Below are 57671 nucleotides of genomic sequence, written 5' to 3'. Positions count from 1 at the left end.
CCAATGGAATATATTCCAAGTTTTATCGCCAGAAAACATGGCGAGGAGGAAATCACCTATGATCTTCCTGACATGGAAGAGTATTTAAAAGAAACCTATGGCATTACCGTATATCAAGAACAGGTGATGCTACTCTCTCAAAAATTAGCAGGTTTTTCCAAAGGTGATGCGGATGTCTTGCGGAAGGCCATGGGAAAAAAGATTTTTGCCTTACTTCAAAAGTTAAAACCCCAGTTTTTGGATGGCGGTGAAAAAAATGGGCATCCAAGAGATGTATTGGAGAAAATTTGGAAGGACTGGGAGGCCTTTGCTTCTTACGCATTCAATAAAAGTCACTCTACTTGCTATGCCTACATCGCCTATCAGACTGCGTATTTAAAAGCACATTATCCTGCAGAATACATGGCTGCGGTGCTATCGAATAACATGAACGACATCAAACAAGTCACTTTCTTTATGGAAGAATGTAAACGGATGGGACTAGAGGTACTTGGTCCAGATGTCAATGAATCCTATTACAAATTTGCGGTTAACCAAGATAACGCCGTGCGATTTGGAATGGGGGCCATAAAAGGAGTGGGACGTTCAGCCGTGGAGACCATAGTTGAAAACCGAAAAGAAGACGGGCCATTTAAATCTGTATTTGATTTGGCAAAAAGGGTTGAACTTAGGGCCGCAAACAAAAAGGCTTTTGAGAACCTTGCTCTAGCTGGAGGTTTTGATTCTTTTGGCGATACACACAGAGCTCAATATTTCCATCAAGAAAATGATGGTATTTCTTTTTTGGAGAAAGCCATTAAGTATGGTGCCAAATTCCAAGAAAACCAAAACTCCTCCCAAGTCAGTCTATTTGGAGAAGCCAGTGAAGTGCAAATTCCTGAGCCTGTTGTGCCACCTTGTGAGGATTGGGGTACCATGGAAAAATTACGTCGTGAGAAAGAAGTAGTAGGCATTTATATTTCCGGTCATCCTTTAGATGATTTCAAAAAAGAAATCAAAGCCTTTTGCAATAGCAACGTTTCTGCTTTTTCGGAATTGGAACCCTACGTAAATCGAGAACTTACCGTGGCAGGTGTTATTACCGATGTGCAACATCGTGTGTCTAAAAATGGTAAAGGCTGGGGCTTGTTCACTTTAGAAGATTATACAGACTCCCACGAATTCCGGATTTTCGGGGAAGAATACCTCAAATTCCGTCACTTTTTGATGATCAATTCATTTGTTCATGTCAAAGCATTTGTTCGAGAGGGCTGGGTAAACAGGGATACCGGAAAAAAAGGAGATCCTCGATTGCAATTCAATGATTTTAAACAATTGCAAGATGTGATGGAAGCCTATGCCAAAAAATTGACCATAAAATTAGACATTGATAGGCTTCAGGATAAGAGAATCCAAGTTTTAAAGGACACATTGACGTCTCACAAAGGTGATCACCCGTTGAACTTTGTGGTTTATGAAATGCAGGAAGAAATCAAATTAAATTTATCCAGCAGAAAACAAAAGGTGAAAATCAATAGCGAGCTTCTTTCTGCATTGGAAGAGAACGAGATACACTACAAATTGAATTGAGTTCCAATAATTTAAATCAATGGCGTGATAATAAAAATGAATGCTTCGTTGGTAAGGAATATGGACTTTAATTGACTAAATTTGCGAATATTAAAATAAATAAAATGGCACTAGAAATAACAGATGCAACCTTTGATGAAGTAGTACTTAAAAGCGACAAACCCGTTGTAGTTGACTTTTGGGCTGCATGGTGCGGACCTTGTAGAATGGTTGGTCCAATCATTGAAGAAGTTAGTCAGGAATATGAAGGAAAAGCAGTAGTTGGTAAAGTTGATGTTGATGCCAATCAACAATTTGCCGCTAAATATGGTGTTCGTAACATTCCTACCGTATTGGTTTTCAAAAATGGTGAAATCGTAAACCGTCAGGTTGGAGTTTCCCCTAAGAAAGTTTATACTGACGCTATAGAGGCGGTATTATAAAATTTATTCCTTCGGAATTTTACAAAAGGTTTGGCAATTGCCAAACCTTTTTTGTTTTAACTTGACCATCAACTTTTAGGCATGGATCTCCGGACAGAATTACATAAATCCCAGCTTTTCCTAAACTTGGAGCTATTGGCCAACCAAATTGTTGAAGGGTTTATCAGCGGTATCCACAAAAGTCCTTTTCATGGTTTTTCTGCAGAATTTGCCGAGCACAAAATTTACAATCCAGGTGAAAGTACCAAACATATCGACTGGAAACTTTTTGCCAAAACAGATAGGCTTTATACTAAGCGCTACGAGGATGAAACCAATTTAAGGTGCCATATGATCTTGGACAATTCCTCATCCATGTATTTCCCCAAGGTAGCTGAACTTACATTGGACAACCTCAACAAAGTTGGTTTTGGTGTTTTGTCCATCGCTGCCCTCATGCAAATCTTAAAGAAGCAACGTGATGCTGTTGGCCTAAGCATCTACTCCAACACCTATAATTTTTATAGTTCAGAGAAGAGCAGCGAACGTCACTTTCAGATGCTCTATGCCAAACTAAACGAAGTAAGCAACAGTCCAGATTCAAAATCAGGCACTAAAACATACACTTACCTTCATCACATTGCGGAAAAAATCCATAGAAGAAGTCTAATTTTTCTTTTTTCGGATATGTTTCAAACTGAAACCGAGGAAGCGCAACTTTTTGAAGCATTGCGACATTTAAAGTACAACAAGCATTCTGTGGTACTGTTCCATCTGATGGATCACACCCATGAACTTAATTTTGATTTTGATAATACTCCAAAGCGTTTTGTGGATATGGAGTCCGGGGCCCATATCGATTTATATGCGGATAATGTGAAAGAAGCTTATCAGAAAAAGGTCCAAGAATACCAGTCGGCCTTACAACTGAAATGCGGTCAATACAAAATAAAGTATGTTGGAGTGGATGTCCGTTCCAGTTTTGCACAGGTCTTAAATACTTTTATGATTGAGCGACAAAAATTTGTTTAGTTGCTTTTTCAAAAAAACTTTTGCGAATCAAAAAGGACAATGTATATTTGCAATCGCTTTGCAAAAAGCATGAACAAGATTTGAATCCCGCTTTTGCTGGAGTCTTAATAAGATAAAATCATTGGTCTGGTAGTTCAGTTGGTTAGAATACCTGCCTGTCACGCAGGGGGTCGCGGGTTCGAGTCCCGTCCAGACCGCAAAAAGCTCCGAAAATTCGGAGCTTTTTTTATGCAATTTTTTTATTGCCTTCAACAAGGTAATACTGCATTCACAGATTGTTTACCAGCATCCACAGATTAAACTTCGATTGATTTCATCGCACTGATAGATTTATATCAAAATCAATCGAAATGCGAACAATCTCATTATTAATAATTACCCTATTTGGAACACAACTCATACTGGGTCAATCCATAAGCGGAAAGGTCATCAGCGGTATTTCACAACAACCTATACCCTATGCAACAATTATCCTTAAAACTCTCGAAAACCAATTTTTAGAAGGTACCACCACATTGGAAAACGGCACTTTCACACTTGCTTATGAGGCAGGTGATTATATACTGGAAGCCAGTTTTATTGGCTTTAAAACCTATAGCTCCTCAATTATCATAGAAAACAATGAGGAGTTAACTATTATATTGGAAGAAGAGGAAACCGCATTGGAAGAAGTGGTGGTAACAGCAGAACAAACAACCGTTTTACAGTTGATTGATAAAAAAGTCATCAATGTGGGTAAGGATCTATTGGCATCTGGCGGTAATGCCACAACTATTTTGAGTCAATTATCCGAAGTACAAACGGACCGAGACGGGAACATAAGTCTTAGAGGAAGTAATAACGTAAGTGTACTGGTAAACGGAAAACCATCACCACTCGAAAACAACGAATTACTACAACAAATCAATGCCGATGAAATCATAAAAGTTGAAATCATCACTTCACCATCCGCAAAATACCAAGCGGACGGACTTACTGGTATTATAAATATTCTTACCAAGAGCAAAATCCAGAAAGGGGTCAATTTCAGCACCAACTTAAATGGCAATACACTAGGTGGCTACGGAACTCGAATAAATCTGAACTACGGCGGAGAAAAAATCAGTTACAAGATTGGCGGGTCTTATACCAAAAACATAAGTAAATACGAATTCACACAGGACAGAAATGACATTTTACCTTTTAGGCAGGAAAACGATTTAGTCTTTAACGGAGATGTCTATAACTTCAATGGCACTATTGATTGGTTCCCCAATGACCAAAATGAATTTTCCATAGGGCTGGATTTCACGGATAATTCACATACACTGGATAACGATGCAATCATTTTTTTAAATGGTGAAAATACCACTCAAAATACACTAGGTGACCACATCCATAGAACGCTGAAAATCAATGGAAACTATAGATATAAATTCAACCAAGAAGATTATCTGGAGGTGGACGCCCAAATTTCCAACAACACCAATGTGTTGGCAAGTGATTTCTTGCCCAATCTAGGTGTATTGGACAACAGCACGGACAATGATGTAATTATCTACAATACTGCGATTGATCTTTCAACCAATCTAAGTGAATCCACAAAACTGGAAACAGGATTACTTTGGAATCGGCAAAATCTTGACAACTCTAGAGTCTTTATCGAAAACAATACTCCCTTACCCCAGGAAAATTTTGAAAACACCCAATCAACCTACGCGTTATATGCTTCGCTACAACATAACCTACCAAAGCTCAATATTCAATTAGGTCTGCGTGGTGAACATTTTGAAAGGGAAGCCTATTTGGAAGCAATTGATTTTTCCATCCAAAATAATTTCACCAATCTTTTCCCATCTGTACACCTCAAATACAATTGGAATGAAGAAAATACCGCAACCTTTGGATTCAATAGGAGAACAAGCAGACCTACACTAATTCAAATCAACCCAATTACCTTTCAACCCAATGAATTTACCCTAAACCAAGGCAACCCATCATTAAATCCAGAGTTCTCAAACAATTTTGACGTTTCATATCGCTTTGAAAAAAAGAATTTCAGCTTCTCTCCAACCCTGTCATATCGACTAAAAGAAGATGCCATCACCTACAATTACTTTCTTAATGATGCTGGTGTTAACGTATATGACCTCATCAACAATGGCAAGGCGGATTCTTACGGACTGGAATTGCTTACAACTTTCAAGCCTTTGGTTTGGTGGGATGGAAGTATCGGGTTTAATTGGAATTATGAGAAATTAAGAATTGATCAACTTGGATTAGGTATTAATTTCAGCAGAAGCACAAGCTTGGTTTTCAGAAATCAATTAACGCTATCCAAAAAAACCAATGCTGTAATTTCATGGAGATATTATGGTCCCCGTGATTATTATTTTCTTGCTGAAAGCAATTACAGCAGTTTTGATCTTGGATTTCGGCATAAGCTATTTGATGGAAAAGGAAACCTAAACTTGAGAATAACAGATATCTTTTCCAATCTTGGCAGTACCAGTACCAATACGGGTGTTGGTTTTGTTCAAAATGACAGTTATAACCCACAGTCCACTATTGCCTATCTTACTTTTACATATACTCTTAGTGGTGGCACTGTGAAAGAACGTGCCAAAAAGGCTAGGCAATACAACAGTGGAATAATTGAATGATTGTGGTATTTTACCAAAAGAAGTTGGATAAGAAGCAACCGTTAAGAATCAGCTCAAAACAATTTGATGTAAATTGATGACATGGGAAAAGCACTGCATAAAAAATACGTAGAAGTAGGGCTGCATGTACTGTTTTGGTGCATATATATTACCTATCCTATAATTAAATTTGGTTACTACAGAGCATTAGTTTACAACCCAACAGAAGCTATTGGAAATACGTTATTCATGGCAGTTTCTGTATACGTTACCTATTTTTTACTCTCTCGAAAGAATCGTTATTGGCCAAATTATGTAATCATCCTTTTTGTTCTGATTGCTATTGTTTCTTTGAACTGCTATTTGAATTCGCAGGAATGTGAATGTGACCTTCGTACCTGTTTCATCAATAAATCGGCAGAATATCTTCTAGTAAATACATTTTTTATTGCCTTGTTGTTGATCAAGAGAAATATGGATCATCAACGACAATTGGAACAAGTAGAAAAGGAAAAGGTGTTAGCTGAGTTAAAAAGCCTCAAGGCACAATTAAACCCTCATTTTTTATTCAACACCCTTAACATGCTTTATTCTGATGCGGTACATAAGGACGAAATCCTGGCAGATAAAATCCTAAAGTTATCGGACAGTTTTCATTATTTGATGCATGAAGGTGACAAACCTACTGTTACGTTATCAAAAGAGGTGAAATTCATTGATGATTATATCGAATTACAAAAGGCCAGAATGGGCAAAAAAATCGCCATACAATACCATAAAAATATTGAAAATTCGGAATTGGAGGTAGCACCATTACTAATGATTCCCTTTGTTGAGAATGCTTTTAAACACTCCACTATGACCGAAGGCCAGCAGGTACCCCTATCTATTAGCGTTCAAGAACAAAATGGAATCCTTAACTTAAAGGTGCGAAACCAATTTGACCCTGACTATTCCAAAAAACAAAGTGAAGGCTGGAAAGAAAGCGGAATAGGTCTTGAAAATGCCAAAAAGAGACTACAACTGATTTATCCGAACAAGCATCATCTGAGTATCAAACAAAGTGAAAAAACATTCCTTATTCATCTTGAAATTGAACTAAGAGATTAACTAATCAATTATAGTACATGAAGTGTATTATCATAGAAGACGAGGAGCCAGCGCAACAGTTGTTGACCAAATACATAGCGCAGACCCCAGGAATGGAGTGTATCGAAATTTACGATTCAATAGTAGGGATAGCGCCAAAAACCTTAGGCGATTCCGATTTAATTTTTTTGGATATCCAACTACCTGGAGCCAATGGTATTGAGTTTTTGAAAAATTTGGAGGTAAAACCCATTATTATCATCACAACTGCCTATCGTGATTATGCCGTGGATGCTTTTGAAGAGGCAGTTGATGATTACTTATTAAAACCATTTTCATATCAACGTTTTCTGAAAGCAATGATGCGAGCTCAGAATAAGTTGGCCAATAAGAAAGCTACCATAAAAAATGACCTACTCTTTGTTTATGCCGATAAGACTTTCTATAAGATACGTAAAGCCGAAATCCTGTTCTTAAAATCTGAGGTGGACTACGTTTATTTTTATTACCAAAACAATAAGCTATTAGTTCAGGACACGATGAACAATTGGGAAAAGGAACTAAAAAATGATGGCTTTGTAAGAGTTCATCGTTCTTTTCTAATCAACCCCAACAAAATAGAAAAGGTAGAGGGTAACCAAATCTTAATTGGTGAACATAAAATTCCAATTGGTGTGACGTACAAAAAGGATTTTATGCAGCTTCTTCGGAGTCATTAAACAATCTAACCCTGAAGCATTTTGGGATTCGGGTAATTATCAGATTGGTCCTCAATGGTTTCATCCATGCACACGAAGTCCTTTTCAAGTGTCAACGATAAGGATTCCCCATTATTTAGATTCTGGGTATGGTAAAATCCAACTTTTTCATTCTTATACCATTCCCTAAGTAACTCATTTGGCACTAATAGCGTAATTGTTCCATTAGAAAACTGCGCTTGTAGATTCTTAAATGCTGCAGTAGCCTTCACGGCATATGAGAAAACTGAATCATCAAACTTTGTTTGTTGTTCAAATACACCTTCGTCACATAATTTCTGAACTTCAGATTTGGTCAATCTAAAACGAATTGAATTTTCCCTAATTCTAATTTTCATATGCCTTTAATTAACTAATGGGTTTCTGATTGAATAGTTTCTTTTTTACGGTATCGCAATTTACCTAGTTCTATTCCAATAGCTGTTTTGGCAAGCATGGTAAATACAAATGCGCCTAAAGCCCAGATACCCAAGGTGACCCAAATCTCAACCCATGTGGGTGTATATTCTGCAATTTTCCCATAAGGTCCTGGTATGAATCCAGGAACTATCAATCCAAACCCTTTTTCAATCCATATTGCTACGAACAAGATAAAACAAGCAAAATATAAAATCTTAAAATTGCTTCTGAATTTATGCACAGTAAGTAAAACAGTAGCCAATACGTTCAAGGGTATTGCTGTCCATATCCATGGCATCAATGCATTCTTTCCCTCTAATCCAAAGTACAAATAAATAGCGCTTTCACTATGGTGCGTTGGCGCATAAAATTCCTTGAACAATTCAGATACAAGCATAATCAAATTGATTTGCGCAGCAACTGTCACGATTATGGCAATCTTACGAATGGTCTTATCAGGAATCTTAAATTCTGAGAATTTTCGAATAGCCGCCAAAACCAATATGATCAATGCTGGTCCAGCAGCGAATGCCGAAGCCAAAAATCGTGGTCCCAATAATGCGTTGTTCCAAAATGGTCTCGCCTGAAGTCCTTGATATAGGAATGCCGTGACCAAATGAATGGCCACTGCCCACAAAACAGAGAGAATAGCTCCAGGGACATAGATGTTATGCTTGGCTTCCTTTCCCTGATAGTGTCGAAATAAAATATACAATGGGATTGTAATATTGATAAACAAATAACCATTCAGAACAATCACATCCCAAGCCAGCATGGAATTAGGAAAGTTGAATACTCCAATAAAGGGTATCAAATGCCATGCAACAGCAGGACCTCCCAAATCAGCAACGATAAAAGCCAAACACATTATGAGTGCAGCCACTGCCAGTCCTTCACCAATCAATACCGCCTGCTTAAAATCAATATCATGTAAAACATAGGTAGGCATAACCAACATAACTGCGGCCGCAGCAACTCCGACCAAAAAAGTAAAGTTCGAAATGTACAATCCCCAGCTAACGCGGTCGGTCATACCAGTAGCACTCAAACCTTGTTCCAATTGTATGTAATAGGCATACATTCCTATTAACATAACCACTGTGAGCAGGAACATCCATAAATGGTAGACCTTGGAACCATGGGTAATATGACCCAAACTATCCCTAACCATACTTCTAAAAGCTCTGAACGTCTCCATTTATAAATTGTTTAGCCCTGTTGTTTTCAATCCATGAAATACCAGAATTTGGGCTCTGTACCCAAATCTTCCTTTAGTCTAAAAACCTGTTTATTCTCAAGTACCCAGCGTATTGTACTATTGGGGTCTAATAAGTTACCGAAGATCCTTGCACCAGTAGGACAGGCCTCCACACAAGCGGGATCTCTACCCGATCTTGAACGTTGTACACAAAATGTGCACTTTTCCATAACCCCTTTTTTACGCAATCGGTTGCCTAAATAATGCTGGTTTTTGTTCACCTCTTCTTCTGGAACTTCAGGCTTACTCCAATTAAACCTTCTACCATCATATGGGCATGCAGCCATACAATAGCGGCAACCTATACACCAATCGTAATCTATGACCACCAACCCATCTTCTTCCCGCCATGTTGCCTCCACTGGGCAAACATTCACGCAAGGAGGATTATCACAATGAAAACACTGTGTACCCATATAAAAATGCCCTTCAGCAGGAACTTCATGATAATAATTATCATCGGCTTCATTGAATTTGAATCCTTGTCCATCTTTCATTTCGTGGATTCGGATATACTGCATTTCTGAGTTGCGATCCTGATTGTTTTCCTCTACACAAGCACTGACACAGTTCATATAACCTTGACATTTGGATATATTGAAAGCATAACCAAATAGCACGTCCTTTGAAGCATCAGTTGCTGTCATTTTTATATTTTTTTTCTTTCTTAATTGGTAAGACCGAACCAAACGATCAACTGTTGCTTGTTTTTCTTCTTGGGTCATTAATTTATAATTGCCCTTGAATTGCTCTTCCCAATCAATCTGTGCTTTTTCCTTGGCTTCTCCACTAGTGGTAATACTACAGGAAGTATGTACCGCACCAGCTCCAACCAATAGGCTTGCGGTTAATTTTCTAAATGCGGTCCTGCGGTCCATCTTCACATCAAAAACTTGTTGAAATCCATCTTTTTGTGTTTGGGCGACAGCTGTATCCCCCATAATTTCTTGCTCTACAGCAGCATCGAATTCAGCTGCTGATATAGACTGCGTTGCTTGCCGGCTATCCTCCTTAGTAGAGCCACATCCACCACTTGATTTCCCACAACCACAAGTTGTTTGGCTTGTTTTTTTATTTCCAAGTCCCAAATCCAACTGATACCATTTTTTATTCGCTTCCATAAAATTCCTTGCTAGCTATTTTCTTTCTTCTTCCATATGAGAGTTAAATCGTACTGGCCATTTTGACGCTATTTGCGGTTGATGCGGATTATGGCAGTTTATGCAGGTCATTGCCGCTCTTGGTTGTGCCCATCCACCGATGTTTTTGCCATGTGCCCCACCCTTCCAATCTTCAAATTGTGAATTATGACACTGCGCACATAATAAATAGCTCCTGTTGAAATCAATGGGATTACCAGTTAAACTCAACGTTTCATCCATATTATCCCCATTATGACAAGTTGCACAATTCATCGCATTGGAATTGGCGTGGTTGAGTTCAATATCCCAATGCGCTCGCTTTGATTTGCCTTTTTGTTGCATTTGTCCAAGCGGCCGATTGTGACATTCTGAACAAGCATAAGATTGCATCTGACTCTTCCTTTCCGGAATCAAAAATGAATGTCCCCCTTCGGTTATTTCAATAGTATTGACATCGCCTAAAAAAGCTTCTGAAGAAATTCCTGGGTCATGATAAGATTTGCTTTCTTCATCAATTTTTTCCTTCAAACTATGGTATTCGGCTTCATTATGCTTACAAGCAATTGCGGCACAAATTAGCATGGAACAAGATATGAGTCTAACCAATTTCATTTACTTGGGGTATTGGTTCTTACAAATAATTCCACATTTTGAAGCTCATGTTCTTTTGGAACATGGCATTGTCTGCAATTAATTCGCTCAGGATGGTCCACCCAGATTTCCTTAACTGCCGCAGGACCTGCATGACATGCTAGGCAGTTTTCCCGCATTTGTAATGGATGGGGCATTACTGGCGGACTTCCCGGCAAAGCATTGTTTACCCCTACCTGAGGTGCTGGCTTTTTATAAAAATTGGAAGCCTCAAAGCTATTCCTCACCAATTGCTCAACATGGCATTGTTTACAATTGACCATTTCAGGATGCGGGGTAACAGGAGCATAAGCGCTGAATTTTTCAACAAATCCACCATTTTGATGGCATTGGAGGCAGATTTTTCCACCCATTCCCAGTTTTTCTTTAACTGGATGGGGTATACTTGGCGGTGCTCCTGGATAAGCTCGATTATCATAGTAGGTTGCAAGTGTGCGTTGATGATTTTCATCCTGGGGCATTTGTAGATACTCCATGGCTAATCCAGCCCTTTCAAACACCTTCTTTTCTGAAGGGATTATTGGCAATGGTGCTGTTTCATGAATGGGTATGTACGCTTCCTCGAGTCCCTTATAATAACTATAAGTCCAATTCGCTAAAAACCCAACGAACAACAGCGCGAATATCAGCAAGATTCCCAATCGCTTTTTCATGCTATACCTTTTCTACTTTTACAGCACATTTTTTGTAATCAGGTTCCTTGGAAATTGGACAAAAAGAGTCCAATGTAATATCATTAATGAGCATACTTTCATCAAAAAACGGAACAAACACCTGCATAGGTGCTGGAACACCTCTTTCATTTACTGAAGCTGGCAAGGTAATCTCCCCTCGTCTTGTTGTTAGTTTTACTTTATCACCTGTTTTAATTTGCATCCTATCAGCATCCTTTGGATGCAATTCCACATAGGAATGTGGCATGGATTGATGAAGCACAGGAATCCTCCGTGTCATTGAACCCGTATGCCAATGTTCCACTACCCTACCTGTACCTAACCAAAAAGGATAATCGGCATCAGGTTCCTCTGCAGCAGGTTCATACGGACGTTGCCATATTACAGCTTTGCCGTCTTTATTGCCGTAAAAATGGAAATCCTTGCCATTGGAACAAGCTGGATCATAGGTTGAATTGTAGCGCCATTTGGTTTCTTTTCCATCAACATAAGGCCACAATGCGCCCGACTGCGATTTTAAAACTTCTAGAGGAGCTAAATTGTGCTTTTTACCTTCGTGATGCCTACGGTATTCGTTATAAATCTCAGCAATATGGGTATCTTCTTTGTATCCAAATTGTTTTTCGTAACCAAGGCGTTTGGCCACTTCAATCAATTGAAGTGTATCACTAATAGCCTCGCCTGGCGGTTCAAGCATTTGTTCAAAATGTTGGGTTCGTCGTTCCGAATTACCATATAAACCTTCACGTTCCACCCACATGGCCGAAGGCAATATTACATCTGCTATGTCTGTAGTTGGTGTAGGATACACATCAGAAACCACAATGAATCTACCTTCTTTTTTAGCTCCATCCCGATATCTTTTAAGTTTAGGCATTGTTACCATTGGATTAGTGACCTGTATCCACATAAATCGAATATCACCACGGTCCAGTGCCCTAAACATTTCTACAGTATGATAGGTGGGTTTGGGGTCTATATTTTCAACAGGTACGCCCCATATTTTTGCTGCAAACTCACGATGCTCCTTGTTCGCCACAACCCCATGTGGCAGTTTATGGGTTAATGTACCCACCTCACGCACCGTGCCGCATGCACTAGGTTGTCCTGTTAAAGAGAAAGGACTATTGCCTGGGCTTGATATTTTACCCGTCAACAAATGGATATTATATACCAAATTATTGATCCAAGTTCCTCGAGAATGTTGATTCATTCCCATACACCACAATGACATCACCTTTTTATTTGGGTCACCAAAATGTGCTGCGAGATACTTCAAGTCCTTGACTGACACCCCTGTTAAATTGGATACTTTTTCTGGCGAATAATCTTCTAGAAAATCTTTATAGTCTTCAAATGAAATCCCTTCAGGTTTATCCGTAAAAGCATAGTTATCTTCCAAACCATACCCCATATTGGTCAATCCTTTGCTAAACCTACAATGCTCATCCACAAAAGATTTGTTCATCCAGCCATTTGCAATAATCTCATAACAAATTGCATTTGCAATAGCCAGATCAGTCTGTGGATTAAATATGATGGATTTATCAGCTGCCATACTTGTGCGAGTGGTTCGAGTAGCCAAATCAATGATTTTCACCCCTCGTTTCATTCGCTGATCCAGCAATCTGGAAAACAAAACTGGATGCATTTCTGCCATATTGTTGCCCCACAACACAAACGTATCAGCATGGTCTATATCTTCATAGCAACCCATGGGCTCATCCAATCCAAAGGACGATAAAAACCCGGTAACTGCTGTTGCCATGCATAGGCGAGCATTGGCTTCTACATTATTAGTACCTATACATCCTTTAAACAGTTTGGATGCAACATATCCATCAGGTATGGTCCATTGTCCGGATCCATAAATAGATACCGAATCCTTTCCATGTGCCGCAATGGTCTCCTTCATTTTGGAAGCAACTAGGTCCAAAGCCTCATCCATGGTTGTTTGAACATAACGTCCATTTTTTTTGACCAATGGGTGGGTCAGCCTGTCCGAACCATACAATGCCATTATAGAATGATATCCCTTCACACAACATAATCCTTTGTTCACTGGGGATTTTGGATCACCTTTAACCGCTATTGCCTTTCCATTTTCAGTACCAATCAGTACTCCGCAACCTACACCGCAGAATCTGCAAGGCGCTTTCTTCCAATCTAAATTGGCATTCGCCGGAATTCCTTTTTCCTGTTCTGAAGCAAATACAATTCCAGGAAACATACCTGCTGCCGCTGTCATTGCCGATAAAGCAGCCATTTTCTTTACAAAATCCCTCCGGTTAGTTTTTAGTGATTCATACATATCAAAATGTTTTGGGAGTGTTAAAGCCAGACACTAAAGCCATTAGTTTGATATCCTTTAAAAGAGAAAGGCGTTCTTGAAGATTTTCTTCTTCGGTTTTATTCTGCGTTTCGGTAACCAAAATCAATAGATTTTCATTTTCGGCCGGAATTACTTCACATTGTTCTATTTGAGACAATGCTGTATGAAGCAACTGTTTTTTGCCAAGGTTTGGATGCACTAAATAACTTTTGATAGGCATAATCTAGATATTGGTTACTTCTGAAACTTAAAAAAAGTGGGGGAGCAAGGTATGCTCCTTTAAATTAATGAATGCTAAGTGTTTAGCAAAATCGAGAAGGTCGTAAAGCCGAAAATCAGTCTAGTTTAAATTCGTTCAAAATAGGGAAGAGGAACCGTTTATAGGGTTTGTTTAAGGCTTCATTAAATTTTAAGAAACATTCCCAACTGTTGAATTCAGACATCAAGATATTAGAACATCCTTATTTCAATTGTGATCTCCTGTTATTTTTATTAGCATGCTATTGAAATAGAATACGTTTTGATATTCCAAGGTTAAACAAAACACTATCTCATAAATTTTGGAATATCCTGGATTCGTATTGCATCTAATAAAAGTGAATTTGAAAGGTGCAAGTATCTATGTGACTTTATGGATATTGATGTGTCTAATTAGCATAGTTTTAATAAAAAACTTAGTTTTATTACAATAAAAAAATACTACCATGGGTAAATTCGAAATCAAGACAGACAAATCAGGGCAATTTAGGTTCAATTTAAAAGCAGGAAACGGACAAGTTATACTTAGCAGTGAAGCTTACACTACCAAATCTGCATGCGAAAATGGAATTGAATCCGTAAAAACCAATTCCCAAGACGATAATCGCTACGATAGAAAAACAGCAAAGGATGGAAGCCCTTATTTCAATCTTAAGGCATCCAACGGACAGGTAATCGGAGCTAGTGAAATGTACTCCAGCGCTTCAGCAATGGAAAACGGTATTGCCTCGGTGAAAAGCAACGCTCCAGGTGCAGATACAGTGGATAATTCCTAAATTATCGCTACCAATAGCGTAATGTATTCACAGCCCTTTTAGGGCTGTTTTTTTTGTTTAAAACCATCTCATCTCGAACAAAGTACACCGTTTTAAAAAGTGCCATTTCCCTTAATTCTGTTTAATATGTGTAAAGTGATTGGAATCCTTTGCTTTTATTCCCACTATTGACGATTTTAGCCTAATCGAGTTTACTATACTCTTATTATCGATGCACAAGATTGTTAACCCTTCAAGGAATTAAAATTATGACCCCGGAAATAATTCGAAAAGTTGATAGTACAGGCGTTATCGCCGTTTTGGTAGTTGACGAGTTAAAACATGCAGTCCCCTTGGCAGAGGCACTGCTAAAAGGAGGAATCGACACTATCGAATTAACACTAAGGACACCTATTGCCTTGGACGCAGGCAAACAAATGAAAAGCGCATTTCCTGAACTTACGCTTGGCTATGGCACGGTACTTACCGTAGAGCAAGTGACCAACGTCTTAGATTCTGGTGCCGATTTTGCGGTAGCTCCTGGATGCAATCCCTCAATAATTCGAATGGCACAAAAAAAAGGACTGTCCTATGCACCGGGAATCATGACGCCGACGGACATTGAAATGGCAGTTCAGGAAGGTTGTAGGGTTCTCAAGTTTTTCCCTGCCGAGTCTTCAGGTGGACTGAAACATTTAAAAAGCATGGCAGCCCCTTACCAGCATCTTGGACTTAAATTCATTCCATTAGGCGGTGTGAACATGGATAATGCCAAAGCATATCTGGAATCCCCACTAATAAGTGCCGTAGGTGGTTCATGGGTAGCTAAAAGAGAGATGATTGTGAACGAAGAATGGGACAAGATTACGGCCAACGCCAAGGAAATTAAATCATTGATCAACGGCATTGAATCGTAGTTTGGCAGCTTTCCAATAGTAAAAAATAGAAAATGAAATCCGCAACGTTTACGTGGTTAATTACTTCCATATTGGTATTATCCGTTTGCTGTAAAGGCAAACAAGAAAACACTACCATCGAAGAGAAGGAATCTCTTAAAAAAATAGCACCGCAACCCATCTTTACAGTCATCAAGGAAATGCCTGATGAGGTAAAAGTTCCTAAGGGTATGGTTTGGATTCCTGGTGGTAACTTCACCCAAGGAGCTATACCACAAGATGGAATGGCCATGGCTCATGAAAAGCCAAGTCACGAAGTTGCTGTTGATGGCTTTTTTATGGACATTGCGGAAGTAACCAATGCCCAATACGCCAAGTTTGTTGCTGAAACCAAGTATATAACCCTTGCGGAAAGGGAAATTGATTGGGAAGAAATGAAAAAACAACTTCCTGAAGGCACTCCTAAACCTCATGATTCTATATTGCAGCCGGGATCTTTAGTATTCCAAAAAGGAAAAGTCAGTAACCTAATGGACTATTCCCAGTGGTGGAAATGGACCATAGGCGCAAATTGGAAACATCCTTACGGCCCTGGAAGCTCAATTCATGGAAAAGACAATGAACCCGTGGTGCACATTGCCTATGAGGATGCCGTTGCCTATTGCAATTGGGCCGGAAAACGTTTACCCACCGAGGCGGAATGGGAATACGCAGCGCGTGGAGGAAACGAATCTGGCATTCATTTTTGGGGTAATGAAACCGCTGAGCTAAACCGTCATGCAAATACATGGACAGGTGAATTTCCTGAATCCAATGACGAAATGGATGGGTATACCCGTCGTGCGCCAGTGATGAACTATCCTCCTAATGCCTATGGCCTTTATGATATGGCAGGGAATGTGTGGGAATGGACTAGTGATTGGTACAACAGCAATTACTACCAACAGCAAAAAGACATGGGATATACCCAGCATAACCCGAAAGGTGCCTCAATAGCTTATAACAACGGGAATCCTTATGCCGTGGAACGTGTTATAAAAGGCGGTTCTTTCTTATGCAGTGCGTCTTATTGCGCCAGCTATCGTATTACAGCACGAATGGCAACCAGTTTGGATTCTTCTCTCGAGCATTTGGGATTTCGAACTGTAATGGATGTAAGCTCCGCTAACAAGAATTAGTTGAAGACCAATTCATCCAAAAAGATGAAACTATCGCCCCCAGGAACCTGATGCCAATCTGGATTTTTTAATGGGCTTTTCACTTCCAATCTGAGCTTCTTGAGCTTTGTTGGGGGAATATCAATATTGTAAATCTGTCGTACCAGTGTAATTGAAGGGGAATCCAATGGCAATTGAACAGATGTCAGTTTTGAATACGAGTTTCCATCTTCAGACCCCCATACCGTGTACCCAATTGGACTGAAAATCCAGTTATCGGGCATAGATAGGCTACCTACAGCAATCTGGGATATAGTACTTGGTTCTTCAAATTCAACGGTTGCAGTCATATGCTTGGCTTCAAAGCCCAACCAATTCCCATCAACAAAATTAGTAGTCCCCCTTGTTAAATCGGTTAGCGTCTGACCGCCTTTAGAAATGTATTTTGGGTGTGGTCTGGATTTTAAGCTAATTTGACTAACAGCGACACCACTTTTAAGAAAATCCTTGGTATTCTCTAAACTAGGTTCCCATCCATCCAAGGTGGCAAAAGTTCTTAAAGTACCTGTTTCATGCAGGTAAAATGGTTCTGTATATTCTTTGGGAACAGTATCATTATTTTGGGAATCCAGGCGATAGAAAATTTTGGCCCCATCAAAAAATTGTTCCAAAACAACTTGAATGGAGTCATGGAAAACTTCATGCTCTGCAATTATTGTGGGTGGACCTAATGTGCTGGCCGCAAAGACACTGTCGGCAATCTGTCCCTGAATTAGAAGATTCATATTGCTTTCTTTAAAAGCCAAAAGACCTTCCTTGGTAATAGGTGTTTGCCACACATATAATTTTTTAAGATTTTCAAGTTTGGTCAATTCTGCAAGGCCTTTATCATCAATTGCCGTTCCATATAAGTTCAACGATTCCAACAATTCAAAACGCTTAATTTCCTTCAATCCAGAATTGGTCACCGTAGTATTCTGTAATTGTAGATTGATTAAGTTTTTGAATGGCTTCAGCCATTTAATTGAGATATCATCAATGTTAGTATATCCCAAATTGATTTGAACAATGTTTTCATCATAGCTTTCCAACAATTCAAAATCTTCTGCAGTAAGATCCTTTCGTTTCAAGAAGTTTATCGCCAGTAACGGCATATCTTCTGACACCAGTTGAGCGGAAATATTCTGTTGTGCCAATTGCGCAATAAAATCTTGAGGTACAGCATCTACCTTTTCAGCCAATAGTGCTTCTGATGAAGTATCTTTTTCCAAGGCTTCTAAAGCTGTAGTCAATCTTCCTTCATGATGTAAATCCTTGACCAAACAATCAAAACAATAGTTGTTTTCCAGCCACCATTCCAGCAGTAAAATTTCTTCTGAAGTCAACTGCATCTTTCCTTTTGGTGGCATGTGCTCCTCCTCTTCTTCAGGTAAATGTATCCGATGCATCAACAAGCTGCGATCTTCATTTTGCATAGTATCCAACAAAGCTCCAGAGTCACCTCCATTCATGATCTCTGTTTTGGATGTTAAGAGTAAACCGCCTTTTGCCTTGCCGCTATTGTGGCAACTCACACATTTTTGCTGCAATATGGGTTGAACAATCTCCGTGTAGACCACAGCGTCTTCTACATTTTCAATTACCGGGTCCTCATATTTTTTTGCCATGAGAAAATCCTCTCCATGGGTAAGACTCCCCCCATAATGGCCAGTTAGTGTCAGCAATATTAGCACTAGTACAAAAACAGGTATATAAAGTTTTTGAGTAGTATTATTTGTTGATTTTTTTAGAAAGAACAATAGCAATGCACCAATTGAAAAAGCCACTGCAATCCATCTATGTTGGTCTAACAATTGTTCATCATAACCTCCATTATCTCCAAGGAGCCAACCTGTTACAATAGACAACACGGAACTAAGCGCACCAATACCCAAGGTTAACTTGATAGTGCCATTATCCTTTGGTTCTGGTTTTTTCCAATAGAACAATTCCATCAAAAAAGCCATAATCAATATCCCAATGGGTAAATGGACAAATAAGGGGTGTAAATTTCCGAGTTGCATTAAAGACTATTATTCCACCATGATCTCATCCACAAATGTCCAAGGCAATGTGCCCTTTCCTGGATGCCAATCTGGAATCCCTTTCAGTGGATATATGGTTATGGTAAGTTGTTGGTTATTTTTTGATGTTATAGGTATTTCTATGTATTGCAATTGCTTTTTACCTGCCTTGGAACTTTCTTCCAGTTTTATACTCCCAATACTATTCCCATTGGAAGATACCTCCACCGAAGAAGGGCTAAAAATCCAAGAATCTTGATCCTGCAAAACACTGAGCACAATTTTATCGTATTCCAAGTCTTTGCCCACAGCTAGATTGATAACTACCACACCATCCTGAAATCCCAACCAGTAGTCTCCATTTCGAAAGTTAAGTCCTCCTTTTCTTCCATCAATCAATGTTCTAGAGCCCCTTCCGGGATAGGACGAATGCGGATCCGTAAGTAAAGCTACATCTGCCATCGAAATATCATTTTTCAATTGGCGAAACGTAACGTATTGCTCATCACTTTTTGAAAATTCTGGATGGTACGCCCGAACCTTCAAAATTCCAGTTTCAGTTACTTCAATGGGATCAATATATTGTGTGGAATTCTCGTCCACCAAACTGCCATCAAGCGTATAATGGAGTGTTGCTCCTACTTCTGCCAAGTTCAGCGACACTTTTGCAGATGTCCCAAACAGTGCTGAATCTATTCTGATAGATGGGGAAGCCAGTTGAATGGATTCTGCTTTTAGATAATCCACTTTTTTGGATTGACAAGCGATGAAGATAAAGCTTGAATTTAATGCAAACAGGAGGATTAAAAGTCGATTTTTGGTTTTTGACCTTTTCTTTAAAAAGCATTGAAAGCCAATCATACCCGATACAATTTTATGGGATAAGTTCCCCAAGAATTCCATTGTGCCACATAGATATTCTCATCAGCATCTATACAAACATCATGTGGATGTCGAAAAACCTTCAGCGTTTGATGCATATGGTTTAATTGGCCATTTTGGTACTCAGGCGTACTCCCTCCAGGTGCAGAAATAAGTCTGTTATTGGCATCCAATACGGATATAAAACCAGTCCCCTCGGAGCCATCTCCAGACCATATGGTTGCTAAATACACATGACTATTATGAATTACTGGTCTACAGATATACGCTCCCGGCAAATCGATTGAATCCATATATTCACCTTCCATTGTGAAACGTTTCAATTTGTTTTGCTGACGAGCCGTGATCAATAGATGAGGTTGACCGGGATTGCGTTTATCTATGCAAATACCGTGTGCGTTATCAAAATGTTCCGCGCCATCACCCCTGCCTCCAAAAATGTTCTTGATATTGCCCTTGGCATCATAATGCGTGATGTATTGAGAGCCATAACCGTCAGCCACATAGATGTCTCCGTTGTCTGCTATTGCGGTTTCCGTCGGAATGTAAGCTTCTTTTGACTTGTATTTCCCGCTTTCCTGGGGAAAAGGGAATACTTGAATCACTTCGCCATCCAAAGTTGTTTTAATGACTTCATGTCTTTCATTATCGCAGATGTAAAGAAATTCGGTTCCATTTTCATCGTGAAGCGTCAGTCCATGCCCTCCAGGGTACTCGGTCCCCCATGAATCCAGCAATTTACCAGAGCGGTCATATATTAGAATATTGTTTTTAGTGTGGTTCGTTAAAAGAATAATGCGTCCTTTGGCATCTTGAACCATTTCATGACAATCTTTAACAGGGAATTTTTCGTTATTGAGTTTCCCCCACTCCAGATCAATTTTATATTGATGCGTTCCATGACCTATCAGGGCGTCTTTCCAAAATTTATCAGTAAAGGAAAGTGAGCTTCCGGCTGCTATGCCTAAACTGGCCAACGCACTATTTTCTATAAATTTTCTTCGTCTCATTAGGCTAATATATCCTTGACCACATGGCCTTCAACATCGGTTAATCGGAATCGTCTACCTTGATATTTATAGGTTAGGCGCTCATGGTCAATACCCAATAAGTGCAATAAAGTGGCCTGGAAATCATGAACATGCACTGGGTTTTCGACAATATTGTAACCAAAATCATCTGTTTTACCATAGACAATTCCCGGCTTGATTCCTCCTCCTGCTAACCACATGGAAAAGCATCTTGGGTGATGATCACGCCCATAATTAGTATCCGTAAGTATACCCTGCGAGTAATTTGTTCGTCCAAATTCCCCACCCCATATGACCAAGGTATCATCCAACAATCCACGTTGCTTCAAATCGGCGACAAGAGCTGCGGAAGCTTGATCAACATCCTTAGCTTGTTTTTCTATGGCACTTGGTAAATTGGCATGCTGATCCCATCCCATGTGATATAGTTGGATGAAGCGCACATCTTGTTCTGCCAATCTTCTTGCCAACAAACAATTGGCGGCATAAGTTCCTGGGATTTTTGCATCAGCACCATACATTTTATAAATGTAATCCGGTTCTTTTTCGGTATTCATTACTTCTGGGACCGAAGTCTGCATACGATATGCCATTTCGTATTGTGCAATTCGACTTTGAATTTCTTCGTCACCAAATTCTTGGTATTGTTTTTCATTCAACTCCGCCAAATTATCGAGAATGGCCCTTTTTGTCGATTTGGAGATCCCTTGTGGATCATTTAGATACAAAACTGGGTCTTTCGCTGCCCTAAATTGAACCCCTTGATGCAAGGAATGTAGGAAACCGTTACCCCAAAGTCGTGTATACAATGGCTGTCCATTGGGTCTACCGCTACCTCTAGACAACAAAACCGTAAAAGCTGGTAAGTTTTGATTTTCACTTCCAAGGCCATAGCTTAACCAAGACCCAATACTTGGTCGACCAGGTTGTTGGGAGCCTGTTTGGAAAAACGTTACAGCAGGATCATGGTTTATCGCTTCAGTAAACATGGAATTGATCACACAGATGTCATCCGCCATTTTTGCAGTATAAGGGAGTAAATCGCTTATCCATGTACCGTTTTTACCATACTGCTTAAAGTCATATAAGGAACCAACCAACGGAAAACTATCCTGTCCAGAGGTCATTCCCGTTAAACGTTGACCATTGCGAATAGACTCCGGAAGGTCTTCGCCCCTTCTTTGATTTAAAAGTGGTTTATAGTCAAATAGCTCAAATTGTGATGGCCCTCCACTTTGAAAAAGGTAAATCACACGCTTTATCTTTGCAGCATGATGCGGGGAATGAAGGATTCCTTTAATCCCCATAGGATTGTCAGTCTTGGTCAACAATTCCCCCTCTTTTTGGTAAAAATTGCATCCAAGTAGGGTGCCAAGAGCTGCTCCACCTATACCTAAGGCGGATTTCCCTAAAAATGCCCTTCTATTCATGTTAAGGGCATTATCTGCCAATATTTTCTTTTCACCCATGATTATCCGCGTGTAATAGTTTCATCCAAATTGAAAATGGTCTGTGCTGTCAACGACAAGGCTGTCAAGGTCTCTTGTGAAACTGATATTTCAGGTTCATACTCCCCTATTGCCAAATACTCTTCTGGGATGATTTCGCCCGATTCAATCTTGGCCAAAGCATCTTCATAAAATTTCTGTAGCACATCCATTTCTGCAGTATCCGGTCTGCGAGATGTGGCATTTTGGAATATATACCCAATTTGTCCTTGTAACGAATCCTCAACCAACGCTTTGGAAGCCATGGCACGAGCCGCTTCTATGAGCTGTGGGTCGTTCAATAAAACAAGCGCCTGTAGCGGAGTATTGGTCTCCTGTCGTTTTACCGTACATAAATCGCGCGAAGCCGCATCAAATGTCATCATGCTTGGAGGTGGTACCGTACGTTTCCAAAATGTATAGAGACTTTTTCGGTAAAGGTCCTTGCCTTCACTTTGGATATATCTAGCAGTGCTTCCACCGCCGCCACCTGTGGTTTCTTCCCAAATTCCATCAGGTTGATACGGTTTAACGCTTGGACCACCTATTTCAGGGTTCAACAATCCGCTTAATTTCAATGCTTGATCCCGAATCATTTCGGCACCTAACCTTAACCTGGTTGCCCTCGCCAAATAGGTGTTTTCTGGATCTTTCTCGCGCATTTCATCAGAAATGGCACTGCTTTGTTGGAACGTGGCGGACATAGCCATGTACTTGATCATTTTTTTCATGTCCCACCCTTCGGTTCTGTACTTTATAGCCAAATAATCCAAAAGCTTGGGATGTGAGGGTAAAGCCCCTTGATTTCCAAAATCATATGAGCTTTCCACTAATCCTTTTCCAAACATACGTTGCCATATACGATTAACAGACACCCTAGCCGTTAACGGATTATCGTCATGAAACAACCATTTAGCCAAGCCTAATCTGTTCTTTGGCAAATCTTCAGGAAATGGCATAATAGCTTCAGGAGTGTCTGCATGAACTTGATCTCCCAGCTGATCATAAGCCCCTCGATTCAAAACAAAGGCATCACGAGGTTTAGACATATCCTGCATAACCATCACCTTAACATCTTTTGTGGTATTTGTCATATTCACAAAATCCAGAACACCATTGGCTTCTTCTTTGCTAATATTAATATATGGTTTCGGTATTACTTGGGCATTGGCCATTAACCCATCCTCATCAACATTATTGAAAAAACTGAACAATTGAAAATGTTCTTCTTGGCTTACAGGATCATACTTATGGTCATGACATCTTGAACATTCCAAAGTAAGCCCCAAAAATGCAGTGCCAAACGTATTAGTTCGGTCTTCTACGTATTCTATTCGATATTCTTCTGGGATAACGCCGCCTTCTGCAGTAATCTTGTGATTCCTATTAAAACCTGTGGCCAAAATGGATTCTTTGGACGCGTTTGGCAGCATGTCTCCTGCCAACTGATAGGTTACAAATTCATCGTAGGGCATATTTTTATTGAACGCATGAATAACCCAGTCTCTCCACGGCCACATGATGCGTTCAAAATCATCTTGATATCCATGGGTGTCCGCATAACGTGCCACATCCATCCAATCGGCGGCCATGTATTCAGCATAGTCAGAAGTCCCAAGTAGAGAGTCTATAACTTGTTCATAAGCATTTGGGGTGGTATTATTGACAAAATCAGTAACCTGTTCGGCACTTGGCGGTAGTCCAACAATACTAAAAAATGCCCTCCTAATCAATTGTTCTTTTGAAGCTTGTTCTGACGGTGTAAATCCTTGATCACCTAATTTTTGCAAAACGAATTTATCAATCTCATTCTGACTCCAGCTATCGTTGTCTATGTTAGGAATTGATGGTGATTCTGGAGGTACAAATGCCCAATGTTTTTTATATACGGCACCTTGTTCAATCCATTTTTTCAATAATTCTTTTTCGCTGGTCGATAATGTAAGATTGGACTCAAGAGGTGGCATAACCAAATTTGGATCTTCACTAAGTATCCTGTTAACCAACTCACTTTTATTCAAATCACCAGGAACAATCGCATAACGATCTTTGTTTTCACCAATTGCGGCATACGCATCCTCTGCTTTATGCAGCGACAATCCGCCTTCTATAGCGTTTTTATCTGGGCCATGACAGGCAAAACAACGGTCAGACAGAATTGGCTTAATGTGCAAGGAGAAATCAACCGAATCAGGAATCGCGACAACAGATTCACCTTCATCTTGAGCGATATAACCGCCCTTTTTTTGTCCGCAACCAATAAGAATTAGTGCGGAAAAACTTCCTATTAAAAATTGCCTTACTAAGACATTGAGTTTAGTTTGAAGGACCATCTCCTGAGGTATTTATTTGCAAACGCATTTAAGCTACCTAGATATGATGACTTATCCAATAAAATTTCGACCAATAACTAAAAGGGAAAGATCAATGAAACCAAATGAAAAACAACTGTAAACCAGTTAAATACTTCAAGTTATAGTGTCATTTAAAATTCTGCTCTTTGCTTCATTGAGGTAGCTGCGTCCAATTGTATAACGAATGCCGTCAACTTCCAAGCTGTTTCCTTCAATGGCCTCTACCTTGTCAATGGCAATAGTATAGGACCTATGGATTCGAATGAATTTATCACTAGGCAACTCATCAGTGAAACTACCCAAAGTTTTATGGATGATGTATTTTGCAGATGTCGTCTTTATACGGATGTAGTCTTTAAGGCTTTCAACTACCACTATTTCATCAATAAATATTTTTTGGAGCTTTTTCTTATCAACTTTTACAAAAATGCTTGGTTTTTCACTGCTACTATGTCCCGCGCCTGCAGCACCTTGTTTTAGTGAAATAATCCTATTGATTGCCCTGAGAAACCTAGGAAAAGGTATGGGTTTCACTAAATAGTCTATAGCTTCCAGTTCAAAGCTCTTTAACGCATACTCCTCATGAGCTGTGGTAATCACAATCATAGGCGCCTTTTTTAGTGACGCCAAAAACTCAAGGCCATCCAAAATGGGCATGTTGATATCCAAAAAGATGATATCCACCTCGTTTTCCTGGAGAAACAAATTGGCATCTACGGCATTGGAAAATGTCTGGATCAATTCCAATTGGTTCACCTGTTGCACATAATTTTTCAGCACATTGATGGCCAAAGGCTCATCATCAACTACAATCACTTTGAAGGTCATCATACTTTAAGTTTTAAATCAACATGGAACCTGTTTTCCTTTTCAAATATGGAAAGTTCATAATCATTTGGGTCATAACCCAGTTCTAATCTCTTTTTAACATTTGACAAACCAATCCCCCCACTACGTGTGGCCACTTGGCTATTATTGTCACGTTTAGGAATGGTATTCGATACTTTAAAATACAAAAAATCGTCATCCACATCGATATCAATGGTGATATTCATATCCCCAATATTCTTGCTAGCCCCATGTTTAAAGCAGTTTTCTATCAATGGAACCAATAACATGGGAGCAATTTCCTTGTTTTCCAAATCTCCAGAAATTCCAAAATCGATTTCCAAGGTATCGTTGAATCGAATACGTTCCAAATCAATATAATTTTGGATACAATCGATTTCACTTTTCAAGTCTTGTTTTCGTTTACGAGTTGCATAAAGAAGGTACCTCATCAGCCCAGATAACTTTAGGATTACCTCGGGTGCTTTTTCCGATTTCTCTAAGGTCAGGGAATATATGTTATTCAAAGTATTGAAGAAAAAGTGTGGCGAAACTTGTGACCGAAGGAACTTTAATTCCGTTGTCAATTGGCGCTTCTCCAAATCATGTAATTTACTATGCTCCCTTAACCAGTCAACAGTAACCTTGATTGCGGTTGCAAAGGCCACCACATACAGCTCGCCAAACATCGTGATAATCGCATAATTCAAGGTAAGGCTATCGGTATATTCATCCCCTTCAGGCATCACATTGGTGCTGACCAAATAATACGTTAGATTGAATTTCACTACAAGCATAAAAAACAGGCAAGCCAGAACCAACAAGGCATAGGTTACATATTGTCTGGTATAGACAAACTTGGGCATCAAGTAATAGATATTGAAATAGGAAAGCGCAATATGTATAGGAAATCCAATCAGGTTGGTTTTTAAGGACAACGCAAAATCATTATGGATGCTACCCCATCGCAACGTATTGAGCAAAAAATAGATCAACCAAAATATGATATGATGCTTATAAGTGATGTTGTACTGCTGCGGAGTTTCCACTTTTAAGAGATCCTCCAATTTGTTGTTTATGTACATGAAACGCAGTGTTTTTTAAGATTGTACGGTTTTTCTGCTGTTTAGCTTTTGGGCTTTGTTGTTGGTCTAAATTTATTCGACCAGCGGATAAAATTATAAATATTTAGAATTACAAGACACTAATCAACACGACCCGACTTACCGCACACCAACTATAACGAAACCGTATCAAACTTGCAAAAAAGTATAAAAATAACCAATTCTAACCCGATTGTCCGATGAACAGGAATACGACAATACTGTTTGTTTCCGCTATCCTATTGTGTTTATCTTGTGCGGAAACCCAAAAACAAGTACCAGCCAAAAAACTTACTGATTTTGTCGATCCTTTCATCGGGACAGGCGGGCATGGGCATACATTTCCAGGTGCCACTGCCCCATTTGGAATGGTGCAACCTAGCCCTGACAATGGTACGGCTGGATGGGATTGGTGTTCTGGCTATCACATCACAGATAACACTATCTCAGGATTTGGTCAGTTACATTTAAGCGGGACAGGAATAGGGGACTTAGCTGATTTGATTTTAATGCCTACCAACACAGAAGTTGAGTTAACCCATTTTGGCAAACCTAAGGATAGTCTTCCCTACACCAGTAGTTTTTCCCATGACTCAGAAATCGCAATCCCAGGATATTACAAAGTAGATTTAATCGACCCTGCCGTTACCGTGGAACTTACCGCCAATGAGTATGTGGCGTTCCATAAATATGCATATACTGAAGGCCAACCATCGTTCATATTGGACCTAGGTTTTGCGATTAATTGGGATGCACCTCTGGAAAGTGCAATAAACCAAGAAGATGCTCATACTATTACTGGTTATCGACATAGTACTGGCTGGGCAAAAAACCAAAAATTGTTTTACGCCATAAAAAGCAAAACGGCCATTGAAAACTCGTCTTTTGTAGCCGATGGCGAAACTATCGGCACTTCCAACCCTGTAGTTGGCAAAAAAGTTGGCGCACAGTTTTTTATGGCAACCGATAGCACTAAAACTGTGGAACTGATGATTGCTGTTTCTTCAGTGAGTGTTGAAAATGCAAAAGCCAATTTAGCAGCACACGGTATTGGGAAGGAATTTGAAAATGTCAAGGGAAAGACCAATTCACAATGGGAAAATTTATTGTCCAAAATTACGGTGGAGACACCGCAAGATTCACTTAAAACCATTTTTTATACCGCACTCTATCATACCCAAGTAGCACCAGTCCGATTCAGTGATGTAAATGGTGAATTTCGTTTGCAAAACGATAGTATAGCCAAATCTTCCGGCTGGGATGCGTACTCCACGCTCTCACTTTGGGACACTTTCCGGGCAGAAAATCCACTACTCAACATCATACATCCTGCTAAAGTAGACGACATTGTCCAATCTATGTTGGCTTATTATGAAGAACAAGGTAGGCTTCCGGTATGGACACTTTACGGAAACGAAACCAATACCATGACTGGTAACCATGGTGTTTCCGTGATAGCAGAAGCGTATTTGAAAGGATTGCGTAATTACGATGTGGACAAAGCATATGAAGCCGTCAAAAATACCATGATGGGCGATATCCGTGGATTGGCTCCTTACAAAGAATTTGGCTACATCCCTTTCAATTCGTTGGACGAATCGGTTACCATTGGATTGGAATTGGCTTACAATGATTGGTGCGTAGCTCAAATGGCGAAAGATTTGGGAAAGGAAGAAGATTATCAATATTTCTTAAAGCGTTCCAAGGCATTCAAATATCATTTCGATAAGGAAACTGGTTTTATGCGAGGTAAATCCGAAGATGGAAAAACTTGGAACGAACCATTTGACCCCAAATATTCTGCCCATAGGGAAGGCACGGATTATACAGAAGGTAATGCATGGCAGCACAGCTGGTTTGTACTCCACGATGTACCAACATTTATAGCGCTGCACGGAGGCCCTGAACCTTTCACCGAAAAACTGGAACAGTTATTTACGGAAACCTCTGAAATCTCCGGCGATAATGTTTCAGCGGATATTACAGGTTTAATAGGCCAGTACGCTCATGGAAATGAACCCAGTCATCACATTGCCTATTTGTACAATAAGGCCAACAAACCTTGGAAAACACAGGAATGGATCAGAAAAATTTTGAATACGCAGTACAGCACCAAACCTAATGGCTTAAGTGGTAATGAGGACTGTGGTCAAATGTCAGCTTGGTATGTTTTCAGTGCTATGGGCTTCTATCCGATGAATCCTGCATCCGGTCAGTATGAAATTGGTAGTCCCATATTTGACAAAGTCACTTTGAACGTGTCCAAGGATAAAACATTTGTAATTACGGCAAAAAACAATTCATCAATCAATAAATACATTCAATCGGCAAAACTAAACGGGGAAAATATGCAACGCAGCCATATTTCCCACAAGGAACTCATAGCTGGAGGAACTTTGGAGTTTGAAATGGGACCTGAACCCAATATGAATTGGGGAATTCAATAAGAAGGTAACTACAGTATGGAAGTAATTGACATTTCGATTATCATAGCTTACATTTTGCTTACCCTGTTCATTGGAATATGGGTTTCAAAAAAGGCTTCCAAGGGATTGGAATCGTATTTTTTGGGCGGAAATAACATCAAATGGTATTATCTGGGTCTAAGTAATGGCTCTGGTATGTTTGATGTGTCCGGAACCGCATGGATGGTAGGTATTTTGTTTCTCTACGGAGCCAAAAGCTTTATGTTTATGTGGTTATGGCCGGTCTGGAACCAAATATTTGTAATGATGTTCCTTGCAGTCTGGATACGTAGATCCAACATCATGACCGGTTCCGAGTGGATCTTGACTCGCTTTGGTGATGGCAAAGCGGGAAGGGCTTCGCATTTGATCATTGCTATTTTCGCCATAATCTCAACTATCGGTTTTATTGCCTACTTTTTTGAAGGTGCCGGTAAATTCATGGCCATAATACTCCCCTGGAATATTCCTTTGGAATTTGGAAATCTTCTCCTATTGACTTCAGAACAATCTTATGCTTTGATTATTATTGTGCTTACTACCATTTACACTATTAAAGGGGGGATGTTTTCTGTGGTTGCCACTGAAGTATTGCAATACATAATCATGGTAATTGCCGGATTGCTAATTGCGGGATATACTTTTGTTTCAGTTGCAGATGTTGATATCAATGCGGTGCTTTCACCAGAATGGCGCAGTATTTTCTTTAGCAATGAACTGGGAGATCATTGGAGCACTAAATTTCAAGCATTCAATGATCTTATCGATACTGAAGGTTATAAGATGTTCGGGGCATTTATAGGTATGACTTTATTCAAAGGCTTTTTCGCTAGTATTGCCGGGCCTGTACCTGGTTTTGATTTTCAGCGTATTCTTTCAACAAGAACCGTGAAAGAATCGGCTTATATGAGCGGGTTCACAAGTCTTGTACTTTATATCCCACGTTATTTACTTATTACTGGAATAGTAGTTATTGCACTGGTTACATTAGTGCCCGAAATGAGTTCAAATCCGAATTTAAATGGAGGTGATTTAGAAATTATTTTACCCAAGGTTATTAACCATCATATCCCAGTTGGCATCAAAGGCTTGTTATTGGCTGGTCTTTTGGCCGCATTTATGTCAACATTCTCAGCCTTTGTAAATTCTGGTCCGGCATATATTGTAAACGATATTTATAAAAAATACTTTAAACCAGAAGCCACCAATAAACATTACATCAAAGCAAGTCATTTAGCTTCTTTTGCAGTGGTTGGTTTAGGTGTTTGTATGGGATTTTTTGCTGATTCCATTAATTCACTTACGCTTTGGATCACCAGCGCATTATATGGGGGTTATGTCGCGGCCAATTTCCTAAAATGGATTTGGTGGCGCTTTAATGGCTGGGGATACTTCTGGGGCATGGTTGCCGGATTGATCGTAGCGACCTTTCAATACTTCCTAGATCAGAATAAAGCAAATTTTGTTGAGGATACCTTATTATATGAGTTATCGCACATTCATGCCATATATCTATTCCCGATTATTTTTGGGGTTTCTTTGTTAGGTTCATTCCTGGGAACCTATTTAACCAAACCCACCGAAACCAGCGTCTTGAAATCTTTTTATAAGGAAGTAAAACCTTGGGGTTGGTGGAAACCTATCCATGACCAATTGAAATTAGAAGATTCCAACTTTGAAAAGAACAATGATTTCTGGTTGGATATGTTCAATTGTCTTATCGGAATCATCTGGCAATCAAGTATGATCTTACTACCTATTTATCTTCTCATCCGAGATTATCCAAAAATGGGTGCCTCCTTGGCGGTTTTTATCGTGACTTCAATTATATTGAAATATACATGGCTGAACCGCGTCAATAAAATACCGAATTAACAAAAGACCATTTACGAATCAAAAAACAGAAAATCAGAATTGGAAAATATGAACACCATACCATGGCAAGAGCGCCCAGAAGGGACCCAAGATGTTATTTGGAGGTATAGTGAAAATCCGATAATCCAACGTGATGCAATACCAAGCTCCAACAGCATATTCAATAGTGCTGTAGTTCCTTTTGAAGAAGGGTATGCTGGAGTATTCAGATGTGATAACAAAGCTGTGCAAATGAATATTTTTGCTGGTTTCAGCAAAAATGGAATCGATTGGGACATCGAACATAATCCCATTGAATTCAAAACCGGGAATACCCAAATGATCGATTCCGATTATAAATACGACCCAAGGGTAACCTATATAGAAGACCGATATTGGATTACCTGGTGCAATGGATATCATGGCCCTACCATCGGCATTGGTTATACATTCGATTTCAAGGAATTTTTCCAATGTGAAAATGCCTTTCTACCATTTAACAGAAACGGTGTGCTTTTTCCAGAAAAAATCAATGGGAAATATGCCATGTTAAGCAGGCCAAGTGATAACGGGCATACACCATTTGGGGATATCTATGTTAGTTTTAGTCCCGACATGAAATATTGGGGAGAACATAGATGCGTTATGAAAGCTTCCCCATTTGAAGACAGTGCATGGCAATGTACTAAAATTGGTGCCGGATCGGTCCCGATTCGCACAGTTGAAGGTTGGTTAATGTTCTATCATGGTGTGATCAATACCTGTAATGGATTTAGATATTCAATGGGCGCTGCCATATTGGATGAAAATCAACCAGATGTAGTTAAATACAGAACCCAACCGTATTTGTTATCACCACAGACCCATTATGAATGTGTTGGAGATGTTCCAAACGTAGTCTTCCCTTGCGCAAGTCTTCATTCAATTGAAGAAGATAAAGTTGCCATCTATTACGGTGCAGCGGACACGGTTACGGCAATGGCATTTGGACATATTTCAGAGATTGTAAAATTCACCAAGGAAAACAGTTTATGATTCACCATGGAACAATTTTTCGAAAAAAATAGAAAAGCGATCAGCTTTATACTCTTCTTTCTTTACTTGGGATGTATAGCATTGGCTGCCCAAGAAACCCCTAGACAATATGTGGCTTACAGAACCACGGAAAAGTTGAATATCGACGGAAAGGCTGCTGAAACAGCATGGCAAAAAGCACCTTGGTCAGATTTTTTCATAGATATTGAAGGTAACAAAAAACCCACCTACAATACGCGAATGAAAATGTTATGGGATGAAGAAAACGTCTATTTTTTCGCTCAATTGGAAGAACCTCATGTTTGGGGGGATATCACCGAACATGACGCAGTGATTTTCCATAATAATGATTTTGAAATATTCTTAGATCCCGAGGCAGATGTACATGGCTACTACGAATTGGAATGGAACATATTGAACACCGTATGGGATCAATATTTAACTGCTCCATACCGCATGGGTAATGAAACAGTAAATGGCTGGGAAGCATTAGGAATGAAATCCGCCGTTGCTATACAAGGCACCTTAAATGACCCAACAGATACCGATCAAGGTTGGAGCATAGAAGTTGAGATCCCATTCAAAGCATTGCGAACGGGGTATTACCACAACAATATTCCCAAAAATACTTTTTGGCGTGTTGGCTTCTCTAGGGTTAACTGGGATTTCGAAGTCACCGACGGCAAGTACGGGAGAAAAAAAGATGACAAAGGGGAATATTTGCATGAAAACAATTGGGTATGGTCGCCGCAATATGTTATCAATATGCACGAACCTGAACGATGGGGTTATGTGTATTTTACAGAAAACCCAGTTGGCGGAAAGGCCGATGAATTTGTGATACCTCAAGACGAACACATTAAGTGGCATCTTTACGAGCGCTATCGCGAAGTAATACAACAGCGAGATGGAAAACCAGCTTGGGAATCCGTTTCTCTAGACCAGTTCAATGGTAAATCAAAACAAATTTTGGGTAAAACCATAACTCCGGTTTTGGAAACCTATACTAAAGGATTTACCATTTGGGTAAAGAGTCCATTTACCGGGAATATTTTGTCGGTGGATAAAGAGGGTCAATTCAAAACTTATGAGCAATGACCGCTTGTATTCGAAGCTAGCATAAAAACAAAAAGAAAAATCAAGCAAATGAAGTTGGGTTTTGCGTTATTGGGAGCACTGATTTTTACGATTGGATGTACTTCCCCATCAGAAAACAAAGCAACGGAGGAATCCCTCACTACCTACGTAAACCCGTTTATTGGAACTGACGGACCTGGAAACACTTACCCCGGAGCTACTACCCCGTTTGGCATGGTTCAGTTAAGCCCTGATATTGGGATTCCTGGATGGGACCGAATTGCCGGCTACTATTATCAAGATTCCATCATTACTGGTTTTTCACATACACATCTTACCGGTACAGGTGCTGGGGATTTGTATGATATTTTGGTAATGCCAACCAACAGTCGTTATTCCAATCGGATTGAGGAAAACAACTTTAAACCGTATTCCAGTTTTAACCATGAACAGGAAGGTGCATCACCAGGATATTATTGGGTGAACTTACTGGATTTTGACATCAAAGCAGAGATGACAGCCACTCCCAGAGTCGGTGTGCATCGATACACTTTCCCAAAAGATGAAAATTCGCAGATACATATAGACCTTGGTTACAGCCTCAACTGGGACAGCCCCACCAACACCGCCTTGGAGGTTGTCAACGACTCTACCATAAGAGGCCACCGATATTCTAACGGTTGGGCAAGAAACCAGCAGCTATTTTTTGAGATGCGTTTTTCCAAACCGTTCAATTCATATGAAATTCAAGGCGATACAACCTCTAAGAAAATTTCCTTGGATTACAGCACAATAGAGAGTGAACAGGTTGTAGTTAAAACAGGGCTTTCTTCAGTAAGTAGTGCCGCAGCTGGAAAAGCAATTGATGTAGAAGCAAACACAAATTTTGATACAATTAGGTCGAAAGCTAAATCGCAATGGGAAAAAGAACTAGGAAAAATCAAGATTGCTTCCAAAGATGCCCAAAAGAATTCTGTTTTCTATACAATGATGTACCAATCCATGCTGGCCCCAACACTTTACAGTGACAGCAATGGGGAATACAAAGCCGCAAACAATACAAACGGCATGCATTTGGAAGGCATGGATACCATTGCTAAAGCATCGGGTTTTGATCGTTATGATACATTTTCCTTATGGGATACCTTTCGTGCTGCGCACCCACTTTATACTATCATCCAACAAGAACGGGTTCCTGACATGGTCAAGAGTTTATTGGCCCACTACAAAGAAACTGGAGCACTTCCTGTTTGGTCCATGCAAGGCAGTGAAACCCACATGATGATAGGGTATCATGCTGTACCTGTGATTGTTGATGCCTATTTTAAAGGTTATGACTTTGACACCGAGTTGGCGTTCGAAGCATGCAAGCAAAGTGCCACAAAGGAAGAACGTCAGATTGATGTCTATATGGAAAGGGGATATATCCCTGTTGATGAACAACATGAAAACTGGTCAGTTTCCAAAACAATGGAATACGCCTATGATGATTGGTGCATTGCTGTGTTCGCCAAAGCATTGGGCAAAAATTCGGACTACGAATTGTTTTTACAACGTTCAAAAAACTGGCAAAACCTATATAACGAGAAGTCATCTTGGCTTCAACCCAAAGATTTGGAAGGCAGTTTCATAAATCCATTTATTCCTAAGGAATATACCCCATACTTCTGTGAAAGCAACGCTTGGCATTATTACTGGTTTGTTCCACAAGATATTGAAGGATTAATCAGCAAGACTGGAGGTCCTGAAAGATTTACGCAAAAATTGGACTCCATGTTCTCCTATGCACCTGAACCTGATGATAAATTACCGCTGTTCAGTACAGGAATGATTGGGCAATATGCCCATGGCAACGAACCTAGCCATCATGTAGCTTACCTCTACAATCACATTGATCAACCAGCGGAAACGCAAAAACTGGTTCGGCAGATTATGGAGGGGCAGTATAAAAATGAGCCTAACGGGCATTGCGGCAATGAAGATTGTGGTCAGATGTCCTCTTGGTATATTTTCAGTGCTTTAGGATTTTATCCAGTTAACCCAGCCCAAGGCGCTTACGATTTGGGAATCCCTATGTTCGAAAAGGCTGAAATCTTAATGCCGAATGGGAATATATTTACCATTAAGGCCGAAGGTGCTGAAAATTCAAAATTTGTAGCACAGATCTATTTAAATGGTGAGGAACTCAATCGAAACTTTATCACACACAAAGAAATCATAACTGGAGGCACATTGGAGTTCCGGCTTACCAACGACGCCAGTTTGGCGAACAGGAATAAAAGAGAGAATCCAGCAACAAACAAAATCTATTATTAGCATGAAAAAATTTAAGGCCACAATTTTTTTGAAAAGTGCATGGGCGATTATGGCAATATTTTTATTGCATTCGTGCACAGAAACAAATAACGCTAGTATAAAGGAAGACTCAACAAACAAAGAACCTTTGCTCTCCTACGTGAATCCCTTAATGGGAACGGATTCCGATTTTAGTTTATCCAATGGAAATACCTATCCGGCGATAGCTACACCTTGGGGAATGAATTTTTGGACCCCTATGACCTCCAAAATGGGTGATGGCTGGACCTACAAGTATGATGAAAAAACCATTCGTGGTATAAAACAGACACACCAACCCAGTCCTTGGATAAATGATTATGCTGCATTCTCCTTAATGGCGGTAACCGGCGAATTAAAATACAAAGAAGATGAACGTGTTTCCCACTTTTCACATAAAGCAGAAACGGTAAGACCCGACTATTACAGTGTTTATCTGGCGGACTACGATGTGGTAGCCGAAGTTACCCCCACAGAGCGTGCAGCACATTTTAGGTTTACCTTTCCAGAAACCGATTCGGCCTATATCCTCCTAGATGCTTTCTTTAAGGGCTCCATGGTAAAAATCATTCCTGAAGAGCGAAAAATCATTGGCTATTGCAGAAATAACAGTGGAGGGGTTCCTGAAAATTTCCATAATTACTTCGTTGCTGAGTTTGACAAAGATTTTGAATTGACACATACTTGGGGTGATAACTGGAACCTTAAGGAAAACTCACAAGAAAGTGAAGGTGAGCATGTTGGTGCTATCATCGGTTTTAAGACCAAAAGAGGTGAAGCCGTGCATGTAAAAGTCGCTTCTTCTTTCATTAGTCCAGACCAGGCACAATTGAATTTGGACAGGGAAATTGGGTCAAAAAGCTTCAAAGAAACCAGAACCGCAGCTACAAATGCTTGGGAGAATGAACTTAATAGAATTGAAGTAAGTACATCAAACATTGACCATCTTCGTACTTTCTATTCTTGTCTGTATCGGGTACTTCTGTTTCCAAGAAAATTTTATGAAATGGACGCCAATGATCAAATTGTGCACTATAGTCCATACAATGGACAGGTGCTTCCAGGATATATGTTCACCGACAATGGTTTTTGGGACACTTTTAGAGCCGTTTTTCCTTTCTTCAATATGATGTATCCCGAATTGAATAGCAATATCATGGAAGGTTTGGCGAACACCTACAAAGAATCCGGTTGGCTTCCGGAATGGGCCAGTCCAGGTCATCGCGACTGCATGATCGGGTCCAATTCCGCTCCAATAATCGCAGATGCTCATTTAAGCGGTGTAAAAGGTTTTGATAAAGAAGTCCTTTTGGATGCCATACTGAAAAATGCCACGGTGGCTGATGGAAGACCAGTAAATAGTGTAGGCAGGGCTGGATTGGACTATTACAATGAATTGGGATATGTTCCTTATGATGTAGGGATTAACGAGAATGCGGCCAGAACATTGGAATATGCCTATGCCGATTTCACCATTGCACAAATGGCAAAATCGCTTGGGAAAAACGAAATTGCTGAAGAATACTATAAAAAATCCCTCAACTACAAAAAACTATTCGACCCCACCACCAAACTAATGCGTGGCAAAAACAAGGATGGAAGTTTCCAAGCTCCATTTAACCCCTTGAAATGGGGCGATGCTTTTACCGAAGGTAATAGTCTACATTATACTTGGAGTGTTTTTCACGACGTACAAGGGCTCATAGATTTAATGGGTGGCAGTACCGAATTTACCGGTATGCTTGATGGGGTATTCAATATGCCCCCAGAATACGACGCCTCCTATTATGGATTTACGATTCATGAGATTCGGGAAATGCAAATCATGAACATGGGGAATTATGCCCACGGGAATCAACCCATACAGCATATGATCTACTTGTACAATTATGCCAAGCAACCTTGGAAGACCCAACAAAAGGTGCGCGAGGTATTGACAAAATTGTATACACCGGCACCAGATGGTTATTGTGGAGACGAAGATAACGGTCAAACCTCAGCTTGGTATGTTTATAGCGCATTGGGCTTCTACCCAGTGGCACCAGCTACCAATCAGTATGTATTAGGCAGTCCCTTGTTTGATGAAGCAACTTTACATCTTCAGAATGGGAATACATTTACCGTTAGAGCAAATGGAAATGGGAAATCATCCCCTTTCATCCAAAATGCAACCCTCAACGGTTCAGAATTTAACCAGACTTGGTTAGCAACAGAAACGGTTCAAGAAGGCGGTAGTCTGAATTTTAGTATGGGAACCGAACCTAATCAGGAATGGGGCACTTCAGATTCCGCAGCCCCATATTCCCTATCCAATCAATAAAGGCATATCATGAAAAGTAGAATAGTAGCGTTGTGTCTTTTTTTTGGACTAAATGCATTTGCACAAACTGAAATTCCAAAGGATGATCCTCGCATGCAATGGTTCCAAGATGCCAAACTTGGTGTTTTTATCCATTGGGGCTATTATGGGGTGAATGGCATTACGGAATCGTGGTCTCTTTATCACAAGAAGATATCCTATGAGGACTATATGAAACAAGGAGAAAAGTTTACCGCAGCATATTACAATGCCGAAGAATGGGCCAAACTTTTCAAGAAAATAGGCGCACGATATGTAGTCATGACAACAAAACATCACGATGGAGTTGCGCTATGGGATACCAAACTAAGTCATTTGAATGTAGTAGACAAAACCCCTGCTAAACGGGATTTGGTAACCCCATATGTAAATGCACTTAGAAATCAAGATTTGAAAGTGGGACTCTACTATTCCTTGTGTGATTGGTCACATCCCGATTACGAAGTGGTTTTTCCTAGACCAAATACAAAAAAAGACTATCCGCAAAAAGGTCAAAAGAAAATGGATTCTTGGGAACGATTTATCACTTTTTACCAAGGGCAATTAAAAGAACTTAGTTCCCAATTTAAACCAGATTTATATTGGTTTGATGGGGATTGGGAAAAATCAGCAGAGCAATGGCGTTCAAAAGCCTTGAAGGACACTTTACTATCTTGGAATCCCAATTTAATCATCAATTCCAGACTTAATCAATATGGAGATTACAGAACCCCAGAACAAGGAATACCTGTTGTTCGACCCGATGGTCCTTGGGAATTCTGCATGACCATGAATGATAATTGGGGCTATTACCCGACTGATACGAATTACAAACCCAAGTCCCAGATTATCCGGACTTTTGTTGAGGTAATTTCCAATGGGGGGAATTTATTGCTCAATATTGGACCCAAACCTGACGGTACAATTGCCAAAGAACAAAAAGATCGCCTGGAAACGTTAGGGGAATGGATCAACAAACATTCAGATGCGGTTTTTGATACCAAAGCAGGCTTACCTTATGGTCACTTTTACGGACCCTCCATGATATCAAAGGATAAAAAGAAAATCTATCTCTGTTTGTTTGATAATCCAAAAAACTACATTTCATTAAAAGGTCTTCAGACCAAAGTCAAATCTATCAAAGTTGTTGGATCTGATGAGGAATTGAGTTTTACCAGAAATGGTGGTGCCGCGTGGAAGAACATCCCAGGGATTTTGCGTATTTCTACACCTGAAGCAAATAGCTTAGATCCTTATGTCACCGTTTTGGAAGTTTCATTGGAAGAAGAAATTGAACTTTATCGCGGTCAAGGACATGTTATGTTTTGGGATAATGACAACCTTTCACGATATACTGATTTGACTTTATTGCAAATCGAATCAGATACTGTAATCCAATCAAACCCATAAACCAACCCCTTAGCAAATACAAATGAAAAAAATACGAATCGGCATTTTAACATTGCTAACAATCGTTTGCTTTGGATGCCACACGAAAAGCACCAAAGTCTATACGGAAGAGGATATCACCATTATTCCAAAACCCAAACAGGTAACACTAAATCCCGGGGCATTTTCGTTCACCGAAAACACCAAGTTGGTTGCCTTGGATGAAGCTACTTCGGAAACCTTGGAAATGCTTCAAACCAATTTTAAAAACGTTGCGGATTGGAAGCTCGAAATTGTTGCTTCAGAACCAGCTTCAAACTACATACTGTTAACCCATGATGATTCCTTGGAAAATGAAAATTATCTATTAGAAGTTAGCAGCGATAAAATTGTTATCCGGGCTAACGACCAGGCAGGGTACTTGTATGGAATACAAAGTTTACAACAATTACTCCCTGTAGAATTTGAAGGTAATACGCTGGTGGAAAATATCCAGTGGGAAGTCCCAAACGTCATTATAAATGATGGCCCAAGATTTAAATGGCGTGGCGTGATGCTAGATCTTTCACGGCATTTTTTGGATAAGGCATATATCAAAAACACCATTGATCAATTGGCCAAACACAAAATGAATGTACTGCATCTTCACTTAGTGGATGACCAAGGCTGGAGAATAGAAATAAAGAAATACCCCAAACTAACCGAAGTTGGTGCCTGGAGGGTAGATCAGGAAGAGTTACATTGGAATAGTAGAGAACCAATAAAGGCAGGACAAAAAGGAACCTATGGTGGTTTTTTTACACAAAATGAACTAAAGGAAATCGTTGCTTACGCCGCGTCTAAAAATGTTGAAGTCATTCCAGAAATTGAAATGCCGGCACACGTGACCAGTGCTATTGCCGCCTATCCCCATTTAAAATGTTTCGAAAATCCTGAAGCTATTGGCGTTCCTTCCGGCGGCGTATGGCCAATTACTGATATTTACTGTGCAGGAAAAGAATCGACCTTCGAATTTCTTGAAGATGTACTTCTCGAAGTAATGGAAATTTTCCCATCCCAGTATATTCATATTGGCGGAGATGAAGCCACCAAGACCAATTGGGAACAATGTCCATTTTGCAAGAAACGAATGGCTAATGAAAATTTAAAGGATGTTGAGGAATTACAGAGTTACTTCATTAAGCGAATGGAGAAATTCATCAATGCACATGGCAAACGATTAGTGGGTTGGGACGAAATCTTGGAAGGCGGATTGGCCCCGGATGCTACGGTAATGAGTTGGCGTGGATTTGAAGGTGGATTGGAAGCGGCCCAACATGGCCATGATGTAGTTATGACCCCCACTAGCTACTGTTATTTCGATTATTACCAAGGACCACAAAACGAAGAACCTTTAGCTATTGGCGGATATCTACCTTTAAGCAAAGTATATCAGTTTGATCCTGTTGTGGAAACCATGACCGAAGAAGAAGCAACCCATGTATTGGGAGGCCAGGCTAACCTTTGGACAGAATACATCCCAACCGCAGAACATGCGGAGTATATGCTTTATCCAAGATTGGCAGCATTATCGGAAACTGTGTGGAGTCCAAAAGATGCAAGAAACTGGGACGATTTCGCGCATCGAATGGAAACGCAATACAAACGATACGAAAATCAAGGTGTAAACGTAGCAAAAAGTGCTTTTTTGGTAACTTCCAAAACAGAGGCAGATACGGAAACCAAAACCGTTACGCTGACCTTACAAAACGAATTCCCGAATGCCAATATACGTTACCAATTTGGTGATGAAGCATTGACTCAAAACTCAACAGTTTACACAAATCCAATTGAAATCACTGAAACTACCATTGTCCAAGCATCCCTATTCAAAGGAGGCAAACTTATAGGTAGTACCTTCCGAGATACCATTCAATTCCATAAAGCGGTCGCCCATCCAACAGCATTCAGTACGATTTATAATGAGCGCTATCAAGGTGTTGGTAATTCTACTTTAGTCAATGCTGTAAGAGGCACAAAAAATTTCCATGATGGTCAATGGCTTGCCTGGTTAAATGATGATATGGAAGCTATAATTGATCTAAGCGGGCAAAAATCAATTGAAAAGGTAGTTCTTGGCTCTATGGAAAATCAAGGGCCGGGTATTTTCTTCCCTACTATGGTAGAAGTTTCCACTTCTAACGATGGGGAGGTATTTGAAAATGTTGGAACTATTTCGAGAGCTTTTGCTCCAAATGGAAATCCTGTTTTAAAGGATTTTATTGTCGAATTTGAACCAAAACAAGCTCGCTATGTAAAAGTAAACGCCAAAAATCTAAATACTGCCCCTAATGGCAGTGGCACATGGCTTTTTGTAGATGAAATCTTGATTCAGTAATTAAACTATCAATAATCGGAAGATGAGGATAACAGCACTTATAGCAGTCTTAGGAATTTCAATTCTTGGAACCGCACAACAAAAACCAACGGATTATGTAAACCCGTTTATTGGCACTTCCAATTTTGGCACAACTAATCCAGGCCCAATTGCGGTGCGAGGTATGGCCTACGTTTCTCCATTCAATGTTGCTGGACCTCAAAATCTCCCTTTTGAAAAAGACAGTAGATGGTGGTCCACCCCCTACTCCTCTGATAATAGTTTTTTAACCGGATTTAGTCATGTGAATTTGAGCGGAGTTGGCTGCCCAGAATTAGGAGTTATTATTGCCATGCCAACTACTGGTGAACTGGTAACAGACCATGAGCAATATGGAACTACCTATTCCAATGAGGTTGCCAAAGTCGGTTATTATTCCAATGAACTGGACAAATACAATATTAAAGTTGAAGCAACAGCTACTACACGATCGGGAATCAGCAAATATAGTTTCCCTAAAGGCAAGTCAAACATATTGTTGAACCTTGGCCTTGGATTGACCAATGAACAAGGTGCTCAAATTAAAGTAGTCTCACCCACTGAAATTGAAGGAATCCGGAGTGTAGGTTCGTTTTGCTATTACAAACCCGAAGAAGCATACCCTGTATACTTTGTTGCGAAATTCTCCGAACCAGCTAAGGCGTTTGGAACATGGAAACGACCGACCTCCTATAAAGGCGAAGAAGCACAATGGATGGGGTACAATGGGAAAACCCGTATCATGGAAGGCTATACCAAGGAGGTAGTTGGTGATAGCATTGGCGCTTATATGCAATACGATTTTGAGCGACCAACACAGGTAGAGCTTAAAATCGGTATTTCCTATGTGAGCATAGAAAATGCACGTGAAAACTTGAAAAATGAAACTGCTGGGAAAACTTTCGATACGATATTGGAGGATACGCAAAAGCAATGGGAAGAACATCTTTCTCGTATTGAGGTTGAAGGGGGCACATCAGATGACAAAACCATTTTTTACACCGCCCTTTACCACACCTTGATTCATCCAAGTACGCTCAATGATGTCAATGGGGAATATCCAAAGATGAGAACCCGTGAAACCCTCAAAACCGATGGCACACGCTATACTGTTTTTTCGCTCTGGGACACGTATCGAAATCTGCATCAATTGATGAGCTTGGTTTACCCTGAGCAGCAGTCCAATATGGTGAAGAGCATGCTTCAGATTTATGACGAATCCGGATGGCTACCTAAATGGGAATTAAATGCAACAGAAACCACTACCATGGTGGGAGACCCTGCGGGAATTGTGATTGCCGACACCTATCTAAAAGGCATTAAGGATTTCGATGTGGAAAAAGCATATGAAGCGATGGTCAAAAGTGCAGATCAGTTAGAGGGCAACGCATTACGACCAGGCATTTCCGATTATATTTCAAAAGGATATTTAACCACAAAAACTACAAACAGCGGTTCCGTTTCAACAACCCAGGAATATAATATTACCGATTTCGCAATAGCGCAATTAGCAAAGGCTTTGGGCAAAAAAGAAGATTACAAACGATTTTCCAAACGTTCCATTTCGTATCGAAACCTATTTGATAAGGAATTTAATCTCTTGAGACCCAAAAATGATGACGGCAGTTGGCTAAGCCCTTACAATCCTGAAACCGGAGCAAATTTTGTAAAGAACCTGGGTTTCATCGAAGGGAATGCATGGCAGTACACCTTCATGGTTTCGCATGACGCAAAGGGGCTAATGAAGTTAATGGGCGGCCCTAAATCCTTTGCTAACAAACTTCAGGAAGTGTTCGACAAAGACCAATTTGATATGGCCAACGAACCAGACATCGCTTACCCCTATTTATTCAACCATGTAAAGGGGGAAGAATGGAGGACACAAAAAACGGTTTCAGAATTACTTTCCACATACTTTAAAAATGCGCCAGATGGCTTACCAGGAAACGATGATACAGGGACCATGAGTGCATGGGCCGTTTTTTCCATGATCGGTATTTACCCTGTTAGTCCAGGGGAACCAGTTTATACTTTGACCACACCATTATTTGACAAGGTCCGGATTAAATTAAATGATGAATACTACAACGGAGGAGTATTGGAAATTTCAAAATCATCAGGCAAAACCAGATCTGGGATTTTCGTAGATGGCAATAAACTGAAATCCCAGTTCATATCCCATAAGGATTTAATCGATACACAAACATTGTCGTTCGTCGTAAAATAGAACAACATATAAAATATCGCATACCTCATTAAGCCTGTAAATTATAGGTTTTCATTGAAAAATGCCACCTCAAACGTTTTCGTAACGATGTCCTTTAGCTTTTCAGCATCGTTATTAGTCGAAAAATTTTCTTAGATCTATTAGGAATTTAAATTTTTATAAAGTGAACTTTAAGCTTTTATTAAGCTTTCGAAACTAATAACCTAACTCATATAGTATGAACAAAAAACTTCATTACTTTCTAATCCTTGTGTCTTTTCTATGCATGAACGGCATGATGGCGCAAGGAACAACCGTTTCAGGAACGGTTACCGACACAAGCACTGGAACACCTATTCCAGGGGTTACTGTTGTCGAAAAAGGAACTTCTAACGGTACATCTACGGACTTTGATGGTAACTATACCATCACTGTATCCAATGGATCTGCCGTATTAGTGTTTACATCAATTGGTTTTACTGATCAAGAGATTGCCGTTGGCGGACAATCTTCTATCAATGTAAGTTTGGCTGAGGATGTTGAATTATTGGACGAGGTAGTTGTAACTGCACTTGGTATCACTAGGGAAAAGAAATCCCTAGGATATTCCGTTACCGAAGTTGACGGTAGTGCCGTGTCTTTGGCAAAAGAGCCAAACGTAGTTAATTCCCTTGCTGGTAAGGTTGCTGGTGTTGTAGTATCACAAGGTACTGCTGGTGCTGGTAGTGGATCTCGTGTGGTAATTAGAGGTAACAACTCGATTACAGGTAACAACCAACCATTGTATGTAGTAGATGGTGTGCCAATTGACAATTCTGCATTGGGCGCTCCTACTGGATCGGGTCAATTTAACATTGGCAATTTAGGTGATGGTGTATCTGACCTTAACCCAGATGATATTGAATCCTTATCCGTTTTGAAAGGTCCTAACGCTGCTGCCCTTTATGGGTCTAGAGCTAGTAACGGGGTTATTATCATTACCACCAAGAAGGGTTCTTTAAATAAAGGTTTGGGTGTTTCCATTACTTCCAATGCTTTGTTTGAAGATCCATTGGTACTACCAGAATACCAAAACGAATATGGTAGAGGTACAGATGGGAATTTCCCACAGATCAACCCAGATGACCCATTAGCTACTCAAGTAAATACAGTAGCAGGAGCAGGTTCTTGGGGTCCAAGATTTGACGGTTCACAGCAATTGGCTTACAACGGACAACAAAGAGCTTATGTAGCTCAACCGAATAACGTTAAGGATTTCTTTGAGACAGGAACTAGCTTTATCAATACCGTTGCATTAAGTGCGGGAGGTGAAAAAGCTTCTGTAAGATTTTCTTATACAAACTCAGATATAGAATCTATTCTTCCAAACTCTGGAATCGATAGAGACAACTTCAATTTAAGGGCATTTGCAAATTTAACCGACAAATTGACTTTGGATACAAGGGTTACTTATTTCTTACAAACCGCCCGTAACCGTCCTAATCAAGGTACGGAAGGGGTTGCAGCCTATTTATGGCCTTTGGCGCGAAACGTAAGCCTTACAGATTTACAGGTTTTCCAAGATATTGAAAACCCTATCAATCCGAATGATATCTATAGAGTAATAGCGCCAACTTCTTCTGGTGGTAACCCATACTGGATTCTACAAAACGATTTTAACGGCGATAGAAGAACAAGGATTTCTGGATTTGCTAAATTGCAATATCAATTTAACGATTGGTTATCAGCGTTCGTTCGTGTAGGTACTGATGATATCACACAAGACACAGAAAGCATAACAAGAGTAGGACACCATTTCTTTGGTGATGGAAGAATTCGTTTTTCCAAAAACGATCGAACTGAGACAAACTACGATTTCTTGTTCATGTTCAATAAAGACTTGAGCGAAAAGTTCAACTTAACGGCAAATGCAGGTGCTAATGCACTACGTTTCTCTACGATACGGTCATCTGCTAATGGTGATAATTTCAAAATACCTGGAAGACCATTATTGGATAATACTGAAGAGATTTTTGCTTCTCAAGGTCAAAGAATCCAAAAGAGTATCAATTCCGTTTACGGTTCTGCATCATTGTCATATAACGATGCATACTATTTAGACTTAACAGCTAGAAATGATTGGTCTTCAGCTCTTGCAGAAGACAACCGATCTTATTTCTATAGTTCTGCAAGTTTAAGTGTTCTATTGAACGAAACATTTGATTTAGGCAACTCTATTGACTTATTAAAAGTTAGAGGTAGTATCGCTACTGTAGGTAATGATACAGACCCTCAGCAGTTGGTGAATACCTTTAGAATTGCTGCGAACGGATTCTTGGACAATGTAGTGGTTAGTAGACAAAACACTTTGTTTAGCGAGAGTCTACGTCCAGAGGAAGTAACTTCTACAGAGCTTGGTTTAGAATTAAGAGCCCTTGGAAATCGTCTTTACGCTGATTTCTCATATTATAACATTAAATCCACAGATTTAATATTTGACGTACCTCTAGGAACTGGTGCCGGATTTGAAAACTTTAGAACAAACGTTGGTGAAATCACCAACAAAGGTTTTGAGATTTTAGTCGGTGGTGTTCCTGTGCAGACCCAAAATTTCTCTTGGGATACATCTCTTAACATCGCTAGAAACAAGAATGAGCTTGTAAGTTTAGTTGAAGGACAAGATTTTTTCAACTTTAGTAGCGATAATGGAGGTACTGTGTCAGTTGTAGGACGAGCAGGAGAAGGGTTTGGCGATATTGAGACGACAACTTGGCTTAGAAATGACCAAGGGCAGTTGATTGTTACCGCTGAGGGACGTCCCCAAGCTACTTCCGAAAGAGAAAAATTTGGTAACTATCAACCTGATTTCTCAGGTGGTTTTACAAACACTTTCAGGTACAAGAACTTTACACTTAATACTTTAATTGACTTTAGAGTTGGAGGTGAAGTATATTCCTTTACCGATGCCGCATTAGATGCATCAGGAGTATCAGAAAAATCATTACAATTCCGTGAAAGTGGAATTCTTGTAGATGGAGTTATTGATAATGGTGATGGTACTTTTACACCTAATACCACCACAATTAGTGCTCAGGACTATTGGGGAGCTGTAAGCAACATTGGTTCAGAATATGTATTTGACCAAACGAATTTTAGGTTAAGAGAGGTTAGCTTAAGCTACTCATTCCCTGGTAAACTTCTGGAAAACACGTTTATACAGAGTGCTACATTGAGTGCTGTAGGTAGAAATTTGTTATTTTTATACAAAAAGGCTGACAACTTTGACCCAGAGTCCAGTTACTCAACTTCAAACTTTGCTCAAGGGGTGTTGTTTTACGCATTACCTACGACTAGAAGTTTTGGACTTAGCCTAAATGTTAACTTTTAAAAAATTGTGCAATGAAAAAAATTAATTTATTAATGTGTATGTTGCTGTGCCTAGTGTTCGCAACATCATGTACTGAGGATTTCACGGAAATGAACACTGATCAAAGTGGATTTCTAGCGGATGAGGTTAGTGCAAAGTTTTTCTTGACTGACCTGCAATTCCGTTTGTATTCTCCCGATCGTTTTCCATACTGGAGAGCGCACTTGATCCATGCGGATCGTTATGCAGGGCATTTCACCTTTGGACATAACTCCTCTTGGTGGTCAGATGAACTGTGTTATACCTATAATGCAGGATATACTGATGCAACCTTTGGTTGGTTGAACAATTATCTTGGAAACATCCTTAACTTCCAAGAGTTTGTAGAAGAAGGTGGGGACTTGGAGAACGAATACATGTATGCCATGTCTTTAATCATCAAAGGATTGTATTACCAAATGTATACAGACACCTTTGGAATGGTACCTTACACTGAAGCTGGTGTAGATGGTATTCTTACACCTGTTTTTGATGAACAATCTGTAATTTACCAAGGAATTATTGCGGATTTAGATCAAGCAATGGCAACAATTGGTGATGCTGAAACTACAGGAGTTGGTGTTAATGATGCTGGAGAGAACGATATCTATTGTGGAGGTGATCTTCAACAATGGAAGCGCATGGCCAATACCTTGAAATTGCGTATTGCAATGCGTGCATTGAATGCTCCTGGTGAAAACTTCGCCACTGCTGCTATTAATCAAGCCTTGTCGGCACCTCTTTTGGATGATGCCAATGGAAGTGTGGTAATGACCAAGGATTTTGTGATTAGCCAATGGGCTGCTGCCGCTTATGGTGATATCTGGCATAACTTTGGAGGTGGATCCGATTGGACTGTAGGTGCAACATTGATCAACATGTTGCAAGACAACAATGATCCTAGACTTTCTTCTTATGCGAAACCAGCAGTAGGAGGTTCCTTCATATTCGTGAACAACGCTGAAACTCCAGATCCTAATTATCAGGATCGTTTGGATTTCGTTGTTGCAACTCTTGATGAAGCCGGAGCTGACTATACACTGGCAACCGCTGGGGATGAAACTACAATAGAAGTTGCTCCTGGTCAGTTTATTGGACAGCCTACCAGAACCAATGGTGATACATATCCTTACGTACGTTATGATATGTTCAGTACGCCAAGTGATAGAGTAATCCAAGAAAAAGGATCTCAAGTTGATGCTTATCCTGAGATAGTGTTGACAAGTGCTGAGTCCTACTTCCTTCAAGCGGAAGCTGCTGTAAGAGGAATTTCCGGTGGAGATGCCCAGGCATTGTTCGCAACTGGAATCAAAGAAGCAATGAAACTTTGGAATATTCCTGAAGGTGATGCTGATACATACATTGCAACTGAGGCTGCTGCTGATATCACAAGTGGTACAACCGATGAGAGACTTGAAAAAATCGCTCACCAAAGATGGTTAGCTAGCTACACAGATGGTTTCGAAGCTTGGGCTGTGGTTAGAGACACCGGTTATCCTGCAGAACTTGCAGCAGGTGTATCTGACCAAATCATTTATGGTCTTGGAAATTTGAACGGTGATTACCCACAACGTATGAGATATGGGTCTGGAGCTCAGGACAATCCTAACTTCAGTGCTGTACAAGGAATTCAAGGAGATGATTTACAAGCGACCACATTGTGGTTTGCACAATAAGAACTTACTGTAGTATTTAATCCGTTAAGATTAATTTATAGTTTGAGTTAGTTTGATTCATAATTAATTTTAAGTAAAGGAAGAGCAATCTTCCTTTACTTTTTTAAACTGGTTTCCTACCTTCAATACGTAAGTAACTAAAGTCTCATTCCAATTCACTAAAATGCGTTTTTCCAATTACCTAGCTGTTTGCATTTTTGTAGGCCTTATAGCTGCCTGCAACACATCCAAGGATGATCCCTCTTATGTTTTTGAAAACTTGGATAGCAATAAAACAAACATCACGTTTGTAAACCGAATCGTTGAAAACGAACTGACCAATTCATTTGTTTACGAATACGTTTACAATGGTGGTGGAGTTGCCGTAGGAGACCTTAATAACGACGGCCTTGATGATATTTATTTCACCTCAAATCTTAGCAATAACGCTTTGTATTTAAACCAAGGTGATTTAGAGTTCAAGGACATCACAAACGAATCAGGTACAAAAGGTGCTAAAGGATGGTCCACCGGCACCAATATGGTGGATATCAACAATGATGGGCTATTGGATATTTATATCTGTAAATCCGGGCCATATTCCAGAAAAGCATTAATCCAAAACGAGCTATATGTCAATCAAGGGGTTAATGATGATGGTATTCCAACCTTCAAGGAAGATGCGGAAACCTTTGGTTTGGCAGACACGGGAAACTCCATACAATCAGCCTTTTTCGATTATGATCAAGATGGGGATTTGGACATGTACCTCATGAACCACAATCCACAAACCATGAGTTTTGGAAACAAAGAAAGTATCTCTGCTTATGGAGACAGATTTTACGAAAATCAGGATGGAAAATTTGTAAATGTAACGGAACAAGTAGGGATTTTTTCCAATGACCTCGCATATGGTTTGGGTATAGGTATCGGGGATTTAAATAATGACGGTTGGCCTGATTTATATGTATCCAACGATTATGACGAACCTGATTATTTGTATTTGAACCAAAGGGACAAAACATTCAAAGAGGTTGGTAAAAAAGCAATGAACCATATGTCCAACTTTTCCATGGGAAATGATATTGCTGACTTCGATAACGATGGCCATTTGGATATCATAACACTTGATATGGTTTCTGAAGACAATTATGGTATGAAAACCAGTATGGCCAGTATGAACCCTGAAAAGTTCAATACAAATGTTTCTGCTGGAAAGCACTACCAATACATGTATAACGCACTTCAAAAGCACAGTACCCATGTAGACAGTTCTGGAACTCCATTTTTCTCAGACATTGCACAGATGACAGGGATTTCCAATACGGATTGGAGTTGGGCCCCTCTTATGGCTGACTTTGATAACGACGGCCTCAAAGACATATTCATAACCAATGGCATTAAAAGAGATTTCCGAAACAAGGATTTTGATGCCAAAATGAAAAAATACCTCAATGACAATCCGGACTTTATGTCAAGTCCAGATAAAGTTAAATACCTAATCAATGAAACTCCGAATCGGCCTTACGAAAATTATTTTTATAAAAATCAAGGAGGACTGAAATTTGAAAACAGTACCCAAAAATGGGTTAAAAATCTAAAAAGCACATATTCTAATGGTGCCGCATATACTGACTTGGACAATGATGGCGATTTGGACATCGTCATCAATAATGTTGATGAAAAAGCAAGCATTTACAAGAACAATTCCAACCTGCGACCAGAATCAAATTTTATTAAACTACAATTTACAGGTCCAACCAATAATAGAATGGGAATTGGTGCTAAAATTGAAGTCTATTCGGCAGGGCAAAACCCGCAACTATTCGAAAATTATACGGTAAGAGGGTATCAATCCTCTGTGTCACCAGTGCTTAACATTGGTCTTGGAATCACTTCAACCATAGATTCCATTGTTGTGAAATGGAACAAAGATCAAAAGCAAACTTGGGACCAAGTTGCAGTCAACAGCACAACTCAAATTGTATATGATCAAAAGAAACTTGCTTCCTCCACTGTTTCTAAAATCCTACCAAAAATATTCAATATATCAGAAATAGGTCATGAAATTGCACATACTGAAAACGACTTTGACGATTACCTAATCCAAGTTTTATTACCCCATAAACTATCCAACTTTGGACCTGCTGTTGCCATTGGTGATGTTAACGGAGATAACAAAGAAGATATATATTTCGGTCAGAGTTCAGGCGAAGCATCGGCGCTTTACCTACAGACTAATACTGGAACTTTTAAACAGGCCCAATCATTCGAACAAGAGGCAATTTATGAAGATGTTGATGCTAAATTCCTTGATTTTGACAATGATGGCGATTTAGACCTGTATGTAATTACAGGTGGAAACGAATTTGAAGAAGGTTCGGCCAATTATCACGATAGACTATACGAAAACAGATCAGGCCGACTAGTGCTTACAAAGAATGTAATCCCAGAATTATCCGTAAGTGGCTCTAAAATTCGTCTATCAGATTTCAATCAAGATGGTTTCATTGATGTGTTTGTTGGAGGTCGGTTTGTTCCACATGATTATCCCGCTGCCGCAAACAGCTATCTGCTGCTTAACACAAATGGAAAATTTATCGATGTAACCCAGGATCAAGCGCCAGAACTTATGGAACTCGGTTTGGTAACAGATGCTGTATGGATTGATATAGACAAGGATAATGACCTTGACCTATGTGTTGTGGGTGAATGGATGGCTCCTACTGTTTTTCACAACCAAGATGGTCGTTTTATAAAATCCACGCTGCAATCAAACATTGACCTAACTGGATGGTATTACGCAATCAAAGCAATGGATATTGACAATGATGGCAATCAAGATTTAGTACTGGGGAATTTAGGTGAAAACTACAAGTACAAAGCAAATGCAAGCGAACCATTTGAAGTTTTTTATAGTGATTTTGACAACAACGGTTCTAAGGACTTAGTACTTGGCTATTACAATTTTGGTGATTTGTACCCCGTAAGAGGAAGAGAATGTTCTTCGCAACAAATGCCATCTATTAAGAAGATCACACCTTCGTATGATGTATTTGGCAAATCCACAGTAAAAGATATCTACGGCCAAGAAAATCTGTCGCAAGCGCTGCATTTGAGCGCTTATAATTTTAAAAGCGGCATTTTGAAAAATAAAGGCGATGGTAGTCTGGAATTCATTGCTTTTCCTGAAGTTGCCCAAATATCTTCAATTAATGCCATTCTGGATTATGATTACAATGCTGATGGGTTAAATGATTTGATTATCGCAGGGAACTTGTTCGCTTCAGAAATAGAAACACCAAGAAACGACGCAGGTTATGGCCTATTATTGAATAATAGAGGTGATTTTAAGTTTGAACCTATTGATGCCGCTGATTCCGGATTATTTCTCTCAAGGGATACAAAAAACATGGAATTTCTTCAAATATCCGGAAAGCCACACATAGCCGTAGGTAAGAATAACGAACTAATGGACTTGGTAGAAATAAATTCTAATCCTAAACCCTAATTTTTTGTTTTAAATATGCCAACCCTTCCCAATAATAACACCGTACTTAACACTACAGCCACGAACTACAGGAAACCGTTTTTGACCATTACGTTTCTGTTTTTCATGTGGGGGTTCATCACGGTAATGAACGATGTCCTTATTCCTCATTTAAAGGAAGTGTTCGAGCTTAGCTATTTCCAAGCAGCATTGATTCAGTTTGCCTTTTTTGGAGCATTTTTCATTATATCCTTGGGTTATTTTATTATTTCGATAAGCAAGGGTGACCCCATATCCAAAATCGGTTATAAGAATGGGATTATCATTGGCCTTTTGTTATGTGGATTAGGTTGTTGTTTGTTCTATCCTGCAACCATATTTCAACGCTACGGCATATTCCTAAGCGCGCTTTTTGTTTTGGCATCCGGAGTTACGATTCTTCAAATTGCAGCCAATCCATATGCTGCAATACTGGGAAAACCAGAAACCGCCTCCAGCAGGTTGAATTTGGCACAAGGGTTCAATTCATTTGGAGCAACCCTTGCGCCTTTGGTAGGCGCAATATTACTTTACAAAGTCTTTTCAAACGGAGAAATCACAGTAGATTCACTTAAGATTCCATATCTGATATATGGCGGCCTGTTCTTCCTATTGGCCATCATAATTAAATTTGTAAACCTTCCATCCTTTAAGAACACAGAATCTTTAGAAAAGGGCCTATATGTCCTAAAGTTCAGACATGTCGTCCTTGGGATGATTGCAATTTTCGTATATGTTGGTGGAGAGGTAACCATCGGTAGTTTTTTAATCAATTTTTTCAAATTGGAAAGCATTGCAGGGATGGACGAATCGCAAGGAGGCGTATTCCTTTCCTATTACTGGGGTGGCGCAATGATTGGAAGATTTTTAGGGTCGGTTGCAATGGGGAGTATGACGGACAAAACACGGAAGTATATAACCATGGCTGGACTATCCGTAATCTCATTTATGGTCATTTACTTTATCACCGGAGTTAAAAACAACGATGGCGCTTTTACATTGGAATTAATACCATTTGCTGAAATCCAGTTTTTCATATTCTTCCTAGTGATCAACTATTTGGCATTCTTAATTGGTGGCTCAAAACCGCACAGGGTTTTGACTCTATTTGCCAGTATAGTCATTGTTCTTTTGATTATTATGATTACAACTCAGGGCACAATTGCTTTTTGGAGTGCCATTGCAATTGGTGCTTTTAATTCCATCCTATGGTCCAATATTTTCACCTTGGCTATTAAGGATTTAGGTAAGTATACCAGTCAAGCTTCCTCACTTTTGGTGATGATGATTGTGGGTGGTGCCTTGGTTCCTATTCTTCAAGGTGCAGTTGCCGACAGTATTGGAATTCAACTATCATTCATCATTCCTGTATTCTGCTATGCTTACCTCATATTTTATGGCTTAAAAGGATATCAAATAAAACCCATTAAGGCTTAATAATGACTAAAAACGGTACATACGTAGTTGGAGTTGATATAGGTGGCACACATATATCCTCAGCTGTTGTTGATGTAAAGCAAAAGAAGATTTTGGAGGAGACTTATGCTACCAGTCATGTGGCCAACCTTGAGCCTTTTGACGTTATTATGGAAACTTGGGCAAGTACCTTGAACAAAACCATAAATGCATCCCAGAATTTGGCGTTAAAGGGAATTGGTTTTGCCATACCTGGGCCTTTCAATTATAAAGAAGGCATCGCAATGTACCCTGAAGGTTTCAAATATGGCGCACTTCATGAAATTAAGGTAGTTCAAAACTTAACGCCCCTGTTGATTTCCTCCGATGAGATACCAATTCGATTTCTTAATGATGCTACATCATTTGCTGTTGGAGAAGCATGGTTGGCTGAAGAAGAGGGTCTTGAACGCCAATTATTCATCACCTTAGGAACTGGTTTAGGTGCAGGATTTGTTGAAAACGGTATTCCGGTAGTAAATGGACCCAATGTACCTCCAAACGGTTGTTTGTGGAACCTCCCCTACAAGGACGGGATGGCAGATGATTATTTTTCCACAAGAGGATGTGTAAATGCGTACCACGAACTCAGTGGAGAAACGGTAACAGGTGTCAAGGAATTGGCTCTGTTATTTGAATTTGACCCATTGGCTAAACAAATGTTCACGGAATTTGGCACTGATTTAGGATCTTTCCTTGCGCCTTGGTTAAAAAGGTTCAATGCAGACGCCCTAGTTCTTGGTGGAAACATATCCAAGGCTTACGCCTGTTTTGGTCAAGCGCTTCAAGCCAGTCTAAATCAAAATGAAGTGTGCATTCCTATTCGCATTTCCAATCATATGGAAAAAGGGGCTATTGTAGGATGTACTCGCGTATTTGATCAGGACTTTTGGAAAAACGTGAAAAACAATCTTCCTGAACTATAGTTTTATCGCTTCCTTGATTCCCTAGTTTTTCGCTCGTTAATTCAAAACGGGCATTCATGAACTCAGAACGGGCATTCATAAATTCCGGTGGAAAAAAACACATATGAAATTCTATGTTTGAAGTGTACTTAAGTAGTTAGGTTTACTACGGTACATAGCAATACACTTTTAAGGCTGTTGGTCATAAAGTGTTTAGTTTAGTTGAGGTTTCCATTGCGCCAAGGAATGTTAAATTCCTTGGTTGTAATGGATAACTAGTTGTATATCAATAGTATCAATAACCAAGTTTCGAGTAGTATTCCTTTAATAATGAACCATCAAACTTGTTTTATAAAATATCATAAAATCAAATAGTCATCTAATTTCCATTTATATGGTTAACTAAGAATATAGGATTTGGTGTAACATGTGTGTTCTTATGTCATAAGATGACTAAGCCGTCAAGGTATTCTTGACGGCTATTTTTTTTGAATTCACCCTACAATCCATTACTAAAGCATCAATGAAACTCCTAAAAACTATTCGTTGATTCAACTTGGGCATTTGTCAATTGAGAAGGGGCATTTGTTAATTATACCCCTAATATTCCAAGTTGTTTTACTTCTTTTAAACTGCATAAACATCCCAATCTTTCAAATGGAAAGTGTCGGCAGAACCTACAAGCCTATGATACCATTTCTACTAATACACCTATTTGGCACTTTTTGTTCCAAGCTTAATCTATTAAGAAAATACAAGCTCCTAATTTTAGCGCTTTTTGCATTTCTTTATAATCTTAATGGCCCGGCTGACTGTAGTGCGCAACAAGTAGATACCTGGTTTATGGCAGATCGGGCCGTAAATAGTCCCGCTAGTCCACCCTATGGGCAATTGTACCACCTCACACCTCTACCCCCACCTAACGGAACACCAGTAACAACTTGGTATGATTGGGTTGATTATGAGGAGCAAAATGCCATCCTAGAGCCTATTGGACCTTATTCTGCTGCATTTCCCATCGGTTATGATTATCCTTTTGGCACAAATGGTGTTGATTTCCTAAACCCCACGGGAGCAATTCCCGGACCACCTGAATTACGTGAAAATCCAATAGACAACATCAACTTTAACCCAGTTCTATATTTTGATGGAAATGCAGATTTAGACGGGGTTGGGGATGCCTTGGTATTTGAATCTGTTACAAGGGGTGAGACTACCGTTGTAATCGTGTTTAAAGCCTTAGGAGCTGGAAATACAGCTGAAACGCAACGATTGCTCTATGGTGGTGATGTCCGCGATCATCCTTCACAAGCCACTAACTTATCACTTGGGGTATCAGAAAACAACAGGTTTTCAGTTGGCAGAACCCAAGATACAAGCCCTGATTTTTTTGAACCTGGTAAAATAGATACCCAAGGACTACCAACAATAGGGGTTTTTAGAAGAGATACTTTAGGTATTGGACAAGAAGAGTTGACCACTCGAGTGAACGGATTACCTGATATTTCGGGTATTCGTTCACATCCCGATGCCCATAGAAGATTATTTCCCTATAATAGAATAGGTGCGCATTTCAATAGCTCCGACCCCAATAGAAACTTATCGGGAAGTATCGCAGAAATATTTGCTTTGGACGGTCCATTAGGCCCAAATGAAATTCAAGCACTTGAAAGTTACCTTGCAATAAAATATGGGATAACCCTTAGCGCAGATCCTGCCCTTACACTTGGTAGCACTAATGGTAATATTGGATACACTTATGTTTCAGCCAGTGGTGCAACAATTTGGGATCCAAATCTCAATACCCTATATAGGTTTGATATAGCAGGGATTGGAAAAGATAGATACGACAACTATGATGGGGGTGATAATAGTACAACTTTAGATGATCGAAAATTAAGATACAATCTTCAACAACGTATTTCCGAAAGTTCGAATATTGAAGCAAGAGTTACAATATCCACAAACAATAACTTTAGCACCGGAAATATTGATCATTCAAGAACAACGATAAATGGATCTTGGTTTGGAAGTCCAAAGGACTACAACTATCTGTTATGGGGTAATGATCGTGGAAATATCAATGAGCAATTCACAGAATTGGTTCCCGGTATTACTTCTAGAATTGGTCGGGAATGGCAAATTCAAAAAACCAACTTCGGTACCATTCCTATTTCCGATGTCAGTTTACAGGTTGACTTAAACGGTTCAGATATTTTGCTTAATGGAAACTGTGATTTGTTTTTGTTAATTGACACAGATGGTGATGGTGACTTCACCACAGGTATTATTAACCAAGTCTCTTCAACTAGTATCGTTGCAGGAATTGCCCAATTTGATGGACTTACTTTTGAACACACGGAAGTTTTTACATTTGGTTATGGTGATAATATACCTCCAACAGCCTCCAATCCACCATCAATTACCGTATGTGATTCTGCTCCAGCTCCAGACCCATTGGTAGTAACAGATGAAGCAGATAATTGTGGTATTGTCAACGTTACACATCTAAATGATACTACTGATGTAAATAGCAACCCTGAAACAATAACACGAACATATAGAGTAACTGACGGAGCTAATAACTTTATTGATGTTTTACAATTAATCTATGTTTACACAACACCAAGTATAGATGCCTTAGCAGATATAGAAGCATGTGATAGTTTTCTTCTTCCGCCAATTACAGGCACTAACCTTACAGGCAATCAAGCCTATTACGATGCCCCTGATGGAGGTGGCAATCAATACCTGCCTGGTGAATCTATAACTGCGTCTGGAATCCTTTTTATTTATGATGAAACCGGAAGTATTCCAAATTGTAGCGATCAGCAAAATTTCTTAGTTACCATTGACGAGCAGCCCGTGGCGGACGCGGGCGCGGACGAACAGATATGCGGGGCGGTGGC

The 57671-nt window shown here is 39.7% G+C and carries 38 protein-coding genes and 1 tRNA gene (1 of these 39 running past the window's edge); 25 read left to right on the top strand and 14 right to left on the bottom strand.

The genetic code is table 11. The features are described from left to right. From dnaE to M3P19_RS11715, 7 genes are all read left to right on the top strand, one after another. Positions 1–1569: the 3' portion of a DNA polymerase III subunit alpha gene (gene dnaE, locus M3P19_RS11745; RefSeq protein ID WP_249657873.1), read on the top strand. The gene continues 2817 nt to the left of window position 1, outside the view; only the last 1569 of its 4386 coding nucleotides appear in the window; its start codon lies off the left edge, out of view; it ends in the stop codon at positions 1567–1569. A 104-nt stretch (positions 1570–1673) separates the two neighbouring features. Next, on the top strand, positions 1674–1991 hold the full coding sequence (trxA, locus tag M3P19_RS11740) for a thioredoxin (protein WP_138835863.1): 318 nt from the start codon (positions 1674–1676) through the stop codon (positions 1989–1991). An 81-nt stretch (positions 1992–2072) separates the two neighbouring features. Next, positions 2073–3002 carry a DUF58 domain-containing protein gene (locus tag M3P19_RS11735; protein WP_249657872.1) on the top strand — a complete coding sequence of 310 codons (930 nt, stop codon included), beginning with the start codon at positions 2073–2075 and terminating at the stop codon, positions 3000–3002. Between the two features lie 123 nt (positions 3003–3125). Beyond that, positions 3126–3199, top strand: a tRNA-Asp gene (locus tag M3P19_RS11730). Positions 3200–3352: 153 nt separating this feature from the next. Next, the gene (locus M3P19_RS11725) at positions 3353–5644 is read left to right on the top strand and encodes a TonB-dependent receptor (RefSeq protein WP_249657871.1); all 2292 of its coding nucleotides are present in this window, start codon (positions 3353–3355) and stop codon (positions 5642–5644) included. A gap of 81 nt (positions 5645–5725) precedes the next feature. Then, positions 5726–6733, top strand: a complete 1008-nt coding sequence (locus tag M3P19_RS11720) for a sensor histidine kinase (RefSeq protein ID WP_249657870.1) — start codon at positions 5726–5728, stop codon at positions 6731–6733. 17 nt (positions 6734–6750) lie between these two features. Continuing rightward, positions 6751–7431 (top strand): LytR/AlgR family response regulator transcription factor, encoded by a 681-nt coding sequence (locus M3P19_RS11715; protein WP_249657869.1) that lies wholly within the window; start codon positions 6751–6753, stop codon positions 7429–7431. Positions 7432–7436: 5 nt separating this feature from the next. On the opposite strand, the gene M3P19_RS11710 is transcribed toward M3P19_RS11715, so the two are convergent. From M3P19_RS11710 to M3P19_RS11680, 7 genes are read right to left on the bottom strand one after another with little or no spacing between them, the layout of a single operon-like run. Beyond that, the gene (locus M3P19_RS11710) at positions 7437–7808 is read right to left on the bottom strand and encodes a DUF7009 family protein (RefSeq protein WP_249657868.1); all 372 of its coding nucleotides are present in this window, start codon (positions 7806–7808) and stop codon (positions 7437–7439) included. A gap of 14 nt (positions 7809–7822) precedes the next feature. Then, positions 7823–9067 carry a sulfate reduction electron transfer complex DsrMKJOP subunit DsrP gene (gene dsrP, locus M3P19_RS11705; protein WP_249657867.1) on the bottom strand — a complete coding sequence of 415 codons (1245 nt, stop codon included), beginning with the start codon at positions 9065–9067 and terminating at the stop codon, positions 7823–7825. A 26-nt stretch (positions 9068–9093) separates the two neighbouring features. After that, positions 9094–10248 (bottom strand): 4Fe-4S dicluster domain-containing protein, encoded by a 1155-nt coding sequence (locus M3P19_RS11700; protein ID WP_249657866.1) that lies wholly within the window; start codon positions 10246–10248, stop codon positions 9094–9096. Positions 10249–10263: 15 nt separating this feature from the next. Then, positions 10264–10881 (bottom strand): cytochrome c3 family protein, encoded by a 618-nt coding sequence (locus M3P19_RS11695; RefSeq protein WP_249657865.1) that lies wholly within the window; start codon positions 10879–10881, stop codon positions 10264–10266. After that, complete coding sequence (locus M3P19_RS11690) at positions 10878–11573, bottom strand: cytochrome c3 family protein (RefSeq protein ID WP_249657864.1); 696 nt, start codon at positions 11571–11573, stop codon at positions 10878–10880. Before M3P19_RS11690 ends, M3P19_RS11695 begins: the two co-directional genes overlap by 4 nt. A gap of 1 nt (position 11574) precedes the next feature. After that, on the bottom strand, positions 11575–13905 hold the full coding sequence (locus M3P19_RS11685) for a molybdopterin-dependent oxidoreductase (protein ID WP_249657863.1): 2331 nt from the start codon (positions 13903–13905) through the stop codon (positions 11575–11577). A 1-nt stretch (position 13906) separates the two neighbouring features. Further along, positions 13907–14146: a chaperone NapD gene (locus M3P19_RS11680; protein ID WP_249657862.1), complete on the bottom strand. Its 240-nt coding sequence runs from the start codon at positions 14144–14146 to the stop codon at positions 13907–13909. Between the two features lie 484 nt (positions 14147–14630). On the opposite strand from M3P19_RS11680, the gene M3P19_RS11675 reads away from it, so the two are divergent. From M3P19_RS11675 to M3P19_RS11665, 3 genes are all read left to right on the top strand, one after another. Next, entirely contained in the window at positions 14631–14960 is a 330-nt protein-coding gene (locus M3P19_RS11675; protein WP_249657861.1) for a YegP family protein, read from the top strand. A 248-nt stretch (positions 14961–15208) separates the two neighbouring features. Next, complete coding sequence (locus M3P19_RS11670) at positions 15209–15856, top strand: bifunctional 4-hydroxy-2-oxoglutarate aldolase/2-dehydro-3-deoxy-phosphogluconate aldolase (protein WP_249657860.1); 648 nt, start codon at positions 15209–15211, stop codon at positions 15854–15856. 32 nt (positions 15857–15888) lie between these two features. Next, positions 15889–17013, top strand: a complete 1125-nt coding sequence (locus tag M3P19_RS11665; RefSeq protein WP_249657859.1) for a formylglycine-generating enzyme family protein — start codon at positions 15889–15891, stop codon at positions 17011–17013. Here M3P19_RS11665 and M3P19_RS11660 read toward each other — a convergent pair. From M3P19_RS11660 to M3P19_RS11630, 7 genes are all read right to left on the bottom strand, one after another. After that, positions 17010–19055 carry a c-type cytochrome domain-containing protein gene (locus M3P19_RS11660; RefSeq protein ID WP_249657858.1) on the bottom strand — a complete coding sequence of 682 codons (2046 nt, stop codon included), beginning with the start codon at positions 19053–19055 and terminating at the stop codon, positions 17010–17012. The two genes, M3P19_RS11665 and M3P19_RS11660, sit on opposite strands and share 4 nt — an antisense overlap. A gap of 9 nt (positions 19056–19064) precedes the next feature. After that, on the bottom strand, positions 19065–19802 hold the full coding sequence (locus M3P19_RS11655) for a chitobiase/beta-hexosaminidase C-terminal domain-containing protein (protein WP_249657857.1): 738 nt from the start codon (positions 19800–19802) through the stop codon (positions 19065–19067). 110 nt (positions 19803–19912) lie between these two features. After that, positions 19913–20947 carry an NHL repeat-containing protein gene (locus tag M3P19_RS11650; protein WP_249657856.1) on the bottom strand — a complete coding sequence of 345 codons (1035 nt, stop codon included), beginning with the start codon at positions 20945–20947 and terminating at the stop codon, positions 19913–19915. Continuing rightward, positions 20947–22437, bottom strand: a complete 1491-nt coding sequence (locus tag M3P19_RS11645) for a DUF1501 domain-containing protein (protein ID WP_249657855.1) — start codon at positions 22435–22437, stop codon at positions 20947–20949. Before M3P19_RS11645 ends, M3P19_RS11650 begins: the two co-directional genes overlap by 1 nt. Before the next feature lie 2 nt (positions 22438–22439). Further along, complete coding sequence (locus tag M3P19_RS11640; protein WP_249657854.1) at positions 22440–24788, bottom strand: PSD1 and planctomycete cytochrome C domain-containing protein; 2349 nt, start codon at positions 24786–24788, stop codon at positions 22440–22442. Positions 24789–24923: 135 nt separating this feature from the next. Further along, a complete protein-coding gene (locus M3P19_RS11635) occupies positions 24924–25637 on the bottom strand; it encodes a LytR/AlgR family response regulator transcription factor (protein WP_249658467.1) in 714 nt (237 codons plus the stop codon). Next, positions 25637–26722 (bottom strand): sensor histidine kinase, encoded by a 1086-nt coding sequence (locus M3P19_RS11630; RefSeq protein WP_249657853.1) that lies wholly within the window; start codon positions 26720–26722, stop codon positions 25637–25639. The genes M3P19_RS11635 and M3P19_RS11630 overlap by 1 nt, the downstream gene beginning before the upstream one ends. Before the next feature lie 218 nt (positions 26723–26940). Here M3P19_RS11630 and M3P19_RS11625 point away from each other — a divergent pair, with 218 nt between their 5' ends. The 15 genes from M3P19_RS11625 to M3P19_RS11555 all read left to right on the top strand — a co-directional run. Then, complete coding sequence (locus tag M3P19_RS11625) at positions 26941–29187, top strand: GH92 family glycosyl hydrolase (protein ID WP_249657852.1); 2247 nt, start codon at positions 26941–26943, stop codon at positions 29185–29187. A 15-nt stretch (positions 29188–29202) separates the two neighbouring features. After that, positions 29203–31080, top strand: coding sequence for a sodium:solute symporter family protein (locus tag M3P19_RS11620; protein ID WP_249657851.1), 1878 nt, complete (start codon positions 29203–29205; stop codon positions 31078–31080). A 48-nt stretch (positions 31081–31128) separates the two neighbouring features. Continuing rightward, the gene (locus tag M3P19_RS11615; RefSeq protein WP_249657850.1) at positions 31129–32094 is read left to right on the top strand and encodes a glycoside hydrolase family 130 protein; all 966 of its coding nucleotides are present in this window, start codon (positions 31129–31131) and stop codon (positions 32092–32094) included. A 6-nt stretch (positions 32095–32100) separates the two neighbouring features. After that, positions 32101–33192, top strand: a complete 1092-nt coding sequence (locus M3P19_RS11610; RefSeq protein WP_249657849.1) for a carbohydrate-binding family 9-like protein — start codon at positions 32101–32103, stop codon at positions 33190–33192. 48 nt (positions 33193–33240) lie between these two features. Next, complete coding sequence (locus M3P19_RS11605) at positions 33241–35487, top strand: GH92 family glycosyl hydrolase (RefSeq protein ID WP_249657848.1); 2247 nt, start codon at positions 33241–33243, stop codon at positions 35485–35487. Between the two features lies 1 nt (position 35488). Beyond that, positions 35489–37825 (top strand): GH92 family glycosyl hydrolase, encoded by a 2337-nt coding sequence (locus M3P19_RS11600; protein ID WP_283777950.1) that lies wholly within the window; start codon positions 35489–35491, stop codon positions 37823–37825. Positions 37826–37834: 9 nt separating this feature from the next. Further along, a complete protein-coding gene (locus M3P19_RS11595) occupies positions 37835–39253 on the top strand; it encodes an alpha-L-fucosidase (RefSeq protein ID WP_249657847.1) in 1419 nt (472 codons plus the stop codon). Between the two features lie 22 nt (positions 39254–39275). Next, positions 39276–41609 (top strand): glycoside hydrolase family 20 protein, encoded by a 2334-nt coding sequence (locus M3P19_RS11590; RefSeq protein WP_249657846.1) that lies wholly within the window; start codon positions 39276–39278, stop codon positions 41607–41609. A gap of 22 nt (positions 41610–41631) precedes the next feature. Beyond that, positions 41632–43854, top strand: a complete 2223-nt coding sequence (locus tag M3P19_RS11585; protein WP_249657845.1) for a GH92 family glycosyl hydrolase — start codon at positions 41632–41634, stop codon at positions 43852–43854. A 217-nt stretch (positions 43855–44071) separates the two neighbouring features. Beyond that, entirely contained in the window at positions 44072–47200 is a 3129-nt protein-coding gene (locus M3P19_RS11580) for a SusC/RagA family TonB-linked outer membrane protein (protein ID WP_249657844.1), read from the top strand. Positions 47201–47211: 11 nt separating this feature from the next. After that, positions 47212–48894: a SusD/RagB family nutrient-binding outer membrane lipoprotein gene (locus tag M3P19_RS11575; RefSeq protein WP_249657843.1), complete on the top strand. Its 1683-nt coding sequence runs from the start codon at positions 47212–47214 to the stop codon at positions 48892–48894. A 163-nt stretch (positions 48895–49057) separates the two neighbouring features. Then, positions 49058–52384: a VCBS repeat-containing protein gene (locus M3P19_RS11570; RefSeq protein ID WP_249657842.1), complete on the top strand. Its 3327-nt coding sequence runs from the start codon at positions 49058–49060 to the stop codon at positions 52382–52384. Between the two features lie 15 nt (positions 52385–52399). Next, the gene (locus M3P19_RS11565) at positions 52400–53839 is read left to right on the top strand and encodes a sugar MFS transporter (RefSeq protein ID WP_249657841.1); all 1440 of its coding nucleotides are present in this window, start codon (positions 52400–52402) and stop codon (positions 53837–53839) included. A 2-nt stretch (positions 53840–53841) separates the two neighbouring features. After that, positions 53842–54783 carry an ROK family protein gene (locus M3P19_RS11560; protein WP_249657840.1) on the top strand — a complete coding sequence of 314 codons (942 nt, stop codon included), beginning with the start codon at positions 53842–53844 and terminating at the stop codon, positions 54781–54783. A gap of 666 nt (positions 54784–55449) precedes the next feature. After that, the coding region (locus M3P19_RS11555; protein ID WP_470299682.1) for a DUF8202 domain-containing protein at positions 55450–57671 on the top strand (2222 nt) is incomplete at its 3' end.

The sequence above is a fragment of the Flagellimonas spongiicola genome (assembly GCF_023502425.1).
In the GTDB taxonomy this organism is placed as follows: Bacteria; Bacteroidota; Bacteroidia; order Flavobacteriales; family Flavobacteriaceae; genus Flagellimonas; species Flagellimonas spongiicola.
This window is presented reverse-complemented; position numbering and strand designations above follow the sequence as displayed.

What these genes read in the sequence shown, in the direction of transcription:
- M3P19_RS11695 (WP_249657865.1), bottom strand. Translation starts at nt 10,881, where the DNA reads ATGAAATTGGTTAGACTCATATCTTGTTCCATGCTAATTTGTGCCGCA.
- M3P19_RS11620 (WP_249657851.1), top strand. Translation starts at nt 29,203, where the DNA reads ATGGAAGTAATTGACATTTCGATTATCATAGCTTACATTTTGCTTACC.
- M3P19_RS11640 (WP_249657854.1), bottom strand. Translation starts at nt 24,788, where the DNA reads ATGGTCCTTCAAACTAAACTCAATGTCTTAGTAAGGCAATTTTTAATA.
- M3P19_RS11560 (WP_249657840.1), top strand. Translation starts at nt 53,842, where the DNA reads ATGACTAAAAACGGTACATACGTAGTTGGAGTTGATATAGGTGGCACA.
- M3P19_RS11690 (WP_249657864.1), bottom strand. Translation starts at nt 11,573, where the DNA reads ATGAAAAAGCGATTGGGAATCTTGCTGATATTCGCGCTGTTGTTCGTT.
- M3P19_RS11665 (WP_249657859.1), top strand. Translation starts at nt 15,889, where the DNA reads ATGAAATCCGCAACGTTTACGTGGTTAATTACTTCCATATTGGTATTA.
- M3P19_RS11685 (WP_249657863.1), bottom strand. Translation starts at nt 13,905, where the DNA reads ATGTATGAATCACTAAAAACTAACCGGAGGGATTTTGTAAAGAAAATG.
- M3P19_RS11660 (WP_249657858.1), bottom strand. Translation starts at nt 19,055, where the DNA reads ATGCAACTCGGAAATTTACACCCCTTATTTGTCCATTTACCCATTGGG.
- M3P19_RS11700 (WP_249657866.1), bottom strand. Translation starts at nt 10,248, where the DNA reads ATGGAAGCGAATAAAAAATGGTATCAGTTGGATTTGGGACTTGGAAAT.
- M3P19_RS11725 (WP_249657871.1), top strand. Translation starts at nt 3,353, where the DNA reads ATGCGAACAATCTCATTATTAATAATTACCCTATTTGGAACACAACTC.
- M3P19_RS11580 (WP_249657844.1), top strand. Translation starts at nt 44,072, where the DNA reads ATGAACAAAAAACTTCATTACTTTCTAATCCTTGTGTCTTTTCTATGC.
- M3P19_RS11570 (WP_249657842.1), top strand. Translation starts at nt 49,058, where the DNA reads ATGCGTTTTTCCAATTACCTAGCTGTTTGCATTTTTGTAGGCCTTATA.
- M3P19_RS11615 (WP_249657850.1), top strand. Translation starts at nt 31,129, where the DNA reads ATGAACACCATACCATGGCAAGAGCGCCCAGAAGGGACCCAAGATGTT.
- M3P19_RS11720 (WP_249657870.1), top strand. Translation starts at nt 5,726, where the DNA reads ATGGGAAAAGCACTGCATAAAAAATACGTAGAAGTAGGGCTGCATGTA.
- M3P19_RS11735 (WP_249657872.1), top strand. Translation starts at nt 2,073, where the DNA reads ATGGATCTCCGGACAGAATTACATAAATCCCAGCTTTTCCTAAACTTG.
- M3P19_RS11610 (WP_249657849.1), top strand. Translation starts at nt 32,101, where the DNA reads ATGGAACAATTTTTCGAAAAAAATAGAAAAGCGATCAGCTTTATACTC.
- M3P19_RS11605 (WP_249657848.1), top strand. Translation starts at nt 33,241, where the DNA reads ATGAAGTTGGGTTTTGCGTTATTGGGAGCACTGATTTTTACGATTGGA.
- M3P19_RS11600 (WP_283777950.1), top strand. Translation starts at nt 35,489, where the DNA reads ATGAAAAAATTTAAGGCCACAATTTTTTTGAAAAGTGCATGGGCGATT.
- M3P19_RS11645 (WP_249657855.1), bottom strand. Translation starts at nt 22,437, where the DNA reads ATGGGTGAAAAGAAAATATTGGCAGATAATGCCCTTAACATGAATAGA.
- trxA (WP_138835863.1), top strand. Translation starts at nt 1,674, where the DNA reads ATGGCACTAGAAATAACAGATGCAACCTTTGATGAAGTAGTACTTAAA.
- M3P19_RS11630 (WP_249657853.1), bottom strand. Translation starts at nt 26,722, where the DNA reads ATGTACATAAACAACAAATTGGAGGATCTCTTAAAAGTGGAAACTCCG.
- M3P19_RS11650 (WP_249657856.1), bottom strand. Translation starts at nt 20,947, where the DNA reads ATGAGACGAAGAAAATTTATAGAAAATAGTGCGTTGGCCAGTTTAGGC.
- M3P19_RS11625 (WP_249657852.1), top strand. Translation starts at nt 26,941, where the DNA reads ATGAACAGGAATACGACAATACTGTTTGTTTCCGCTATCCTATTGTGT.
- M3P19_RS11590 (WP_249657846.1), top strand. Translation starts at nt 39,276, where the DNA reads ATGAAAAAAATACGAATCGGCATTTTAACATTGCTAACAATCGTTTGC.
- M3P19_RS11670 (WP_249657860.1), top strand. Translation starts at nt 15,209, where the DNA reads ATGACCCCGGAAATAATTCGAAAAGTTGATAGTACAGGCGTTATCGCC.
- M3P19_RS11595 (WP_249657847.1), top strand. Translation starts at nt 37,835, where the DNA reads ATGAAAAGTAGAATAGTAGCGTTGTGTCTTTTTTTTGGACTAAATGCA.
- M3P19_RS11715 (WP_249657869.1), top strand. Translation starts at nt 6,751, where the DNA reads ATGAAGTGTATTATCATAGAAGACGAGGAGCCAGCGCAACAGTTGTTG.
- M3P19_RS11710 (WP_249657868.1), bottom strand. Translation starts at nt 7,808, where the DNA reads ATGAAAATTAGAATTAGGGAAAATTCAATTCGTTTTAGATTGACCAAA.
- M3P19_RS11585 (WP_249657845.1), top strand. Translation starts at nt 41,632, where the DNA reads ATGAGGATAACAGCACTTATAGCAGTCTTAGGAATTTCAATTCTTGGA.
- M3P19_RS11675 (WP_249657861.1), top strand. Translation starts at nt 14,631, where the DNA reads ATGGGTAAATTCGAAATCAAGACAGACAAATCAGGGCAATTTAGGTTC.
- M3P19_RS11680 (WP_249657862.1), bottom strand. Translation starts at nt 14,146, where the DNA reads ATGCCTATCAAAAGTTATTTAGTGCATCCAAACCTTGGCAAAAAACAG.
- M3P19_RS11635 (WP_249658467.1), bottom strand. Translation starts at nt 25,637, where the DNA reads ATGACCTTCAAAGTGATTGTAGTTGATGATGAGCCTTTGGCCATCAAT.
- M3P19_RS11575 (WP_249657843.1), top strand. Translation starts at nt 47,212, where the DNA reads ATGAAAAAAATTAATTTATTAATGTGTATGTTGCTGTGCCTAGTGTTC.
- dsrP (WP_249657867.1), bottom strand. Translation starts at nt 9,067, where the DNA reads ATGGAGACGTTCAGAGCTTTTAGAAGTATGGTTAGGGATAGTTTGGGT.
- M3P19_RS11565 (WP_249657841.1), top strand. Translation starts at nt 52,400, where the DNA reads ATGCCAACCCTTCCCAATAATAACACCGTACTTAACACTACAGCCACG.